Below are 56,886 nucleotides of genomic sequence, written 5' to 3'. Positions count from 1 at the left end.
AAAGCCGAGATATATCGCCAGACGGCGGGAATGGGCACCAGGAGTTTCACGATGCCGGCCAACGTGATGGGGATGGAACACAACACCGTCACCAGAATGGTGAGTATGACGGAAATGATAAAGATAACAGGCGTTAACAATCTTGGCATGGTTATGGGCTGACGGTTGTTGGGAACATCGTTGCATGCCAAAGCGCATGAACAAAAGCCTATTTTAACAGAGATCGTCGGGGTAAAGCGCCGCTAAAAATCACTGTTTTTCGTCTCATCGGATAACCATTTGCTGAGTTTTCGTGCAACTTTCCCAGCTTGTGCTAGGGTAATTGAGGCGCCGAATTTGATTAATAGTGCGATTAAAATCCGGCGAAAGTTATATCCACAAATTCAATAAAAGCCAGTAATAAAGCGTCGCCGGAATTCGTTCTTTTAACGCGGTGATTTAAATAGGAATTTTATTCGCCGTTATAACGATAATCACAGCGTTATAATTCGGTCTCTTTTCTATGCACAAAGTTATCCACAGGTAAGATCTTGCGGATCCTCGCGCACCATCACATCATTTTCGTCCGCAATGCACGCTAAGGTTCGTCTCCGGCGGCCAGCTATGGCATGCTTACCCCTATGTCCGATCACGATAAAGAAACGCTATGGCCCAGATTGCAGAAAACCCACTAATCCTGGTTGACGGTTCCTCCTACCTCTACCGCGCTTATCACGCCTTCCCGCCGCTGACCAACTCGGCGGGCGAGCCAACCGGCGCGATGTATGGCGTGCTGAATATGCTGCGCAGCCTGCTGCTGCAGTATCAACCGAGCCACGTTGCCGTGGTGTTTGATGCTAAAGGGAAGACCTTCCGCGACGATCTGTTCGCTGAATACAAGTCACACCGGCCACCGATGCCGGACGATTTGCGTGCGCAGATCGAGCCGCTGCACAGCATGGTCAAGGCGATGGGCCTGCCGCTGCTGGTGACGCCCGGCGTTGAGGCGGACGACGTCATCGGTACGCTGGCGCTGGAGGCCGAAAAGGCCGGCCACGCGGTGCTGATCAGCACCGGCGACAAAGACATGGCGCAGTTGGTGACGCCGAACGTCACCCTGATCAATACCATGAACAACACGATCCTCGGCCCGCAGGAAGTGTGCGATAAATATGGTATTCCGCCGGAGCTGATCATCGACTTCCTGGCGTTGATGGGCGATTCATCGGACAACATTCCCGGCGTGCCGGGCGTGGGCGAGAAAACCGCCCAGGCGTTGCTGCAGGGGATCGGCGGGCTGGATGCGCTGTACGGCAATCTGGAGAATATCGCCACGCTGAGCTTCCGCGGCGCCAAAACCATGGCGGCCAAGCTGGAACAGAACAAAGAGGTCGCGTATCTCTCCTATAAGCTGGCGACGATCAAAACCGACGTCGAGTTGGATCTGACCTGTGCGGACCTGACGGTCTCCGCGCCGGATGTCGACACGTTGCAACAGCTGTTCAAACAGTACGAGTTCAAACGCTGGCTGGCGGACGTGGAGGCCGGCGTCTGGCTGGAAAACAAGAAAGGCGCGGGCGCGAAAGCTGCCGGCGCCGCCAAATCGGCCATCGCTGCGGAAACGCCGAAAGCGCTGGCGGAGGCCAAGCTGTCTCAGGACGGTTATGTCACCATCCTGGACGAAACGACCTTTACCGACTGGCTGGCGCGGCTGAAAAAGGCCGACGTATTTGCCTTCGATACCGAAACCGATGGCCTGGATACGCTGACCGCCAATCTGATCGGCCTGTCCTTCGCGATCGCGCCGGGTGAAGCGGCTTATTTGCCGGTGGCACACGATTATCTGGATGCACCGCCACAGCTGGATCGCACCTACGTGCTGGAAGCGCTCAAGCCGCTGCTGGAGGACGAGAAGGCGCTCAAGGTCGGGCAAAACCTGAAGTTCGACATGAGCCTGCTGGCGCGCTACGGCATCGAGATGCGCGGTATCGCCTATGACACCATGTTGGAGTCCTATGTGCTGGACAGCGTCGGTGGCCGTCATGATATGGACAGCCTGGCCGATCGTTATCTGGGCCACAAAACCATCACCTTCGAAGAGATCGCCGGCAAGGGTAAAAACCAGCTGACGTTCAACCAGATCGCGCTGGAGCAGGCGGCGCCTTACGCCGCCGAAGACGCGGATGTCACGCTGCAGCTGCACCTGGCGATGTGGCCGCAGCTGAAACAGAGCGCGGAGCTGCTGACGGTATTCAATGAGATTGAAATGCCGCTGCTGCCGGTGCTGTCGCATATCGAACGCACCGGGGTGCTGATCGATCCGGCCATTTTGTCGGCCCACTCTCAGGAGCTGGCCAAGCGTTTGGCGGAACTGGAGGTGCAGGCCCATGAGCTGGCGGAAGAGCCGTTCAACCTGGCGTCGACCAAGCAGCTGCAGGCTATCTTGTACGAAAAACAAAAGCTGCCGGTGCTGAAGAAAACCCCGGGCGGGGCGCCGTCCACCAACGAAGAGGTGCTGGCCGAGCTGGCGCTCGACTACCCGCTGCCGAAGGTGATCCTGGAATACCGCGGCCTGGCGAAGCTGAAGACCACCTATACCGATAAGCTGCCGCTGATGATCAATCCGGTCAGCGGCCGGGTGCATACCTCGTACCATCAGGCGGTGACCGCTACCGGCCGTCTCTCCTCGAGCGATCCGAACCTGCAGAACATCCCGGTGCGTAACGATGAAGGGCGACGCATTCGCCAGGCCTTTATCGCGCCGGAAGGCTACCGCATCGTCGCGGCCGACTACTCGCAAATCGAGCTGCGCATCATGGCGCATTTGTCACAGGATGAAGGGCTGCTGAAGGCCTTCGCCGAAGGGAAAGACATTCACCGCGCCACGGCGTCGGAAGTTTTCGGCGTGCCGTTGGATAAAGTGACCGGCGAGCAGCGCCGCAGCGCCAAGGCGATTAACTTCGGCCTGATTTACGGTATGAGCGCCTTCGGCCTGGCGCGTCAGCTGGGGATCCCGCGTGGGGAAGCTCAGCGCTATATGGATCTCTACTTCGAGCGTTACCCAGGCGTGCTGGACTACATGGAGCGTACCCGCCAGCAGGCCTCAGAACAGGGCTATGTCAGCACGTTGGATGGTCGCCGTCTGTACCTGCCGGACGTCCGCTCCAGCAATGGCATGCGCCGCAAGGCGGCCGAGCGCGCCGCTATCAACGCCCCGATGCAGGGCACGGCAGCTGATATCATCAAGCGTGCGATGATTGAAGTCGACGCCTGGCTGCAAGGGCAGGAGAAGCCGTTGGTGCGCGCAATCATGCAGGTGCACGATGAATTGGTGTTTGAGGTGCACGAGTCGGTGCTCGAAGAAGCCAGCCAACGTATCCGCCAATTGATGGAAGGCAGCATGACCCTGGCGGTGCCGCTGAAGGTTGACGTGGGCGTCGGCATGAACTGGGATGAGGCGCACTGATCGTCGGGTTATCGCCGGATGCGCTAACTGGCGATAACCTAAGCACTTTTCGTAATTAAGCTACAAGATTCGGCGATAGTTTCCCCAACTTCGCCGTTCTTGCGCCGCAAATTGTGTAAGTAAACTACAAAAAATTCTTTTGCCCTGCGAAAAAATGATGTAGAGTTACAGGCGTAGGGTACAGAGGTAAGATGTTCTATCTTTCAGACCTTTTACTTCACGTAATCGGATTTGGCTGAATATTTAGCCGCCCCAGTCAGTATTGACTGGGGCGTTTTTTATTGTAAAAACAGCAGCAAACCATACGTTTTTCCTATCGCTCCGCACCGCTTTTCGTTCCTGCTTCCATCCTTTCGACTCACGTAATCCGGCGAGATAAGCCAGCCCTGGCGATAAGTTTTTATGATGGCTTTATTTCAAAACTGTAATTAGATAACAAAAAATTTCGTCTGCGGCCGTTCGACGGGGATAAAAAAGCCGATGCGGTGAGGCATCGGCTCTGGCGTTAGGCCTGGGCTTATTCGCCGGCTTCGTCTTCCGGCAGCACTTCCGGCGGGATCTCGTTAAACCAGGTGTCCAGCTTCTGGCGCAGCTTGTCGACGCCGATCTTTTTCAGCGATGAGAAGGCTTCGACCTGGATATCCCCCATAAACGGCAGCACCGCTTCACGCACCATGTTGAGCTGCGCCTTGCGTGCGCCGGAGGCCAGCTTGTCGGCCTTGGTCAGCAGCACCAGCACCGGCGTGCCGACGTCGACCGCCCACTGGATCATCTGCTGGTCGAGATCTTTCAGCGGATGGCGAATATCCATCAGCACCACCAGGCCTTTCAGGCTGTTGCGCATCTGCAGATATTCGCCCAGCGCGCGCTGCCATTTGCGCTTCATCTCTTCCGGCACTTCGGCGTAGCCATAGCCCGGCAGGTCGACCAGGCGGATGCCGTCTTCCACTTCGAACAGGTTGATCAGCTGGGTGCGCCCCGGCGTTTTACTGGTGCGCGCCAGGCTTTTTTGGTTGGTCAGCGTATTCAGCGCGCTGGATTTACCGGCGTTGGAACGGCCGGCAAAGGCGACTTCAATTCCTGCATCCCCCGGCAGATGGCGAATATCGGGTGCGCTGGTGACGAAATGGGTCACATGATAGTTGTAGTTCTTGCTGGTCAAAATTTTTCGTCTCCGTGAGGATGGCTAACTGGTTGGCGATTATAACTGCATCAGCGGTAAAAATGGCGTGTTTCTCCGTTTTTAAGCGGCGGGACGCGATAAAACGGCAGTTATGCCGCGCGTGCGTTGTGAGACATTTGCCATTCGAATCGCGGGTAATGTCGCTTTATTCGAAAGTGATATTTTTGTTTTTGTTTTAAAAACAAAGCGTTGTTTTTTCATTGTAGGGAAGTGTCGTTCAAATTGGCGTCAGGTGCCTTGAGCCTTCGCAACAATAACGTAAAGTAGTCGTTAACGCAGGGTTGCGCAGGATTAGGGAACATCCGGGAAGGATGACAAATCTCAGGGAATGCACAGGGCGTGCAATGAGTGCCAGGATGAACGCAAAAGGAAGTGACCCTTTCGCACCGGAACAGGCGGCAGGCACATCGGATGGTGAAGTATCGGCAGTTTGGATGCCCGCAGGAAGCGCGCTCGGGAAGAGCGGATGCGAATGGATTGCGCCATGGACGATTTTCCTTTCAGGATGAAGGACGTAGTGGCAGGGAATGCGGTTATAGCAGAAGGAAAAACCGGGATGTTGCATGTACGCAAGGAGCGCGTAACAGGAATACCCTTCGCAAGAAGGTGCGAAATAGGCGGCAGGTTTAACCTGCCGCCTTTTTTCTTTGTCCGCTTTCTGCTAGATTCCGCCGCAATTCTATACTGAATCTACATACCTAAGAGCACACGCTATGAACCAGCCATCAAAAGCACCTCGCGGCAGCGCGGCGAAGTCAAAAACGAAAAAGAAAAGCCGTATGGAGCTCGATCAGGAAGCGCGTGAGCGCAAACGCCTGAAAAAGCGCCGCGGCCTCGCTTCCGGTTCGCGCACCCAGGTCGAGTCCGGCAGCCAGAAGAACAAATCGGCGGCAGAAGCCAAAGATCCACGTATCGGCAGTAAAGTGCCGGTTGCGCTGGTGGTCGACGAAACCAAAGTGAAGGCCAAACCGCAGCCGAAGCCGAAGGCCGAAGCGAAACCACGCCTGTCGCCGGAAGAAGAGTTGGCGAAGCTGGAAAATGACGAGCGCCTGAACGCGCTGCTGGATCGCATCGACGACGGCGAAACGCTGAACGCGGAAGAGCAGACCTATGTCGACAAAACGCTGGATCGCATCGATGTGCTGATGGACGTGTTGGGTATCGAACTGGGTGAAGACGACGACGAAGAAGAAGAGAAGCAGGAAGATATTCTGAAGCTGCTGAAAGGCGGCAATCCGAAAGACGCCTTTTAACGCGCCATGTGGCTAATCCCGACAATAGCCCTACTCTTGATGTGTTATCTGCTGTGGTTATTCGGTAAACTATGGCGGCTGTCTAAGCGCAAAGCGCGTTTTCGCAGCGCTTCCGTGGCCAGACAGCGCAGACAACCGCCTCTCTCCCGGCCCGGTAGAAAAAGATATCGGAAGGAGTGAGCATGTCAGAGCAGACGATTGTCTGGGATTTGGCCCTGATCCAAAAATATAACTATTCAGGGCCGCGTTATACCTCATACCCCACGGCGCTGGAGTTTAACCAGAGCTACGACGAAGCGGCGTTTCAACGCGCCGCTGCGCGTTACCCTGAGCGGCCGCTGTCGCTGTACGTGCATATCCCTTTCTGCCATAAGCTGTGCTACTTCTGCGGCTGCAACAAACTGGTGACGCGCCAGACGCACAAGGCCGACGAATACCTGAACGTTTTGGCGCAAGAGATCGCCAGCCGTGCGCCGCTGTTCGCCGGCCGTAAAGTCGGCCAGATGCACTGGGGCGGCGGTACGCCAACCTACCTGGACAAAGCGCAAATCAGCCGGCTGGTGGCGTTGCTGCGCGAACACTTTGATTTCCTGCCCGATGCGGAGATGTCGATCGAGGTCGATCCGCGCGAGATAGAGCTGGATGTGCTCGATCATTTACGCGCAGAAAGCTTTAACCGTCTGAGCATGGGGGTGCAGGATTTCAACAAGCAGGTGCAGCAGCTGGTCAATCGCGAGCAGGACGAAGCCTTTATCTTCGCCCTGATTGAGCGGGCCAAAGCGCTGGGCTTCCGCTCGACCAATATCGATCTGATCTACGGCCTGCCGAAACAGACGCCGGAAAGCTTCGCTTTCACGCTGCAGCGGGTGGCTGAACTGAATCCCGATCGCCTCAGCGTGTTCAACTACGCGCATATGCCGAACTTGTTCGCCGCCCAGCGCAAAATCAAAGACGCCGATCTGCCGGGCGCGCAGCAGAAGCTGGATATCCTCCAGCAGAGCATCGCGTTCCTGACCGACGCCGGCTATCAGTTCATCGGCATGGATCACTTTGCCCGCCCGGACGACGAGCTGGCGATCGCGCAGCGCGAAGGCAAGCTGCACCGCAATTTCCAGGGTTACACTACTCAGGGCGACAGCGACCTGCTGGGGCTGGGCGTGTCGGCCATCAGCATGCTCGGCGACAGCTATGCGCAGAACCAGAAAGAGCTGAAGCGTTACTATGACAGCGTGCAGGCGCAGGGCAACGCGCTGTGGCGCGGGCTGGCGCTGACGGACGACGATTGCCTGCGGCGCGATCTGATCAAAACGCTGATCTGTAACTTCCGATTGGCGTATCAGCCGCTTGAACGGCAATACGGCATCGATTTCACTGCTTACTTCGCCGAAGACCTGCAGCTGCTGGCGCCGTTTGAACGCGATGGGCTGGTGGAGCGCGATGAGCAAGGCATTCGCGTCACGCCGCGCGGGCGCTTGCTGATCCGCAATATCTGCATGTGCTTCGATCGCTATCTGCGGCAACAGGCGCGCAGCCAGCAGTTCTCTCGGGTGATCTGAGGATGAAAAAACAGCCGCTGATGCGGCTGTTTTTTTAACTGAAGAAGTTAATCAGCGCGGCGCACAACACCGCGGCGACCGCCGCCTGCGGGGTGTGGCTGGCGGCAGAGCCCAGCTCCGCGCCCTGAGAAATGAACACGATGAATGAGTCCAGCATCGTCAACCTCCAGAGTGTGCGACACGATCATACTGCGCCCGCTCCGGCTGTAAAGCCTGAGGTTGGCGTTTTTTTGTGCGCCGGACTGCGTTTTTCATCATCCACCCACGCTCCTATTCCATGCCCAGCTCTTTGAGCTTGCGGGTCAGAGTATTACGCCCCCAGCCCAGCAGGCGTGCGGCTTCCTGTTTGTGCCCCTGGGTGTGGCGTAGGGCGGTGGTGAGCAGCGTACGCTCCATCTCCGGCTGCGCTTCCGACAGCAGGTTTTGATGACCGGAACGCAGCGCGCGATCGGCCCACTGAGCCAGCAGCGTGGCCCAGCTGTCCGGCAGGCTGTGGCTGGGGCTCTCCGGCGCGGCGGTTTCGAACAGTTCGCTCGGCAGATCCTGAATCAGCACCTCTTGCCCGGCGGCCATCACCGTCAGCCAGCGGCAGGTATTCTCCAGCTGGCGCACGTTGCCCGGCCAGGGCAGGCGGGTCAGCGCGGTTTCGGTTTCCGGATGCAGGTTCTTGGCCTCGACGCCTAACTCTTTGGCGGCGATCTGCAGGAAGTGGCGCGCCAGCCGCGGGATGTCTTCCCGGCGCTCGCGCAGCGGCGGCAGGTGTACGCGGATCACGTTCAGGCGATGGAACAGGTCTTCGCGGAACTTGCCTTCCTGTACCCGCAGCTCCAGGTTTTGGTGCGTGGCGGCGATAATGCGCACGTCGACCTTCACCGGCGCATAGCCGCCGACCCGGTAGAACTGGCCGTCCGCCAGCACCCGCAGCAGGCGCGTTTGCACGTCGAGCGGCATATCGCCGATCTCGTCGAGGAACAGCGTGCCGCCGTCGGCCTGTTCAAAGCGTCCCTGACGGATTTGGTTCGCGCCGGTGAAGGCGCCTTTCTCGTGGCCAAACAGCTCCGACTCGATCAGGTCTTTGGGGATGGCTGCCATGTTCAGGGCGATGAACGGCGACTTGGCGCGCGGGCTGTGGCGGTGCAGCGCATGCGCCACCAGCTCTTTGCCGGTGCCGGATTCGCCGTTGATCAGCACGCTGATCGACGAACGCGACAGCCGGCCGATGATGCGAAATACGTCCTGCATCGCCGGCGCTTCGCCGATGATGTCCGCCGCCGGATCGCTGGCCGGCTGGCTGCGCACCGGCTGCTGCTGCTCCTGATAATGGCTGATGGCGCGCTCGACCAGCGCCACTGCTTCGTCGATGTCGAACGGCTTCGGCAGGTAGTCGAAGGCCCCTTGCTGATAGGCGCTGACGGCGGCGTCCAAATCCGAATGCGCGGTCATGATAATCACCGGCAGCATCGGATGGCGCTGTTTGATCTGTTTGAGCAGCGCCAGACCGTCTATACCCGGCATGCGGATATCGGATAGCAGCACGTCGGGGGTTTGCGTGGCCAAGGCTTCCAGCACGTCATTGCCGCCTTCGAAGGTGGCGCAGCTCAGGCCCGCGCCGGTGAGCGCGCGCTCAAGCACCCAGCGGATGGAGCTATCGTCATCGACGATCCAGACTATCCCTCGTTGCATAGCAAACCTCACTGACGAATGGGCAGGTAGACCGAGAATTCGGTATGACCTGGCCAACTGTTGAATTCAATTTTTCCGCAATGCTGATCGATCAGATTGCGGGCGATGGATAATCCCAGGCCGGTACCGCCTTCACGGCCGCTGACCATCGGGTAGAACAGCGTGTCCTGCAGCTGCGCCGGCACGCCGGGGCCGTCGTCTTCGACGTCGATACGTGCCGCCAGGCGGTAGCGGGTACCGTGCAACGTAATCTGAAACGCGGTGCGGGTGCGCAGCGTGATGGTGCCGCCCGCCTCGCCCAGCGCCTGCAGCGCATTGCGGGTGATGTTCAGCAGCACCTGTTCTATCTGATCCGGGTCATGAGCCATTTCCGGCAGACTCGGATCGTAGTCGCGCACCAGCGTGACGTTATCCGGCATTTCCAGGGACACCAGTTGGCAGACGCGCTCCGCGACCTGATGAATGCTCTGGGTAATATGCTGGCCGGGCCGCTGCGGCCCGAGCAGACGATCCACCAGATTACGCAGCCGATCGGCCTGCTCAATGATCACCTTGGTGTATTCGGTCAGCGCCGGATCGGGCAGCGCTTTGGCCAGCAGCTGCGCTGCGCCGCGCAGGCCGCCCAGCGGGTTTTTAATTTCGTGCGCCAAACCGCGCACCAGATCGCGGGCTGCCACCTGTTGGGCATGTTGCAGCTGTTCCTGGCTCAGGCGGCGCTGATTGTCCATCGGCGCCAGCTCGACCAGGATATAGCCTTCCGGCAGCGCCTGAGCGGTCAGGGAAAGGATATGCGCGCGGCCGTCGACCACCAGGGTCACTTCGTTGTCCGTGAAGCCCTGCCCGGCGCGCAGGCTTTCACGCATCAGAGAGACGTTCAGCGAAAAATAACCGAGCAAATCGGGCAGCGGCGTGCCGAACAGCTTGCGGGAGCTTTGCGCCAGCAGCTGCTGTGCCGCCGGGTTGGCGTAGTGAACCGCCAGAGAGTCATCCAACAGCAGGATGCTGTTGATGAGTGAATTGAGGATCTGCCCAGCATCGGGCAGCTTGCCAGTTGCCATACAGCAGACTCCTGCACCTTTTTAGTGCATCTATCCTACTCCATCCGGGATCGGCGCGGTATGGAATAGTTTTGCAGAAAATACGGTGGAGAAAAAAACCCATCCGAAGATGGGCTGAAAGTTTCCACGGCAACAAAAAAGCGATAACAAAAATATGGGCGCCGTCCGCCTGCGCAGACGGCGCGGGTAGGGCTTAGACGCTGTAGTACAGTTCGAACTCAACCGGGTGTGGCGTCATACGAACGCGGTCCATCTCTTCTTTGCGCAGTTCGATGTAGGCATCGATCGCATCGTCGGTGAACACGCCGCCGCGGGTCAGGAACTCGCGGTCTTCGTTCAGTGCGGCCATCGCCTCGTCCAGCGAGCCGGCCACTTTTGGGATCTCGGCTTCTTCTTCCGGCGGCAGGTCGTACAGGTTTTTGTCCATGGCGTCGCCAGGGTGGATCTTGTTGATGATGCCGTCCAGACCGGCCATCAGCAGTGCGGCGAAGCACAGGTATGGGTTAGCCGCCGGATCCGGGAAGCGGGCTTCGATGCGGCGCGCTTTCGGGCTGGCGACCACCGGGATACGGATGGACGCGGAGCGGTTACGGGCGGAGTAGGCCAGCATCACCGGCGCTTCGTAGCCCGGTACCAGACGCTTGTACGAGTTGGTGGTCGGGTTGGCCAGCGCGTTGATCGCCTTGGCGTGCTTGATGATGCCGCCGATGTAGAACAGCGCGGTTTCAGACAGGCCGCCGTATTTGTCGCCGGCGAACAGGTTGGTGCCGTTCTTGGACAGCGACATGTGGCAGTGCATGCCGGAACCGTTGTCGCCGAACATAGGCTTCGGCATGAAGGTCGCGGTTTTACCGAAGGCGTGCGCCACGTTATGCACCACGTATTTGTAGATCTGAATTTCGTCGGCTTTCTTGGTCATGGTGTTGAAGCGGGTTGCCACTTCGTTCTGACCGGCGGTCGCCACTTCGTGGTGGTGCGCTTCAACCACCAGGCCCATCTCTTCCATGGTCAAACACATGGTGGAACGCAGATCCTGCGAAGAGTCGACCGGTGGAACCGGGAAGTAACCGCCTTTCACCGCCGGACGGTGGCCTTTGTTGCCACCGTCGTATTTTGTACCGGAGTTCCAGGCGCCTTCGATGTCGTCGATAGCCACGTGGGAACCGCGGATGCTGCTGCCGAAGCGAATGTCGTCGAACAGGAAGAATTCAGGCTCTGGCCCGAACAGGACGGTGTCCGCGATGCCAGAGGAGCGCAGGAAGTCTTCGGCGCGTTTGGAGATGGAGCGCGGGTCGCGATCGTAGCCTTGCATGGTGCCCGGCTCGAGAATGTCGCAGCGAATGATCAGCGTAGGTTCTTCGAAGAACGGATCCAGAACCGCCGTGCTGGCGTCCGGCATCAGCACCATGTCAGATTCGTTGATGCCCTTCCAACCACCGATAGAGGAGCCGTCAAACATTTTGCCTTCTTCGAAGAAGTCGGCGTTTACCTGATGAGCCGGGATAGTCACGTGCTGTTCCTTACCCTTGGTGTCAGTGAAACGCAGGTCTACGAATTTCACTTCATGCTCATTCAGCATCGTCAAAACGTGTTCAGCGGACATACTTAACTCTCCCGGTTTATCATTGTCGTCGTCGTGGAACGAATCTGTGGAACTGGCTTTTTTTCGCCTTGAAAAGACTAAAGCGAAAAGCGTGCCAACTTTTTAAAAAGGCGTTCATCGCCTTTCTGCGCGGGTTTTACCCAGCCACAGTATGCACCATCAGCGATAAATTGCACTGTTATGGTGCAATCGGGGTGGGCGTGGGCACTGAAATGGTGCAAAAGTGCAACGATTGCGGCTTTTTGCACCGTGAAAGGGATCACAAACTGACCGGTACGCGGTTGTTTATAAGAGATGGTTGTGATCTTGTTTAGTCCCTCGCTTAATACGTGTACAATAGCGCGCTATTTCTAATGCCCGAGGCAAAGCTGTGATCGAAAATTTGCGTAACATCGCCATTATTGCCCACGTTGACCATGGTAAAACCACCCTGGTTGACAAGCTGCTGCAACAATCCGGTACTTTCGGAGAGCGTGCGGAAGCGACCGAACGCGTAATGGACTCCAACGATTTGGAGAAAGAGCGTGGGATTACCATCCTCGCAAAAAACACCGCCATTAATTGGAATGGTTACCGTATCAACATCGTGGATACCCCAGGACACGCCGACTTCGGCGGTGAGGTAGAGCGCGTGATGTCGATGGTTGACTCGGTGCTGCTGGTTGTGGATGCAATGGATGGCCCTATGCCGCAAACCCGCTTCGTGACCAAGAAGGCCTTCGCCAACGGTCTGAAGCCGATCGTGGTCATCAACAAGGTTGACCGCCCTGGCGCGCGCCCTGACTGGGTTGTGGATCAGGTGTTCGACCTGTTCGTGAACCTCGACGCGACTGACGAGCAGCTCGACTTCCCGATCATCTACGCTTCTGCGCTGAACGGCATCGCCGGCGTCGACCACACCGACATGGCGGAAGACATGACCCCGCTGTATCAGGCGATCGTCGACCACGTGTCTGCGCCGCAGGTTGAGCTGGAAGCGCCATTCCAGATGCAGATCTCCCAGTTGGACTACAACAACTACCTGGGCGTTATCGGCATCGGCCGCATCAAGCGCGGTAAAGTGAAGCCGAACCAGCAGGTCACCATCATCGACAGCGAAGGTAAAACTCGCAACGGTAAAGTGGGTAAAGTGCTGGGTCACCTGGGTCTGGAGCGTATCGACAGCACCCTGGCGGAAGCGGGCGATATCATCGCCATCACCGGCCTGGGCGAGCTGAACATCTCTGACACCATCTGCGACACCAATGCCGTAGAAGCGCTGCCGGCGCTGTCCGTCGACGAACCGACCGTCACCATGTTCTTCAACGTCAACACCTCGCCGTTCTGCGGTAAAGAAGGTAAGTACGTGACGTCGCGTCAGATCCTTGACCGTCTGAACAAAGAGCTGGTGCACAACGTAGCGCTGCGCGTTGAAGAAACCGACGATGCGGACGCCTTCCGCGTCTCCGGCCGTGGCGAACTGCACCTGTCGGTGCTGATCGAAAACATGCGTCGCGAAGGTTTCGAGCTGGCGGTTTCCCGTCCGAAAGTTATCTTCCGTGAAATCGATGGCCGCAAGCAGGAGCCATTCGAGAACGTAACGCTGGATATCGAAGAGCAGCATCAGGGTTCCGTGATGCAGGCGATGGGTGAGCGTAAAGCTGACCTGAAAAACATGGATCCGGACGGTAAGGGCCGCGTGCGTCTCGACTACGTGATACCAAGCCGCGGTCTGATCGGCTTCCGTAACGAATTCATGACCATGACTTCGGGCACCGGTCTGCTGTACTCCACTTTCAGCCACTACGACGATGTGCGTCCGGGCGAAGTGGGCCAGCGTCAGAACGGCGTGCTGATCTCCAACGGCCAGGGCAAAGCGGTCGCGTTCGCGCTGTTCGGCCTGCAGGATCGCGGCAAGCTGTTCCTGGGCCACGGTGCGGAAGTGTATGAAGGCCAGATCATCGGTATTCACTCACGCTCTAACGACCTGACCGTAAACTGCCTGACCGGTAAGAAGCTGACCAACATGCGTGCTTCCGGTACTGACGAAGCGACTACCCTGGTTCCGGCCATCAAAATGACCCTGGAGCAAGCTCTGGAGTTCATCGATGACGATGAACTGGTAGAAGTGACGCCAACCTCGATCCGTATCCGTAAGCGTCACCTGACGGAAAACGATCGTAAGCGCGCCAGCCGCGGTCCTAAAGACGCTTAATCGCTGATTGAGTGTCCTATGCTTAGGGCGCGGTTCTCGCGCCCTGAGTTTTTTCCTCTGTTGTTCCCCGTTTGTGCGGCGCGCTATGCGCTTTTCCGTTCGTTCCCTGTTCAGCTGTTCCTTTTCCCGCTACAGTGAAATCTCACCGGCCCATAGGAGAGGACTATGCTGTATATCTTTGATTTAGGTAATGTGATCGTCGATATCGATTTCAAGCGTGTGCTGGGTGTGTGGAGCAATTTGAGCGGCACGCCGTTGGCGGTGCTGTCCGATCGTTTCGCCATGGGTGAGGTGTTCCAGCAGCATGAGCGCGGTGAAATCAGCGACGAAGACTTCGCCGGCAAGCTGTGCGATGAAATGGGCATCGCGCTCAGCTTTGAACAGTTCGCCACCGGTTGGCAGGCGGTATTCGTCGCGCTGCGTCCGGAGGTGATCGACATCATGCAGCGTCTGCGCAACGAAGGTCACCGGGTGGTGGTGCTGTCGAACACCAACCGCCTGCATTGCAACTATTGGCCGCAGCACTACCCTGAAGTGGCCGCCGCCGCCGATCATCTCTATTTGTCGCAAGATCTCGGCATGCGCAAACCGGAAGCCAACATCTACCAGCATGTGCTGGCTGCGGAAAACACCGCTGCCGCCGACGCGGTGTTTTTCGACGATCACCCGGCGAACGTCCTCGCCGCGCAGGCGCTGGGGATCAAGACGGTGCACGTCACCGATCGCGACGTGGTGCCGGCCTATTTTGCTCAATGAGCGCAGAGCGCGTTAAGCTTAAGGCGTATCAACGGACATCAAGGAGTGACCATGTCGTTTTTCCGCCGCAAGAAGCTACCCTCTGCGATTAAGCCAAGCGTCACCTTCGGACGGCTGCTGTACCAACGCATCGACCACGATGGCCTGACGATGTTGGCGGGCCATCTCGCCTACGTTTCCCTGCTGTCGCTGGTGCCGCTGGTCACCGTGGTGTTCGCCCTGTTCGCCGCTTTCCCGATGTTTTCCGACATCAGCGAACAGCTGAAGAGCTTTATCTTTTCCAATTTCGTGCCGGCCGCCGGCAATGTGATCCAGAACTACCTGGAACAGTTCGTCGCCAATTCCAACAAGATGACCGCCGTCGGCACCTGCGGGCTGATCGTTACCGCGCTGCTGTTGATTTCCTCGGTGGACAGCGTGCTGAACACTATCTGGCGCAGCAAGAACAAGCGGCCGATCGTCTTCTCCTTCGCCGTGTACTGGATGGTGCTGACGCTGGGGCCGCTGCTGGTGGGCGCCAGCATGGCCATCAGTTCTTACCTGCTGTCGCTCAACTGGTTGGCGCAGACCGGCGTCAATGGCCTGGTGGATCAGGTGCTGCGCATCTTCCCGCTGATTTTGTCGTGCATCTCCTTCTGGCTGCTGTATTGCATCGTGCCGACGGTGCGCGTGCCGCCCAAAGATGCACTGATTGGCGCGGTGGTGGCCGGATTGCTGTTCGAACTGGGCAAGAAGGGATTCGCGCTGTACGTCACCATGTTCCCCTCCTATCAGCTGATTTACGGCGTGCTGGCGGTGATCCCGATTTTATTCCTGTGGGTCTACTGGAGCTGGTGTATCGTGTTACTCGGTGCGGAAATCACCGTGACCATCGGCGAATACCGCGACTACCGTCGGCAGAAGGCGGAGCAACAGGAACAAAAACCAGAAGGGCAGCAGGAATGATTGCGTTGATTCAACGGGTGTTAAACGCCAGCGTCACGGTGGGTGGCGAGACAGTAGGCAAGATTGGCCCCGGTTTGTTAGTGTTATTGGGCGTGGAGCAGGGCGATAACGAGCAAAAAGCGCAGCGCTTGTGCGAACGCGTGTTGGGATACCGCATTTTCGGCGACGAGAACGACAAGATGAATCTCAACGTCCAGCAGGCCGGGGGCAGCGTGCTGGTCGTTTCGCAGTTCACCCTGGCGGCGGACACCCAGAAGGGCATGCGGCCCAGCTTCTCGCGAGGCGCTGCGCCGCAGGAAGCCGATCGGTTGTATCAATATTTTGTTGGCCAGTGCCGCGAACGCGGCGTAGAGACCCAGACCGGCGAGTTCGCCGCCGACATGCAGGTGGCGCTGGTCAACGATGGTCCGGTGACATTCTGGCTACAGGTCTAAGCATTCGGAGAACAGGCGTCTATGTATCACCTACGAGTACCCGTAACAGAGCAAGAACTGAAGGAGTATTACCAGTTTCGCTGGGAAATGCTGCGCAAGCCGCTGCACCAGCCGGTGGGTTCGGAAAAGGATGCCTATGACGCCATGGCCCATCACCAAATGGTGGTGGACGAGGCCGGTAAAATCGTCGCCATCGGGCGGCTGTACATCAATGCCGACAACGAGGCGGCGATCCGTTTTCTGGCGGTAGACCCGACGCTTCAGGATAAAGGGCTGGGGACGCTGGTGGCGATGACGCTGGAGTCCGTTGCGCGGCAGGAAGGCGTGAAGCGGGTCGTGTGTAGCGCCCGCGAGGACGCGGTGGATTTCTTCGCCAAGCTGGGCTTCGTTAATCAGGGCGAGATCACCGCACCGCAGACCACCCCGATCCGCCACTTTTTGATGATCAAACCGGTGGCGACGCTCGACGATATCCTGCATCGCCCCGACTGGTGCGGCCAATTGCAGCAGGCCTGGTATGAACACATTCCGCTGAGCGAAAAGATGGGCGTGCGCATCAGCCAATACACCGGCCAGCGCTTCGTCACCACCATGCCGGAGATCGGCAACCAGAATCCGCACCACACGCTGTTCGCCGGCAGCCTGTTCTCGCTGGCGACGCTGACCGCCTGGGGGCTGATTTGGCTGCTGCTGCGCGAGCGCCATCTCGGCGGCACCATCATTCTGGCGGACGCGCACATTCGCTACAGCAAACCGATCACCGGCAGGCCGCGGGCGGTGGCGGATCTCGGCTCGCTGAGCGGCGATTTGGCGCGTCTGGCGCGCGGCCGCCGCGCGCGCGTACACGCCGAAGTACATCTGTTCGGCGACGAGGATAAAGGCGCGGTGTTCGAAGGCACCTACATGGTGTTGCCGGCCGAGCCGGATGTGCCGTTGGATCAGGGCGGTTCTGAAGCGCTGGAAGAATAAGGCGGCGGCCCTGCCCTGAGGGCGGGCCGCGCAGTGCATTACGGCAGTTGTTGGTTCACCGCTTGGCCGTCGCCGGCGGTGGCCTGCAGATTGCCCTTCAACGAGGCTTTGAACGGCCCATCGCTGTTCAGCAGCCCTTTCAACTGCAGCTCAAGGTTGCCGTCGCCCGTCAGCGGCACCGGCTGCCATCCCCATTGCTGCAAGGTGTTGATCGGTACCGATCGGCCGTGCAGCGTCAGCTGGAACGGCTTGCCCGGCAGCTGATCGACGGTCGCTTTGGCCTCAAGCAACCCATTAGGCATAAAGGCGCTGAGCTCGGTGACGGCGATCTGATTGGCGTCGGCGTTCAGCGCCAGCGAAGGGCGCCGCACGTCTATCTTGTTGAAGGTGGCCTCGCTGCCGTTCAGGTTTAGCGAACCGGACCAAATGCCCCACTGGTGGTCGCGCGCCAGCAGCAGGTTGCTGCCGTAACCGTCCAGCGCAGTGATCTGGAACGGGAATGCCGGGTTGATATCGATGATCAGATTGCGGTTGGTGGTCAGCTTGGTGACGTACACCTCCGCCAGCCAGCCCGGCAGCGGTTTCAGCCACAGCTCGCGCCAGTCTATCGGCAGGGTGTACTCTAGCGCCGCCATGGCCACTTCATCCAGCTGCAGGCGTTTGCCGGCGCGCAGCCAGTTGCCGGAGGTGCGCAGCAGCCCGCCTTCCCAGCGGGTGGTGAATTGCTGAATGGCGATGCCGGCGGAAGAGAGCCGTAGGGTGGCGATCGGATCGATCAGGTGGAAACCGCCGTTGATCACGTCGCTGGCGTTGAAGTTGAGCGAGCCGTCTTCGCTACGCCAGTCGCCTTTTTCGACGCTGACGTTTTGCAGCGACAAATCGAGATCGTTAACCGCCCATGCCTTGCCTTCCAGGCGCGCGTCGATAAGATCGAAACGCTTGAGGGTGACCGGCGGCAGAGCGGTGAAGCGCCGCATGAATTCCGCCAGCGTCAACGGGGTCTGCAGGCGTACGCCGCTCAGCCGCAGGCGATCCACCCGCCAGCTGCCGTCGTCGGCGCGGCTGGCCACGCCGGTCAGGTCGCCCTGCGCCAGATCGGCGCCGAAGTTGTTCAACAGCAGTTGGCCCTGCTTTTGCTCCCCCTGCACCAACACCTTCGAGGCGGGGATGCCGTTCAGCGTCATCGAACCGGCGCTGAACTGGAACTGGTTGTTGTCCCCCAGCAGATGGCCGGCCAGCGGGCGCCACGGCGTGATGCCGGCAGTGACCTGCTGCGCGTTGAGCTGCCACTCGTTATCGTTGGACTGCAGCGCCATGTTGCTCAACTGCAGCACGTCGGCCTGTACAGGCAACGCCGCCGCCTGTGGCTGCACGTTCAGCGTGCCGTCGCGCAGCGTGACGCTGTGAAAATAGCGCGGCTCGGTGATTTGGCGCAGGCTGAGGCCGAGATCGACGCGTTTGGCAACCAGCGCCTGCGGCTGGCCGCTGCGCGCCAGCTGCACGTCTTCCAGACCGATCTGGTCCGGTTGGCTCCACGAATGGGTGATTTTTCCTATCGACAGGCGGTATTCGCTGTTGTCGCTGATCCAGGCACTCAGGCGGCCTGCCGCCCAGCGGGTTTGCCCGACCAGGTACAGCACCACCACCGCCAGCACGATCAGCAGCAGCAACGTCAGCAACAGCTTTCCGATAAATTTCATCGTCTACATCCGCATCGGTCAAAAAAGATACCCTGTTTATGCCGCAATTGGCCGGGCATCTCAAGGGCAATGGTCTGATAGACAATAAAAAACGGCCGCAAGCGGCCGTTTGAACGCCAATGGGCGGGTTACTTTTTCTCGTGTTCCTGCGGGAACACCAGGTTCAGCACGATGGCGGTAATGCCGCCGGCGGCGATGCCGGAAGAGAGCAGGGTTTTCAGCCAGTCCGGCGCGAACTGCAGGATCAGCGGCTGCTGGGAGACGCCCATGCCGACGGCCAGCGACAGCGCCATGATCATGATGGCGCGGCGGTTCAGGCGCTCGCGCGACACGATGCGCACGCCGGAGGCGGCGATGGTGCCGAACATCACGATGGTCGCGCCGCCCAGTACCGGCTCGGGGATGTGCTGCACGAAGCCGGCCACCGCCGGGAACAGCCCCAGCGCGATCAGCATCAGCGCCACCACAAAGCCGACATAGCGGCTGGCGACGCCGGTCAGCTGGATCACGCCGTTGTTCTGGCCGAAGCAGGAGTTGGGGAAGGTATTGAACACCGCCGACAGCATCGAGTTCAGGCCGTTGGCCAGCACGCCGCCCTTCAGGCGCTTCATATACAGCGGCCCGCTGACCGGCTGTTCGGAGACGTCGGAGGTGGCGGTGATGTCGCCGATGGTTTCCAGCGAGGTGACCATAAAGATCAGCATCAGCGGCAGCAGCAAGTTCCAGTCGAAGCCCAGGCCGTAATAGAGCGGCGTGGGAATAGTGATCGCCGCCGTGGGTGCCGCCGGAGCGTCGGCGGGCAGCATGTCCATCGCCCAGGCCAACAGATAGCCGACCGCCATGGCGATCACCAATGAAGCGACGCGCAGGTAAGGGTTGCGCTGGCGGTTCAGCAGGATGATGACCGCCAGCACCGCGCCGGCCAGCAGCAGGTTTTTCGGTGAGCCGAAGCTGTGATCGTTCATCGCGGCATAACCGCCGCCGATCGAGGTCAAACCGACCTGAATCAGCGACAGGCCAATGATCATCACCACGATGCCGGAAACCAGCGGGGTGATGATGCGGCGCGCCAGATGCAGCACGCGCGACAGCAAAATTTCGGTGCAAGAAGCGACCATCAGGGTGCCGAACAGCGCGGCCATCAGGGTCGGCACGTCGGCGCCGCCGTTTTTCAGCGCCAGACCGCCCATGATCAGCGGCGAAACGAAGTTGAAGCTGGTGCCCTGAATCGACAGTAGCCCGGAACCCACCGGCCCCCAGGTTTTGATTTGCAGAATGGAAGCCAGGCCGGAGGCGAACAGCGACATGCTGATGATGTGCTGGGTATCCTGCGCCGGCAGGCCCAGCGCCTGGCAGATCAGCAGCGCCGGAGTGATCACCGCAACGAACATCGCCAACAGATGCTGGCCGGCGGCAAACAGCGTTTGCGGCAGCGGCGGGCGGTCTTCGAGGCGATAAATCAGTTCGCTGGCGCGGGATTCTGAGGCGGCTTGGCGTGTGGCATCAAGCTCAGAGGATGACATGCTCATGGTGTGGCGTTTCCAGATACGGCAAAGCAGGCATTTTAATGCGCCGCCCCGCAAAAGCAAACGGTTGCGCCTAAATATTATATTGTCAACTTTCCTGTTTATGTCGCATTTTCATTCATTTTTTCTTGTCATCTTAGCGTTTTTTACTTCTAATCCTGCACTCATCAAGTTTAAAAACTCAGTGGTTTTCTATAACTTATTATTTTTATTTGGATCTTTTCCCTTACATGGAGTACCTGGATGTTTCATCTTGATACTTATGGCACGTTAGTCGCCGCGACGCTGGTTTTGCTCCTCGGGGGCAAGTGCGTCAGAAGCATTCCTCTGCTGCGAAAATATACCATTCCTGCCCCCGTCGCCGGCGGTTTGCTGGTGGCCCTTCTGTTGTTAGCCCTGAAAAAGTTCGCCAACTGGGAAATCAGCTTTGACATGTCGCTGAAGGATCCGCTGATGCTGGCCTTCTTCGCCACTATCGGGCTGAACGCCAACCTGGCGCGGTTGCGCGCCGGCGGCAAGGCGCTGATGGTATTCCTGTTCGTGGTGCTGGGGCTGCTGTTGGTGCAGAACGCCATCGGCATCGGCATGGCGAAAATGCTGGGGTTGGATCCGTTGATGGGCCTGATCGCCGGGTCGATCACCCTGTCGGGCGGCCACGGCACCGGGGCGGCCTGGAGCAAGCTGTTCATCGAGCGCTACGGCTTTGAAAACGCGACGGAAGTCGCCATGGCCTGTGCCACCTTCGGCCTGGTGCTGGGCGGCCTGATCGGCGGCCCGGTGGCGCGCTATCTGGTCAAACACTCCTCTACGCCGGAAGGCACGCCGGAAGACAGCGTGCAGCCGAGCGGTTTCGAGAAGCCGGAAAGCGGCCGCCTGATCACCTCGCTGGTGATGATCGAAACCATCGCCATGATCGCCATCTGTCTGAGCCTGGGGCAGCTGATTGCCGGCCTGCTGAACGGCACGGTGTTTGAGCTGCCTAACTTCGTTTGCGTGCTGTTCGTCGGGGTGATCCTCAGCAACACGCTGGCCTTCACCGGTTTCTATACCGTGTTTGAGCGGGCGGTATCGGTGCTGGGTAACGTCAGCCTGTCGCTGTTCCTGGCGATGGCGTTGATGAGCCTGCGCCTGTGGGAGCTGGCTTCGCTGGCGTTACCGATGCTGGCGATCCTGGCGGTGCAGACGCTGGTGATGGCGCTGTACGCGATCTTTGTTACCTACCGGGTGATGGGCAAGAACTACGACGCGGCGGTGCTGGCCGCCGGCCACTGTGGTTTCGGCATGGGCGCCACGCCGACGGCGATCGCCAACATGCAGGCGATCACCGATCGCTTCGGCCCGTCGCATCTGGCGTTTCTGGTGGTGCCGATGGTGGGAGCGTTCTTTATCGATATCGCCAACGCCATCGTTATCAAGCTGTATCTGCTGCTGCCGGTGTTCCCGGCGGTGGGGTAATATCGCGAGTCATCATGAGAAGGGCGCCTGCGGCGCCCTTTTTTATGCGTTGGAGTAGCGCGCCTTCTCCGGCAGCCAGCGTTCGATCAGCGCCTGGGCGTGTTCCGGGTAGTGCTGATGGAGATGGCGGGCGACGCGTTGCACTTCGGGGATCATCGCCTGGTCGCGCAACAGGTCCGCCACCTTGAATTCGGCGCTGCCGGTCTGGCGGGTGCCCAGCAGCTCACCCGGGCCACGGATCTCCAGATCGCGCTGGGCGATGACAAAGCCGTCGTTGCTGTCGCGCAGCACCTGCAGGCGCGTCTGCGCGGTTTTGCTCAGCGGCGTTTTGTACAGCAGCACGCAGTGTGAAGCCACGGCGCCGCGCCCTACGCGGCCGCGCAGCTGGTGTAGCTGCGCCAGGCCCAGCCGCTCCGGGTTTTCGATGATCATCAGGCTGGCGTTCGGCACGTCGACACCGACTTCGATCACCGTCGTGGCGACCAACAGCTGCAGCTCGCCCTGTTTAAACGCCTGCATCACCGCCTGCTTTTCCTGCGCTTTCATGCGACCGTGCACCAGCGCCACCTTCAGCTCCGGCAGCGCGGTTTTCAATTCTTCCCAGGTGGCTTCCGCCGCCTGCGCTTCCAGCAGTTCGGACTCTTCGATCAGCGTGCACACCCAGTAAGCCTGTCGCCCCTCTTCCAGACAGGCGCTTTTCACCCGTTGAATGATGTCGGCGCGGCGGGTATCGGGAATGGCCACGGTGGTCACCGGCGTACGGCCCGGCGGCAGCTCGTCGATAACCGAGGTATCGAGATCGGCGTAGGCGGTCATTGCCAGCGTGCGCGGGATCGGCGTGGCGGTCATGATCAACTGATGGGCGTGGAAGCCTTGCTCTTCGCCTTTCTCCCACAGCGCCAGCCGCTGATGCACCCCGAAGCGGTGCTGCTCATCGATAATCACCAATGCCAGGCCGTTGAACTGCACCTGCTCCTGGAAGATGGCGTGGGTGCCGACCACCATCGATACCTGGCCGCTGGCGATGGCTTCCTGCTGCGCGATGCGCGCCTTGCCTTTTTGTTTGCCCGCCAGCCAGCCGACTTCCAGCCCCAGCGGCTCGAACCACTGGCGGAAATTGTTGGCGTGCTGCTCGGCCAGCAGCTCGGTCGGCGCCATCAGCGCCACCTGCTTGCCGTGCGCGATGGCGCGCAGCGCCGCCAGCGCCGCCACCAGCGTTTTGCCGGAGCCGACGTCGCCCTGCACCAGCCGCATCATCGGGAAGTCTTTTTGCATGTCGGCTTCGATGTCGGCCACCACGCGCGTTTGCGCGCCGGTCGGCGAGAACGGCAGCTGGGCGAGAAAACGGTTTTTCAGCCGATCGTCCGGCAGCAGAGGTTGCGCCTGATAACTCTGCGCACCGGCGCGCACCGCCAGCATGCTGAGGTTATGCGCCAGCAGCTCTTCGAGGATCAGGCGTTTTTGCGCCGGGTGTTTGCCCAGCTCCAGATCCGCCAGCTGAATGTCCGGCGGCGGGCGGTGCAGGGTGTGCAGCGCCTGCGGCAGGCTCATCAGGCCGCCGCTCAACTCCGGCGGCAGCAGTTCGGCGATGGCGCAGGTATCCAGCAGCTCCAGCGCCTGATCGGTCAGCTTGCGCAGCGTGGCTTGCCGCACCCCTTCGGTGGTGGGGTAGACCGGCGTCAGCGACTCCTGCAGCTCGACCTCGCTGGCTTCGCCCTGAATACGGTATTCCGGATGAATGATCTCCGCGCCGTGGTTGCCGCGTTTGATCTCGCCGTAGGCGGTCACGCGGCGGCCGGTGGCCAGGCTGTTCTTCATTGCGGCGTTGAAATTGAAGAACCGCATGGTGAGGATGCCGGTACCGTCGCTGATCTGGCAGGTCAGCATGCGACGGCGGCCGAAGCTGATGTCGCTGCGCAGCACTTCCCCTTCTACCGTGGCGTAGATGCCCGGCAGCAGATCGTTGATCGGGTAGAGGCGGGTACGGTCTTCGTAGCGCAGCGGCAGGTGCAGCAGCAGATCCTGAATGGTCTCGAGGCCAAGCTTGGCCAGTTTGCCCGCCTGGCTGGCGCCAACCCCGGAAAGCGTGGTGAGTGGGACAGCATCCAGCAGGCGGCCTTTCATTTGCGCACCGTCGCCTGCATGGCCGCCCACCATTCGGCGCTGGCGACCACCTGGCCCTGCTCGTCAATCTGCGGGCGTGGCAGCCCTTTGCGCTTGGCCACGTTGGCCAGCACCGGGTAGCCGCCTTCGAACAGCAGACGCTGCTGCTCTTCTTCATCCAACATGCTGTTGTCGCGGCGATACAGGCCGGCATTCTGCCGCTGGCGCTGCGCTTCATACAGGATCAGCGCCGAAGCCACGGAGACGTTGAGCGATTGCACCATGCCGATCATCGGAATGACGATGTCCTGGTCGGCGAGCGCCAGCGCTTCTTCGGTGATGCCGGTTTTTTCCTGGCCGAGCAGCACGCAGGTTGGCCGGGTGTAGTCCACCTCGCGGAAATCGACCGCGCGCGCAGACAGGTTGGTGGCCAGAATTTGCATGCCCTGCGCTTTCAGGTGACCGACCGCGTCGCCGATGGTGGGATGGGTTTTAACGCTGACCCAGCTGTTGCTGCCGGCGGCGGAGGAAACCAGGGTGCGCATGCGGGTGGTGGGCCACACGGCGTGGACCTGATGCACGCCGACGGCGTCGGCGGTGCGGATAATGGCGGAGACGTTATGCGGCTTGTGCACTTGCTCCAGGCAGACCGTCAAATCCGGCTGCCGGGTCGCGAGCATTTCACAAATCCGCGCATAGCGTTCAGGACTCATAAGCGCTAGTTTCGGTTGCGGTTAACTTTGATCACATCCGGCATGATACGGATTTTACGCATAATGTTTGCCAAATGGATGCGATCGCGGGTGGTCAAGCGGATAAAGGCGCTATAAACCCGACCGTCTTTCTCTTCGGTGTTCAGGCTCTGAATATTGGACTCGGCCGCGTTGATCGCTGCCGTCAGGTTGGCCAGCGCGCCCTGGTGGTTAAACATATCCACCTTGATCTCGGCGATGAACTCCTGCTCGGTCTCTTTATCCCACTCGACCGCCATGAACTTCTCAGGCTCTTTCTGATAGCCGCGAATATTGCGGCAAGATTCATGGTGGATCACCAGCCCTTTGCCCGGGCTGACGTGAGCGATAATCGGGTCGCCCGGAATCGGACGGCAGCACTTGGCGAAGGTGATCAACACGCCGTCGGCGCCCTTGATGGCCAGGTTACGCACGCCGGAGGTGGTGCCCAGGCTGGACTGATCGCCCTGCAGATTCTTCGCCACCACCACGCTCATGGCGTTGCCGAGGCCGATTTCCGCCAGCAGATCGTCCAGCGTCGCCAGCTTCATGCGGTCCAGCTCGTGCTGAATGTTTTCCTGCGGGATTTCGGCCAGCTTGCGGCTACCGCCCAACGCATGGTTGAGCAGTCGGCGGCCGAGGCCGACGGAGTCGTCGCGCTTGAGGTTCTTCAACATCTGGCGAATTTTGGCACGTGCTTTCGAGCTGACCACGAAGTTCAGCCAGGCGGCGTTGGGCCGCGCGCCCGGTGCGGTGATGATCTCGACGGTCTGGCCGCTGGTCAGCGACTGCGACAGCGGGTATGGCTGACGATCGACGCGCGCGCCGACGCAGGCATGGCCGATATCGGTATGCACCGCATAGGCGAAGTCGACCGGCGTGGCGCCGGCGGGCAGCTCGACGATGCGGCCTTCCGGGGTGAAAACGTAAATCTCATCCGGGAACAGATCGGATTTGACGCTCTCGATAAATTCAAACGAACTGCCGGCGCTTTGCTGCAGCTCCAGCAGGCTTTGCATCCAGCGCTGGGCGCGGATCTGCGCCGTAGTACCGGTTTCGCCCTGTTCTCTTTCCTTGTAAGCCCAGTGCGCGGCCACCCCCATCTCAGCCATCTGATCCATGTCTTCGGTGCGGATCTGCACTTCGACCGGCACGCCGTGTGGGCCGATCAGCGAGGTATGCAGCGATTGATAGCCGTTGGCCTTGGGAATGGCGATGTAATCTTTCACCCGCCCCGGGCGCGGTTTGTACAGGCTGTGCACCTGGCCGAGTACGCGGTAGCAGGTATCGACCTCTTTCACGATCACCCGGAACGCGTAGATATCCATGATGGAATGGAAACGCTGTTCTTTCAGGTGCATCTTGAGGTAGATGGAGTAGAGGTGTTTTTCCCTTCCGCTGACGCGGCAGGCGATGCCGGCCTCGGTCAGCCGCCCTTCGATCTCGGAGAGGATTTTTTGAATCATCTCTTTGCGGTTGCCGCGCGCGGCTTTCACCACTTCCTTGATCACGCGATAACGGTTTGGGTACAGCGCCTCGAAGCCCAGCTCTTCCAGCTCGGTTTTCAGGTGATGAATACCCAGACGGTGGGCGAGGGGGCTGTAGATTTCCAGGGTTTCACGCGCGATGCGCCGGCGTTTGTCGGGGCGCAGCGAACCGAGGGTGCGCATGTTGTGCGTACGGTCGGCCAGCTTGATCAGCACGACGCGGATATCCTGCACCATCGCCATGATCATCTTGCGGAAGTTTTCCGCCTGCGCTTCTTTCTTGTCCTGGAACTTCAGCTTGTCGAGCTTGGAGACGCCCTCAACCAGTTCGGCGACGCTCTTGCCGAACAGCTGTTCCATATCTTGATAGGTGGCTGGGGTGTCTTCGATGACGTCGTGCAGCAATGCCGCCATCAGCGTCTCGTGATCGAGACGCATTTCCGCCAGGATGCAGGCCACGGCGACCGGGTGAGTAATGTAAGGCTCACCGCTGGAACGTGTCTGGCCCTCGTGCGCGGCGCGCGCGACGAGGTATGCCTGTTTGAGGCGCTTAATCTGCTCCTCGGGCAGGTAACGTTGAATCAGCAGATTCAGGCTTTCAAACAGGTACAAGGCGGACTCGCAGTCTAATTAACGACGACCTTCAGCAATCGCGGTAACCGCTTGAATCTCTGCGGCTTCCTGCTCTTGCTGTTCCTGGCGCTCACGCACGTCGAGGATCTGGCTGGTGATCAGGCCTTCTTCGATTTCGCGCAGGGCAATAACGGTGTACTTGTCGTTCTCTTCCGGAACCAGTGCATCTTTGCCGCCGGTCTGGATCTGACGCGCCCGACGAGCAGCGACCAACACCAGGTCAAAACGGTTACCAATTTTCTCTACAGCGTCTTGAACAGTTACGCGTGCCATATTTGTGCTACTCCACAGGTGACGAAAAGACTGGGCATGATACTGAAACTGCCTTCAGTCTGCCAATAGTTTGCTGATTAAAGCGTCATGCCGCAGCAACTGGCGGCCCAAACGCAGGCGTTCGGCGCGAATGATGGTCTTCAGATCGGACAGCGCCAGATCGAAATCATCGTTCACGATCAGGTAATCGTACTCCGCGTAATGCGTCATTTCCGCCACGGCCTGAGCCATGCGCTTGGCGATCACCTCTTCGGAATCCTGCCCGCGCCCGCGCAGGCGGCGGCCCAGTTCTTCCTTCGACGGCGGCAGAATGAAGATGCTGCGCGCCTGCGGCATTTTGGCGCGGATTTGCTGCGCACCCTGCCAGTCGATATCCAGAAACACGTCAACGCCGGTCGCCAACACTTGTTCGATGGCGGCGCGCGAGGTGCCGTAATAGTTGCCGAACACTTCGGCGTGCTCAAGAAACGCGTCCTGCTCGATCATCCGGCGGAATTCGTCTTTCGAGACGAAGAAATAATGCTCGCCGTGATTTTCACCCGGGCGACTGTCGCGCGTGGTGTGCGAAACCGAAACCTGCGTGTCGTACAGCGGTTGCGTCTTTAACAAAGCCTGAATCAGACTTGATTTACCTGCGCCACTGGGAGCAGAGACAATATAAAGCGTGCCTTGAGCCATGATGATGTTCGTTGATAACGGTTGATATGCCAATAACAGCGGATGTGTATTTTCTCCGCACAGTATACACGGCTAACGCGCCGGGTGCAGCGTTAGCTCGCATTTTGCCCGCCGCTTTGCGCGGAAAAAGCGGCGAATGAGCGAATTTGCGCGTCGAAGGGCAACATTTCTGCAGTTTTGGCCTCGGCGGCGGCGCGTTGCCGCCCCGAGATCAGTGATCCGGATGCTGGTAGTTGAACACCGGCAGGCCGAGGCGGAAGCGCAGGGCGATCAGACGTGCGCTCAGGCCGGCGACCAACGTGAGGATCACCACCAGATTGTGCGGCAGGCTGAGGTGCTGCAGGCCGATATACAGCCAGGCGGCGCTGAAGGAGATGCCGGCGTAGATCTCTTTCTGGAAAACCAGCGGGATGCGGTTGCAGAACATATCGCGCAGCACCCCGCCGAAGACGCCGGTGATCACCGCGGCGATGGCGGCGATAATGGCGCTGTGCCCCATATCCAGGGCCACCTGTGCGCCGATGATGGAGAAGACGATCAGGCCGACGGCGTCGAGCACCAGGAACAGGCGGCGCAGATGGCGCATCAGGGGAGCCACCCAGGTGGTGACGATCGCCGCTATCGCGACGATGACGATGTATTCTGGATGTTTGACCCAGCCCAATGGAAAATGCCCGAGCAACATATCGCGCACCGACCCGCCGCCAATTGCGGTGACAGAGGCGATGATGATCACGCCGAACATGTCCATTTGGCGGCGGCCGGCCGCCAGCGCGCCGGTCATGGCTTCGGCGGTGATGCCGATGATATAAAGGATGCTCAGTAACATAAGGGGTTCACAGCGTACTTGCCTCAGAATGATGGCCGGCAGGGTAATCGCCGCCGAGGACGCGCGCCACTGAGTTTTTTTCACCGATGGTGTTTCGGATTAATATAGCTAATCCAAAATCCGTTTTTATTGCCGATAAACAGCTTTTATTAATATCTTGATGTTAATAAAAGCATTAGAAATTTAGCGCTGATTTCCATCGCTGACTATGCTTTTTGCAGCGAATTCTTCAACCGAGAAACCGAGACTGCTGATGAAAAACTCCTCGAAACTGGCCGCCGGCGCCGTGATGGCCGCCCTGCTGCTGAGCGGCTGCGTGGCGCCAAGCCACCAGGCAACGTCACCCGCCCCGGTTTGCCGCACCGGTGATCCGCTGGTGCAGACAACGCTCTACTTCGGCCTGAACCGCCCTGCGGGGCCGGCGATCACCGCCGCCGAGTGGCAAACCTTCGTCGATAGCCAGGTAACGCCGCGCTTTAAAGACGGGCTGACGGTCTTTGATGCCAAAGGGCAGTGGCTGGGCCACGACGGCAAACTGGCGCGCGAGAACAGCAAGGCGCTGCTGCTGATCCATGCGCCGGACAAAGAGAGCGAGGCGAATATCGAGGCGCTGCGCAGCGGCTATAAGCAGCAGTTTGCGCAGGATTCGGTGATGCGGGTGGATGCGCCGGTGTGCGTGGCGTTTTAAAGCGAACTCCCGGCCCTGCGGCCGGGAGTGGGGATTACAGCACCAGGCCCGCGATGGCCGCCGACAACAGGCTCACCAGCGTCGAGCCGTAAACCAGCTTCAGGCCAAAACGGGACACCACGTTGCCTTGCTGCTCGTTCAGTCCTTTGATGGCGCCGGCGACGATGCCGATGGAGGCGAAGTTGGCGAACGACACCAGGAACACCGACAGAATGCCCAGCCCGCGCGGCGACAGCTCCGCCGCGATCTTCTTCAGTTCAATCATCGCCACGAATTCGTTGGCTACCAGTTTGGTCGCCATGATGCTGCCCGCCTGCAGAGCCTCTTCCGCCGGGATGCCGATCAGCCAGGCCAGCGGATAGAACACGTAGCCGAGGATCTGCTGGAAGCTGATGCCGAGCACCGCAGAGAACAGCGCATTGACGGCGGAGATCAGCGCGATAAAGCCGATCAGCATCGCCGCGATGATCATCGCAATCTTGAAGCCGGCCAGAATGTACTCGCCCAACATTTCGAAGAAGCTCTGATCTTCATGCAGTTTGTTCAGCTTCAGCTCCGGCTCGTCTTCAACCTGATACGGGTTGATGATCGACAGGATGATGAAGGTGCTGAACATATTAAGGATCAACGCCGCCACCACGTATTGCGCGTCGATCATCGACATGTAGGCGCCGACGATGGAGAGCGAAACCGTCGACATGGCGGTCGCGGCCATGGTGTACATGCGGCGCGGCGAGATATCGCCGATGATGCCTTTATAGGCGATAAAGTTCTCCGACTGCCCCAGCACCAGCGTGCTGACGGCGTTGAACGATTCCAGCTTGCCCATGCCGTTGACCTTGGACAGCAGGGTGCCGACCAGGCGGATGATCAGCGGCAGGATGCGGAAATGCTGCAAAATGCCGATCAGGGCGGAAATAAAGATGATAGGGCACAAAACGCCGAGGAAGATGAACGCCAGACCATCCTTGCTCATGCCGCCGAACACGAACTCCGATCCTTGGGCAGCGTAGGCGAGCAGGGTGTCGAAGAAGCCGGCGACGTGTTTGATCACGCTGAGCCCGCTGGCGGAGTGCAGGAAGAAATAGGCTAGCGCGCCTTCGATCACCAACAGCTGGATGATATAGCGCAGGCGGATTTTCTTGCGATTATTGCTGACCAGCAGCGCCAGGGCGATGATCACCACCAGGGCCATAATAAATTGCAGAATTTGTGGCATAAACGGTCCGTACGGTTCACGGGCAGGAAAAAAACACATTTAGCCACAGCATCGCCATCCTTTCATTACCTTGCGTGATAATTAGAACAAAATACTTATGGCATGCGGGATATCTTGCCGATTGTCATCCGCACGCGCTGCTCGGCAGTTTTTCATAAGCCCCCGGTGAGCCGTCTCCCCAGAGGCCTGCCGGCTCGCAACTTGATGCAATCACCGTTACTTATGTGCAAACGCCTGGAATTTGGTTCGCAATCGGCGATTTTTCCCGACGTAAAGCGTGGTTTTCTTGGCTGAGGAAGAGAAACATGTTTGGAACAGGCGCCGTGACCGGCGCGCATTTTCTCGGACAAGGAGGCGAACGATGAATATTGGCACTTTGCTCAGGGCGCTGGCCAACGGCGTTAATCCCGACACCGGCGAGCTGTTGAAACCGGCTTCAGCGGCCTGCGCACCGGAGGCTATCCGGCTGCTGTTCGCGTTAGCCAACGAGTTTGGAGGTGAGGCCGAACTGCAGAAAAAAGCCCGGTTGACGCCGGAGGAGAAACGGCAGAAGAATCTGGTCGAGGGCCGACCTGCCAATGCCTACTTCCCCTGGCCGGAAGAGGAAAAACTGCGGCTGCGCGAGAGCCATGCGGCCGGGGCGACGCTGGAAGCGCTGAGCGATGAGTTCGAGCGCTCAACCTGGAGCATTGCGGTGCAGCTGCAGAAAATGGGGTTGATCGGTGAGGAGCAGGCGGCCGCCTATCGCTGATTTGCAGCCATAAAAAAGCCCGCGTGGCGCGGGCTTGATGACATAAGGGGCAGGATCACTCGATATTCTGGATCTGCTCGCGCATTTGCTCGATCAGCACTTTCAGCTCGATGGCGGAAGCAGTGACGTCGGCATTGATCGACTTGGAGGCCAGGGTGTTCGATTCGCGGTTGAATTCCTGCATCATAAAGTCGAGGCGGCGGCCGACGGCTTCTTTCTTCTTCAGGATGTTGTGCGTCTCTTTCACGTGCGCTTCCAGGCGGTCCAGCTCTTCGGCGACGTCGATGCGCTGCGCCATCAGCACCAGCTCTTGCTCCAGGCGAGTGTTTTCCAGCTGCACCTGCGCCTCTTCCAGCTTGCTGACCAGGCGCTCGCGCTGCCATTGCAGGATGTTCGGCATCTGGGCGCGCACGTTGACCACTTCGGCGCTGACGCCGTCGAGGCGCTGTTCGATCAGCGTCTTCAGCGCGGCGCCTTCGCTTTCGCGTGCGACGATAAAGTCATCCAGCGCGCCGTCCAGCGCCTGCATCAGCTCGGCGCTGATGGCGTCCAGATCCTGCTCCTGCGCGGACATCACGCCCGGCCAGCGCAGCACGTCGATCGGGTTGATTTCCCCTTCGTCGCTCTGCATTTTCACCCAGTTGGCGGCTTCGACCAGCTGTTTGGCCAGTTTTTCGTTCAGGATCAGCGAGCTTTGCGCGCTTGGATCCAGTTCGAAACGCAGGTTGCATTCGACTTTGCCGCGGGTCAGGCGGCCACGGATACGTTCACGGATCACCGGCTCCAGGCTGCGGAATTGCTCCGGCAGACGGATGTAGGTTTCTAAGTAGCGCTGGTTAACGGAACGCAGCTCCCAGGCTGCGCTGCCCCATTCACCCTTGATTTCACGCCGGGCGTAGGCGGTCATGCTGCGGATCATTGATGCGTACCCGTAATAGGAAAAGATGGGGCGATTATAGCGTCGCGACTGCGGGCAGGATAGGCATTACGTCACGAAGCCCGTATAATGCGCAGCCAATAGTTGATTTGAAGCCGGAGAGAGCCCATGCGTCCTGCAGGCAGAGCACCACAGCAAGTTCGCCCCCTGACACTGACCCGTCACTATACCAAACACGCTGAAGGTTCAGTGCTGGTTGAGTTTGGCGATACCAAAGTCTTGTGCACCGCCACGGTAGAAGAGGGCGTTCCGCGCTTCCTGAAAGGCCAGGGGCAAGGTTGGATCACCGCCGAGTACGGCATGCTGCCGCGCTCCACCCACAGCCGCAACGCACGTGAAGCCGCCAAAGGCAAACAAGGTGGCCGCACGCTGGAGATCCAGCGCCTGATCGCGCGCTCGCTGCGCGCCGCGGTGGATCTGAAAAAGCTCGGTGAATTCACCATCACCCTCGACTGCGACGTACTGCAGGCCGACGGCGGTACCCGCACCGCCTCCATCTCCGGCGCCTGCGTGGCGCTGGCCGATGCGCTGAACACCCTGGTGGCCAACGGCAAGCTGAAAGCCAACCCGATGAAGGGCATGGTAGCGGCGGTTTCCGTCGGCATCGTCAACGGCGAAGCGCTGTGCGATCTGGAGTATGTGGAAGATTCCGCGGCGGAAACCGACATGAACGTGGTGATGATGGAAGACGGCCGCATGATTGAAGTGCAGGGCACCGCCGAAGGCGAGCCGTTCAGCCACGATGAGCTGTTGGCGCTATTGGCGCTGGCCCGAGGGGGCATCGAAACCATCTTCCAGGCGCAGAAAGCGGCGCTGGCGGACTGATTTTTTAAGGCGACTGAGAAGTCGCCTTTTTTATGCCCGACGATCGGGCGGCAGTAATGACAAGACCCAAGCAGATTCAGACGAGGAGAAGCAGTAATGAAAGCCTATCAGCGCCAGTTTATCGAGTTCGCGCTTAACAAGCAGGTATTGAAATTCGGCGAGTTCACCCTGAAATCCGGCCGCACCAGCCCGTATTTCTTCAACGCCGGCCTGTTTAATACCGGGCGCGATCTTGCGCTGTTGGGGCGCTTCTACGCCGAAGCCCTGATGGACTCCGGCATCGATTTCGATCTGCTGTTTGGCCCGGCCTATAAAGGCATTCCTATCGCCACCACCACGGCGGTTGCGCTGGCGGAACACCATGAGCGCGACGTGCCTTACTGCTTTAACCGCAAGGAAGCCAAGACCCACGGCGAGGGTGGTTCGCTGGTCGGCAGCCCGCTGCAGGGGCGTGTGATGCTGGTGGATGATGTGATCACCGCCGGCACCGCGATCCGCGAGTCGATGGAAATCATCGGCGCCAGCGGCGCTTCGCTGGCGGGGGTGCTGATCTCCCTCGACCGTCAGGAACGCGGCCGCGCGGATATCTCCGCCATTCAGGAAGTGGAACGCGACTATCACTGCAAGGTGATTTCGATCGTGACGCTGAAGGACCTGATCGCTTATCTGGAAGAGAAACCGGAAATGGCGGACCACCTGGCGGCGGTGCGCGCTTACCGCGAGCAGTTCGGGGTATAAATAAAAACGCCGGGCATGCCCGGCGTTTTCGTTATTGCAGCTGTGCCGCCAATAGCGGCCAGCGGGCGTCGAATTCCTGCGTTGGACGATAGCGGAATTCCGAACGCACATAGCGCGACAACATGCCTTCGCAGAAGGCCAGCAGTTGGCTGGCCAACAGCGTTTCATCGACGATGAAGCCTTTGCCTTCGCGCAATTTGCGCTCTTTCAGCACCTGACGCAGCTGCGCCTCGATGCGTTCGAACAGCTGGTTGATGCGGCCCTGCAGGCGATCCTGTTCAAACATCAGCGCGTGGCCGGTCATGATGCGCGTCAGCCCCGGGTTGCGTTCCGCAAAGCCCAGAATCAGCAGTAAAATCAGGCGCAGACGATTAAACGTCTCTTTCTCGTCCTGCAAGATCAGGTTGATGCGGGTGATCAGGCTGTCTTCGATAAACTCGATCAGACTGTCGAACATCCGTGTCTTGCTGGGGAAATGCCGGTACAGCGCAGCTTCAGAAACACCCACGTTCGCGGCGAGCTTGGCGGTGGTAATGCGCTGGCTGCCGTCGCTGGATTCCAGCATCTGGGCTAACGCCTGCAATATTTCCTCGCGCCGATTCCTTTTCGTATTTTCTTTTTCTGCCATGTCTGATTAGACCCTTGCTAAAACTTAACTGACGGAAACCCGGGCACCGGCCGCTGCAGAGCAGGCTCTGTGCGGCTTATGTGATAGCTTTTTTACGATGCTGGGGTCAGCGGCCTTAACGGCCTTTTTCCGCGCTGCCTGGTGTGCGCTGCAATTGTCGCGGTAAAACCTTGCCGCAGAGACATCCTTCTCCCCGGAAAGGCAAGGTTCAGGCGACGTTTCCCTGCCGGCCATCGTGCATTGGGTGGCGCTTAGTGGCGCCCCGAGTGGCCGAAGCCGCCTTCGCCGCGCTCGCTACTGTCGAACTCTTCCACCAGGTTGAATTCGGCCTGCACCACCGGCACGAAGACCATCTGCGCGATGCGTTCGCCCGGCTCGATGGTGAAGTGCTTCTGGCCGCGGTTCCAAACGGACACCATCAGCTGGCCCTGGTAATCGGAGTCGATCAGGCCGACCAGGTTACCCAGCACGACGCCGTGCTTATGGCCCAGGCCGGAGCGCGGCAGGATCACTGCCGCCAGGCCGGCGTCGGCGATGTGGATCGCGAGGCCGGTGGGCAGCAGCGTGGTTTCACCCGGCGCCAGCTCTACCGCGCTGTCCAGGCAGGCGCGCAGGTCGAGACCGGCGGAGCCCGGCGTGGCGTAGGTCGGTAGCGGGAAATCCTGACCGATACGCGGGTCGAGGATCTTAACGTCGATTTTTTTCATCATAACGGCTGACTATCTCGTCTATTAAACGTTGGCCAAGGAGTGCCTTGTCGCTCAGCGCCAGGCGCTTTTCTCCATCCTGCCAAAAAAGGTGCAGGGCATTGGTGTCGCTGTTGAACCCGTGCTCTGCAAGCGATACATCGTTAGCGCAAATCAAATCCAGCTTCTTACGCGCCAGTTTTTGCCGCGCGTATTCTTCCACATTCTGGGTTTCGGCGGCAAACCCCACGACAAACGGTCGATTTTTGGTCATCGCGGCCACGCCGGCGACGATATCGGGGTTTTTTACCATCTTGAGGACGATTTCATCACCCTGTTTTTTTATTTTTTCATCGGCGATCTGCTCGGGGCGGTAGTCGGCCACGGCGGCGCAGGAGATGAAAATCTGCTGCTGCGCCGCGCGCTGTTGCACCGCCTGCTCCATCTCCAGCGCGCTGGTGACGTCCACTCGGGTGACCGATGGCGGCGTCGGCAGGCTGACCGGCCCGGCGATCAGCGTCACCTGCGCGCCGCGGGCGGCGGCGGCGCGGGCGATGGCGAAGCCCATTTTGCCGGAGCTGTGATTGCTGATGAAACGTACCGGATCCAGCGCTTCACGCGTTGGGCCGGCGGTGATCATAACCTGCAAATGTTGCAGATCCTGCGGGGCGGAGAAATGCGCGTTCGCCAGGTCGACGATGTCCAGCGGATCCAGCATGCGGCCCGGGCCGACGTCGCCGCAGGCCTGGCTGCCGCTGTCCGGCCCCCAGAGCAGCATGCCGCGCGTCTGCAGCGTTTGCAGGTTGGCCTGCGTGGCGGCGGCGCGATACATCTGCTGGTTCATGGCGGGGGCGGCGGCGATAGGGGCGTCGGTCGCCAGGCAGACGGTAGTCAGCAGATCGTTGGCCATGCCGGCGGCGACGCGCGCCAGCAGATCGGCGGTCGCCGGCGCCAGAATCACCAGATCCGCCCACTTGCCCAGTTCGATGTGGCCCATGGCGGCTTCGGCGGCGGGATCCAACAGATCGTCGGACACCGGGTAGCCGGAAACGGCCTGCAGCGTCAGTGGCGTAATGAACGCCTTGGCGGCGTGGGTCATCACCACGCGCACTTCTGCACCCCTGTCGCGCAGGCGGCGCACCAACTCTGGGCATTTGTAGGCGGCGATGCCGCCGCTGATGCCAAGCACAATATGTTTGCCGGAAAGTCCCGTCATCATCATTGTCCGATTGAAAGCCGAAAGATGCGCCATTTTAGCATATTCGCCGTTCAGGTGAGTGATTCCGCAATGGCTGCAGGGCGTTACATTGTGCTTTGCGAAACACTTCGCAATGTTATCAAACACCTGTCGAACGCGCCGGGCAGCACATGGCATGCTGTAGCCCTTTCAGGGAGGAACACGATGAGCAACCCGATTGTGGCGTGCTGGCCGGGAGCGCTGGCGCCGCGTGAAAAGCTGTTGATGCAGGGGGCGGCGGCGCTGTCCGACGCAGAGCTGTTGGCCATTTTCTTGCGCACCGGATTGCCCGGCGTGCACGTGATGCAGCTGGCGGAGCAGCTGCTGCGCCGGTTCGGCTCGCTTTATCACCTGATGTCGGCCGATCATCAGGCTTTTTGTAGCCAAAAAGGCCTGGGGGATGCCAGCTATACGCAGCTGCAGGCGATTGCCGAGCTGGCACTGCGCTTCTTTTCCAGCCATTTGTCGCAGGAAAACGCCATGCTCAATCCGCGCGTCACCCAGCATTATCTGCAAAGCCTGCTGGCCCATCGTGAGCGAGAGGTCTTTTTGGTATTGTTTTTAGACAATCAGCACCGGGTTATTCGCCATCAGGAGATGTTTGCTGGTACCATCAGCAGCGTCGTCGTCTACCCGAGAGAAATTGTGCGTGAAGCGTTGAAGGCTAATGCCGCCGCGCTGATTCTCGCGCATAATCACCCCTCGGGTAAGGCTGAACCCAGTCATGCCGACCGTTTGATAACGGAACAGGTGGTGAAAGCCTGTCAGTTATTGGAGATCCGAGTGCTCGATCATTTGGTGATCGGTCGGGGTGAATGCGTCTCTTTTGCCGAGCGCGGATGGCTTTAAGCGATTTTTTCGCGATCCTTGTGGGATCTTTAGCTGTTCGGGACTTGAGCACTTACGCTTCAGAGCGTATACTACGCCACCTTTGAGAATCTTGGGTTTGGCGCAAGAGCCTATCTCAGCAGGTTTCTGACCTGATGTGTGGTTTCTACCTGATGACGAGAGTCTCCTCAGTATGAAGTTTGCTGAGATGGGCTCTAAAAGCCTGACGAGGCGGCCATACCCTATACGAAGCTCGAGCTGATTTGATTTTTGGAGAATAGACATGTCCCGAGTCTGCCAAGTTACTGGCAAGCGCCCGGTGAGCGGTAACAACCGTTCCCACGCAATGAACGCGACCAAACGCCGTTTTCTGCCTAACCTGCACTCACACCGTTTTTGGGTTGAGGCTGAGAAGCGCTTTGTAACTCTGCGTGTATCTGCTAAAGGTATGCGTGTTATCGATAAGAAGGGTATTGAGACGGTTCTGGCCGATCTGCGTGCCCGTGGTGAGAAGTATTAAGGAACTGAATCATGGCTAAAGGTGTTCGCGAGAAGATCAAGCTGGTTTCTTCTGCTGGTACTGGTCACTTCTATACCACCACGAAGAACAAGCGTACTAAGCCGGAAAAATTGGAACTGAAGAAATTCGATCCAGTTGTCCGTCAGCACGTAGTATACAAAGAAGCTAAAATTAAATAATTTTAGTGGATTAATGAAAAACCCGGCCTTGGCCGGGTTTTTTGTTTTATAAAGGGTAGAAAACGTCGGAGGGGAAGCCAGATGCCTGAATTACCGGAAGTTGAGACGAGCAGACGCGGTATAGAGCCTTATCTTGTCGGCCACAGCATTCAGTATGCGGTGGTGCGCAACGCGCGCCTGCGCTGGCCGGTTTCCGAGCAGATCCTGACGCTGAGCGATCGGCCGGTGCTCAGCGTGCAGCGCCGGGCTAAATACCTGCTGATCGAGCTGGAGAACGGTTGGATTATCGTGCACCTGGGCATGTCGGGCAGCCTGCGCATGCTGCGCGAGGAAAACGAAGACGAAGCCGGCAAGCACGACCACGTCGATTTGGTGATCAGCAACGGCATGATCCTGCGCTATACCGATCCGCGCCGTTTCGGCGCCTGGCTGTGGTGCGAAGATTTGGCGACCAGCAGCGTGTTGGCGCACCTGGGGCCGGAACCGCTGAGCGAAGCGTTCAACGGTGACTACCTGTATGAAAAATCACGCAATAAGCGCACGTTGATTAAACCGTGGCTGATGGATAACAAGCTGGTGGTCGGGGTCGGCAATATTTACGCCAGCGAATCGCTGTTCAGCGCCGGGATCCTGCCCGATCGTCCGGCGGGATCGTTGAGCAAAGCCGAAGCGGAACTGCTGGTGAAGACCATCAAGGCGGTGTTGCAGCGTTCTATCGAGCAGGGCGGTACGACATTACGCGACTTTTTGCAGTCGGACGGCAAACCGGGGTATTTCGCGCAGGAGCTGCAGGTTTATGGGCGGGCAGGAGAGCCGTGCCGCGCGTGCGGCACGCCGATCGAATCCGCCAAGCACGGGCAGCGCAGCACCTTCTTTTGCCGCCGCTGCCAGCGCTGAGCATCACTCGGCGGCGAGCTTGGCCATCAGCGCCTGGGTGACCACGTCAGGCAGGAAAGGCGCGATATCGCCGCCGTGACGCGCGACCTCCTTCACCAGAGAGGAGGAGATGAACGACCACTCCTCGGAAGGCATCAGGAACACGCTTTCCAGCGTCGGCATCAAATGGCGGTTCATGTTCGCCAGCTGCAATTCGTATTCAAAGTCAGACACCGCACGCAGCCCGCGCACCAGGATATTGGCATTCTGGTGAGCGGCAAAGTGCGCCATCAGCTCGCTGAAGCCCAGCACTTCCACATTGTCCAGATGCGAGGTGACCTGCGTCGCCAACGCCACGCGCTCATCCAGGCTGAACAGCGGCTTTTTGCTCGGGCTGGCGGCGATGGCCAGAATCACGTGATCGAACATCAGCGACGCGCGCGTCACTAAATCCAGGTGGCCGTTGGTCATGGGATCGAAGGTCCCGGGATAGATGGCTTTGCTGGTCATGATTCACTTCTCTGAGTAGTTGCGGCCCAATGCCCATAATGCGGCATATTTATTGAAGGTATATTGCGCGTTGACCACCGCTAACAGCAACCCCTGTTTACCGTCAAGGAAACCGGCCCGCAGCAGCCAGGTTTTGACGAAGGCACCGAGCGTGTGGGTCAGGATGGACAGATAGCCGCAACGCTTGCCGGCCCGGTGGCGTTGCGTGGCCCACTCTTCGGCATAGCGCAGCTGTTTGCGCTGGAAGGCGAAGAAGTCGCGGCAGGTCAGGTGCAGCATATCGCCGCTGAGGGGGATCACTTTGGCGTCGCCGATGTTCAGCGATTCGTGCACCAGATCGTCGTTATAGCGATAGCGTTGGTTGGCGTACAGGCGGTTGACGCGGTCGGGATACCAGCCGCTGTGGCGCATGAAACGGCCAAGGAACAGGTTGCGCCGCGCACAGCTGTAGACGGCGCCGTCGTCCGGCGCATTCAACACCCGCTCGATGGATTGCCGCAGCTCGGGGGTGACGCGTTCGTCGGCGTCGATCATCAAAACGTAGTCATGACTGGCGTAGCTTTGCGCCAGCTGACGCTGCTTGCCGAATCCTTGCCAGTCGGTGTGCGTGAAGACTTTGGCGCCCAGACTTTCGGCGACGGCGACGCTGTCGTCCTCGCTGCCGGAGTCCAGCACGATGATTTCATCGGCCCAGGCGACAGAGCGCAGGCAGTCCGGCAACAGCCCGGCTTCGTTTTTGGCGATCATCACCACCGACAGGCTTTTGCGGCTGCTCATTCAGTGGCTCCGGGGCGGCAGATGCGGTTCCAGCAGCTGCAGCAGGCGCTGCAACGCTCCCTGATTCTGATACAGCACTTCCACCGCATGGCGGCCGTAGTAGCGACGGTAATCTTCGTCGGTCAACAGGGTTTCCACTTCCTTCACCAGCGAATCCACGTCGGTCACGGTGATCAGGCCTTCGGCCTGCGAGAGCTTGGCGCAGATGTCTTTAAAGTTGAAGGTATGTGGGCCCATCAGCACCGGGATGGCGTGCGCGGCGGCTTCCAGCGGGTTGTGCCCGCCGCGTTCCACCAGGCTGCCGCCGACAAAGGCCAGATCGGCGATGCCGTACAGCAGCATCAGTTCGCCCATGGTATCGCCGATCACCACCTGGGTGCTGCCGGACGGGATTTCGCCGCTGCTGCGCAGGGTGTAGCTGAAGCCGGCCTTCTGCACCAGCTCTTTGGCGGTCGGGAAGCGCTCCGGGTGACGCGGCACCAGGATCAGCAGCAGGTCGGGGTGTTTTTCCAGCAGTTTGCGGTGCGCTTCAAGCAGGATGGTTTCTTCACCGTCATGGGTGCTGGTGGCGATCCACACCGGGCGGCGCGGCGCCCATTGGCGGCGCAATGTAACGGCGCGGGCGGCCAGTTCCGGGGTGACGGAGATATCGAATTTCAGGCTGCCGGTTACGGCCAGCTGCGAGCGTTTCAGGCCCAGTTCGATAAACCGATCGCCGTCTTCCTGGTTCTGTGCGGCGATCAGCGTAATGCGGCGCAGCATATCGCGCATGAATCCGCCAATTTTCTTGTAGCCAGCGGCGGAGCGAGCCGACAGGCGCGCATTGGCGATCACCAGGGGGATTTGCCGCTGATGCAGTGCGTTGATCAGGTTAGGCCATAGCTCGGTTTCCATGATGATCACCAGCTTGGGATTCACCTGGTCGAGGAAGCGGTTCATGGAACCGGGCAGATCGTAGGGCAGATAGACATGATGCACGTCTTTGCCGAAAGCGGACTGGACGCGTTCTGAACCTGTCGGGGTCATTGTGGTCACAGTTATCGGCAAAGCGGGGTAACGATGGCGCAGCGCCCGCACCAGCGGGATGGCCGCCAGCGTTTCGCCGACGGAGACGGAATGCAGCATAATGCCGCCCGGCACGACTTTCCCGGCGCAGAAGCCATAGCGTTCCGCCCAGCGTTTACGGTAGGCTGGAGCTTTGCGGCTGCGCAGCAGTAAGCGGAGCCAGATCAGGGGTTGGATGAGGTAGAGTAGTACCTGATATAAACGCAGCAACATTCTATCAATTTCATTTATATGGGTTATTCGGAATAGTACCATAACTGGAAGGGAAAGGCGCTAATTTGGTAACCTTGGGTGTCAGTTTCAGACAACCGGCGAGCGATTTCGCCGATAGGCTCGGAATGAAGAATATTTTAATTATTCGCCGCGACAACATCGGCGATCTTGTTTGCACTACGCCCTTGATTGAAGGGGTGAAAATTGCCTATCCAGACGCAAAAGTTTATCTGCTGATCAATAAAGTCAGCCAGGACGTTGTTAAAAACAACCCTCATCTCGAGAAAGTCTTTGTCTATAAAAAGGCCAAGCACAAGGCGAAAAATGAAACGACGTTGGGCGTTTATTTCGAACGTCTGATGATCTTCCTGAAGCTGCGCAAAATAAAGTTCGATGCGGTCATTCTGGCCAACCCGGTGCCTTGCAAATACAGCCTGCGTTTAGCAAAAATGGCCGGCGCCACCCATATCATCGGTGCCGATCTGGGCACGAAAGAGATTCAGCGCCCGTTCCGCAAGGACGATTTCCGCGGCCTCCATCAGGTTGAACACACCTACAGCTATTTATCGGCGATCACCGATCAAGCCATTCCGATCCCGCCGGTGCGGGTATTCCTGACGCCGGAAGAGCGGCAATTGGCGGTGCAGCGGCTGCAGGAACGTCTGCCGTCGGTCGAACGGGTATGCGCCGTGCATATCAGCAGCCGCAGCCCGAAAAGACGCTGGCCGGTTGAACGCTATGCCGAAATCATCAACCGTCTGACCGCCGATCCCCACACCGGCGTGCTGATCTTCTGGTCGCCGCAGGGCACGCTGGCGCCGGACGACATCGGCGATCGGCAGCGCGCCGAACAGCTGCTGGCGCTGTGCCAAAACGAACGCGTCGCGCTTTATCCGACGGCGTCGGTGCGCGAGCTGTTGGGCGGGTTTGATTTATGCGACCGGGTGCTGTGCAGCGACGGCGGGCAGATGCATCTTGCCGCCGCGTTGAATAAGGACATGGTGGTGTTCTTTGGCGATACCGATAAAACGTCCTGGCATCCATGGACTGGCCGCCATCATATTTTGCAGAGTGAGTCGGGGCACTGTGAAGATGTTTCTGTCGATGAGGTTTGGCAGAAAATGCAGGCACTCAGCTAACGAAGAAAATAAGGCAGGTATCACCTGCCTTATTTATTTTTTTATTATTTTTCTTTCAGCTCAATATATTGACGGCAAATAGGGTCCAGCCCATAGCTCAGCAATTGCTGTTGATTTATCTGTGGCGGATTGGCGTAAATTTCCGCCATTTTTTCTGCCAGCGACGCTTCGTTTAATTCCGCCAACGCGTTAGCCATGCCGGCTTTTTCCAGAATTTCCGCAGGGCCGCCCGGACAGCGGGTGCTGACCACCGGCGTGCCGCACAACAGCGATTCTACCAGCACGTTGCCAAACCCTTCACTGTCGGAGCTGAGCACCAGCAGCGAGGCATGGCGAATAAATGGGTAGGGATTGGCCTGGAAACCGAGGAATAGCACGCGCTCTGCGATGCCTAAGTCTGCCGCCAGACGTTTGACTTCGGCGACGCGGGCGTCATCCCCGGTGCCGATCAAAGCCAGCGGCGCCTGAATGCCGGAGAGCGCATAGGCTTTCAGCAGGCGGTCATGCCGCTTGGTGGCGTGAAAGCGGCCGACGTGCACCAGATACTCCTGGCCGGCCAGTTCGCAAGGCGCCGCAGCCTGTTGCCGGATGGCGTCGATGTCGAACGGATTGTTGATGACCGCCAGGCGGCGCGGGCGGATCGGCAAGTTCCGCTGCAGGTCGTCGCCGACCGCCTGTGAAACGGCGACGATATTTCTCCCCTGGTAAACGTTGGCGATTTTACGTTGCTTGAGCCAGCGATCCAGGCCTTTGCGGTGGCCGAGGTAGGAAGTGGAGAGGATGCCGTGAATGCAGAACCACAGGCGATCCGCGGCCAACCGCTTGCTGCGGCTGACGATGCGATCGGTTTTATGCAGATTCGAGAACATCAGATCGAACGCGCCGTGTTGGCGCTCGTGTTCGGCTATTGCCCGATCCAGCGCGGCGGCGCGGCGTGAGAGCTCGGTCAGCTTGCGCCAGGGGGCACGGCTGCGATCGGCCACCACCTGATAATCAATGCCCGGCGGGATAGGGTAATTGCAGACGTCGCGCAGCGAGATCAGACTAACTTTATGCCCCTGTTGCTGCATGCCCTGGCACAGGGTCAACACCACTTTTTCCGCGCCGCCTCCCGGCAGGCCATCGATGATCATCAGAATACGCATAGCTAATCCAGTAACCGGTTATAGAGGGAAATGAGCTGTTCGGACAGATGCGCCGGCGTGGCCGTCATAATGCGCAATCTCGCCGCTTCGCCCATGGATGATCCCAGCGCCTGGCGCGGCAGCGCCCGAATGGCCTCCGTGATGGCCGGTACGTCGAGCGCGTCCGTCACAAAGCCGTTCTGGCCAGGGGTGATAAACTCGGCGCCGCCGCAGGTGGTGCTGGTGACAACCGGCAGACCGCAGGACATCGCTTCCAGAATCACATTCGGGAATGGATCGTACAGCGTCGGCAGCAGCAGCGCGTCCGCGGCCTGATAGAACGGCAAGGTCTGTTTCTGCACGCCCATAAAGTGAATGCGATCGCCGCAGCCCAGCGACTGCGCCAGCGCCCGGTAGCGTTTTTCGGCCTTGTCTTTGCCGACCACCAGGAGGTGGCTGTCGGTCACCGCCACGGCGCGGATGGCGGCGGCCAGCCCTTTGCGCTCGAAACCGGAGCCGACGAAGACCAGGCAGTGCGCCTGTTGCGGGATCTGATATTGCTCGCGCAGACGCCGGCGCAGGGCCTCGTCGGCGGGCGGGAACTTTTGGTTGTCGATGGCGTTATAGATCACCGTGATTTTGTCGGCGGGCACGCCAAAGTCGGCGATGATTTCCTGCTTGATCATCTCGGCGTTGCAGATGACGGCTTTCAGCTCCGGCGCGGCGTACATGGCGCGTTCGGCGCACATCACATAGCGGTGATAGCGGTTGGAGAACAGCCACTTGCGGCGCCATTCAGGCAGCAGACGCGCGCGTTGCAGCAGCCAGCGGCGGTGTACGCCGTCGCCGGCGCGGTAGATGTCGCAGCCGGGAATGCGTTCGTGGCTTTGCACCAGATCGAAGCGCTCTTTCTGCCACAGTGCCCTGGCCGCCACGGCGAAGCCCCGTTCGCGGCTGATGCGGCCGAGCTTTAACGGATTGCACAGGTGAATGTGCCAGTTGGGATTGGCGTCACCTTGCCATTCGCGGGTGATGACGTTCAGATCGAGATCCTGTTGTTCCAGCGCTTCCAGGGCGCGGGAAACGAAACGTTCGGCTCCGCCGTCCGGGCGGTATTTTTGGCGAACGATCGCCAAACGAAATGCTTTCATGCCAGCGTGCTCCGCGCGGCTGCAATCACCGCGTCTGTAGGAATAAGGTCGAGATACCGTTCGTCTGTGCCGGTATCAATGGCATCCGGATCGGGCAGTTCGCCGAAGTCGCCGGCCCAGATCACGGCGCCGGTAGCCTGCCACGGCCGCCAGAAAGTCAGCTTGGAAGGGCCGAACAGCGCCACGCACGGCGTTTGCAGCGCGGCGGCCATGTGCATCGGCACTGAATCCACGCCGATAAACAGCTTGGCGTGATCAATCAGGGCGGCCAGTTGGCGCAGCGTCAGCTGGCCGGCCAACGAGATTACGCCCTGCGGCGGGCAGAGCGCCAAAATGCGCTCTACCATGGCTTGTTCTCTGGCGTCGGGGCCGGAGGTGATCACCAACTGGTGTCCGTCGGCCTGCAAGGCGGTGAGGGTGGCGGCCATTTTCTCTTCGCTCCAGCATTTGAAGAACCAGCGCGAGGTGGGCTGCACCACAATATAACTGCCGGCGACGCCCTGTTTCTGCAACCGTTGCTCACAGGTCTGCCAATCCTGCGGATCGTAACTCATGGTGACATGCTCATTGAGCGTGGGCAGGTTCAGCGGCGCCAGCAACGAGAGATTTTGTTCGACGGTATGCAGGTGGGCGTGATTGTCCACCGGCACCAGCTGCGTGTGACAGTGGCGCCACAGGAAGCCGCGGCGTTTGGGGAAATCGAAGCCCAAACGGATGCGCGCGCCGGTCAGGCGCGTGATGATGGCGCTGCGCCACTGATCGGCCAGATTGACCACCAGATCGTAGCGCTGCGCCTTCAGGCGGCGCAGCAGCGCCAGCTCGTGCCCCAGATGCGCGCGGACGCCCTGTTTCTTCCATTGGCGGTCGATGGCGAACAGCGTCGACAATTCCGGATTACTGGCTAGCATCTCCTGCGTTTCCTGATACAGCAGCACATCGATCTGCGCCTGCGGGTAGTTTTGCCGCAGGCTGCTGATGACCGGCGTGACCAGCAGCATATCGCCGTGATGGCGCAGTTTTATGATCAAAATACGCTGTACGGATGGGGCGGAAGTTAGTGCTGGCGCGTCGTTCATCATGAGTCGCTTTCTGGGAAACCAATCTTTGATTCTAAATGACCCGATCGCATGTGGCTACTGTTGCACGGTTTTCTTGCCGGGCCGCAAAAAAATCGCCGAGCCGGGGACGAATGCGCTTCAACGTTGTCCAAACCAGGCAGCAAAGTCGTTTGCCCTGGCGAAACGGCCTGCGTAACATAGTGCATTCTGTTGATATCAGGCTCGATATTCATGACTAAACCGGCGTTTCTCATCACCATTGATACCGAAGGCGATAATCTGTGGCAAAACCACGATCGCATCGCGACCGAAAACACACGTTTCTTGCCGCGCTTTCAGGCGCTGTGCGAGAAATACGCCTTCAAGCCGGTTTATCTCACCAACTATGAAATGGCGATGGACCCGGCCTACGTCGAGTTCGCGCGCGACGTGATCGCCCGCGACGCCGGCGAGGTCGGCATGCACCTGCACGCCTGGAACAGCCCGCCGTTGACGCCGCTGACCGACGATGACTGGCGCCACAAGCCTTATTTGATCGAGTATCCCGCCGATCAGATCCGCGCCAAGGTCGATCACATGACCAAGCTGCTGGAAGATGCCTTCCAGACCAAAATGCTTAGCCATCGCGCCGGCCGTTGGGCGTTCAACGAATACTATGCCTCACTGCTGCTGGAATACGGCTATCAGGTGGACTGTTCTGTGACGCCGCGGGTCAACTGGCAGTTTTCGCCGGGTAACCCGCAGGGCAACGGCGGTACCGATTACAGCCGGTTCCCGTCGCAGGCCTATTTCATCGATCCGCAGAACATCGCCAAGCCGGGCGCTTCGGCGCTGCTGGAAGTGCCGATGAGCATCCAGTACAAGCATTCGGCGCTGATGAATGCGTTCAAGCAGGGCTATGATCGGCTGCGCGGCAAGCGCCGTTCGCCGTCCGTCAACTGGCTGCGGCCGAGTGGCGGCAACGTGGCCAAGATGATCAGCGTGGCCGAGACGTCGCTGGCGCAGGGGCATGACTACGTCGAGTTTATGCTGCACTCCTCCGAGTTTATGCCGGGCGGCAGCCCGACGTTCAAAACTGAACAGGATATCGAAGTGCTGTACCGCGATCTGGAGCAGCTGTTTGACTGGCTGCAGCAGCGCACGGTGGGCATGACGCTGGCCGAGTATTATCAACTTAAAGCGAACTAAGCACGCACATGTCGAAGAAATGGAAAATCAAGGTTGCCGACTGGTTCTTGCGGCGCTATACGGCGAAGTACGGCCGTTTTCAGGACAAGGCGACGTTCGACGGCGCCCAGCAGTTTGACAATATCGTCATCTATTCCACCACGGCGTTGGGCGACTTCATGTTCAACACGCCGGCATTGAGGGCGATGCGGGAACGCTACCCCAACGCGCACATCACGCTGGTGGTGCACAAGAAAAACCGCGAGCTGGTGGAAAACGGCCGCTATTACGATCGCGTGGTGTATTGGGACAGCAAGATCAAGACGATACGCCCGTTGCTGAAATCGCTGCGCGAACATCAGCCGGATTTGGCGCTGATCCTGCACTCCCATCTGCCTTATGACATCATCAGCGCCGTACTGGCCGGGGCGAAGTACATTATCCGCGATAACTACAGCTCGGGCATTTGCGGGCTGGAGCCTTGGCTGACCAACTATGTCTTCCATTATTACGGCCACTTCGTGCGCCGCAAGCTGGAGCTGATTTCCATTTTAGGTTGCCGCAGCGACGATCCGACGATGGAAATTCCCGTGGATTATCAGCGCGGCGTCAAAAGCAGCGACCACCCCACCATCGGGTTTCAATTGGGGGCATCTACGGAGTCGCGTTGCTGGCCGGTTTCACACTATGCGCGGCTGGCCGATGAGCTGGTGGCGAAGCACCCCAATGTACGCATCGTGCTGATTGGTGCGCCTTTTGACGACGGCAAGGCCAAACAGTTTATGAGCTTAATCGGCCCGCAAACGCAGGCCTGCGTGGATAACCAGATCGGCAAAACGGGGCTGCAAGGCTTGCTGACGTTGCTCGACAGTTTCCATGTTCTTGTCACCGGCGACACCGGGCCGCTGCATCTGGCGGTGGCGTTGAAGGTGAAAACCATCAGCCTGTTCGTGACCGCCGATTCACGCTCCACCGGGCCGATTCAGGATCCTGAACTGCACCGCATCATTCAGGTGTCGCGTACCGGCTATACGATGCCGCTGGAGGCGGAAAGCCCGATGGGGGTTATTCAACCGCAGCGGATTTATGACGAACTGGTCGCGCACGTGCCTTTAGCGCGCTAAAGGTGCGGCGACGCATCGGCCGCGAGGCCGATGCGGTTAGCGCGGCCTGCGCCCGCGCAGCTTCGAAAGCAAGGTATCCACTCGCGCATAGCGCATCTGACGGACTTTTTTGCCCGGCACGTCGCTGTTGCGGCAGACAGCGGCGGCGCGGCGCAAAATGTGCAGCGTTGCCGGCGCGTAATGATAATACCCGTACACCGCTTTCGACATGCTTTTCACCTCGGAAAAGCAGTTGGCCAGCATCAGGGCGGCCAACCGGCGCAGCGGCTCATCCCCAGAATGCTGCGCCACAAAGCGCAGCATTTTCTCCATAGCGAACAACAGATCGTCAATATCTTTGGGTTTGATATTGCGAGTGATGCCCTGGCTGTTGTCCCGATAGAAGTAGAGTTCGCACTCAAGATGGGCGATGCGGCGAGTTTTGAAATACTGAAAAGGCGTGAAAATCACGTCTTCATAGCGCCTGCCGTCTTCGAACGCTTCCCCTGCCAGCAGCGTGCGTTTATATACCCGGCTCCAGAGATGCCACATTGAGCGCGCGAACAGCGGTTGCAGGCAGCTCAGCCCCAACTGTGAAAAGTCGTAGGCTACGGGCTGCGTCGCGCGGTTCTCGGATTTCGGCGGTTGTTCGGTGAACTTCTGATAATTAAAATCGATCAGGTCATACTCACCGGCGATCAGCAGGGGATGCAGGATCGCCAGATAGTCGTCGCTTAGCAGATCGTCGCCGTCGAGAAAGGTGACGTAGCGCCCGGTGGCTTGCTGCAAGCCGACATTGCGGGCGTGTGCAATACCGCCGTTGGCCTGAGAAATAAAAGCCACCTGCGGATGCTGCCGCTGCGCCAGATACCGGCTGACCAGCGCCCCCGACGCATCGGTAGAGCCATCGTCGATGATCACCACCTCAATATCATCAGAAATCTGCGTAAATAACGAATCCAGCGCAGCGATGATGAACGCTTCGTTATTATAAAACGGCACGATAACGCTGAGCAGCGGTGGCTGAATGTTCACGCGGCCTGCTCCTGTGTGGAAGTCTGTCTCGCCACGGAGAGCACTCCGGCGATCAGCGCCAGACAGAACATGGCGGTGCCTTCCGTGCTGAAGAAGATGACGTCGCTCAGCCCGTAAACGAACAGGCTGGCGCTCACGCTCAGCAACAGCGCGTTGCGCTGCGGCCGGAACGAAGAGAAGAACAGGCAGACATAGAGTGCCAGCAGCAGCAGTACGCCCCAGACGCCCTTGAGCGAATAGGTTTCCAGCAGCTCGTTGTGCAGGTGGACGTTGATATAGGGCATAACGCCAGACAGGCGAGGTTGCTGTGCGACCATCGCACGGATCTCTTCGCCGCGCTGTTCGGCGGATTGGCCCCAGGGGGCTTGTGAGCCGGTACGCCATGCCAGCGTTTGCATCGACAGCCGTGAAATGATCGAGTTTTCAGTCTGTGGCTGATCCATCAGACGCATATCGGTCTCAAAGGCCTGAATGCGTTCTTCTATCTGGGGTTTAAACACCAGGCCGCAGGCTACGAGCAGCAGCGGTACCGAGGCCATCAACGCGAGCTTGTGTTTTCTGGAAACCAGTTGCTTGGTGGCCAGCAGCGACAGACAAATCGCCACCGGGTAGACCAGCATCGCCGCGCGGGTGCCGGTGAGCACCAGCGCAGAGAAGGACAGCAGGAATGTCGCAATGTATAACACCAGACGGTAGCGGGTGCGCAGCATCAGGATGGCTTGCATCATGACCAGATCGATGGCGGTCATCAGGTAGGCGGCGACCGTGGCGCGATCGAAGTTGAGCTCTACGCGCGGGATATCCAGCCGCAGCCCTTGATAGAGGGAATAACCGTTGATCGCCAGACCGGTGACGAGAGCCACAACGATCAACAGGCGCTGCACGCACAACCGCTCATTGAGCGCAATCAGCAAGATGAAAGCGGTCGCGAGCTGCAGTTTGCCGGTCGACATATAAGAGCGATAGATATTGATGTAGTCACCCGGCTGTTTGAAGTGATGCATCCAGAGGATGGTTCCCATACCTACGCTGAACATCAACGCGGGCAGCAGCAGATTTCTAACGTTGCTGAAGTAGTAGCGCGGATACAGGCAAACGGCGATAAAGGCGATGTAGCTGGAAACGTAAAACAGATTGCGTCCGGTCGCGGAACCGAAAGGGATGGTGCAAAAAGCGATGGCGCACCCCAGATAGATCAGATAGCTGAAGGCAGGGTGCGGCGTTCTGTATTTTAGCATCGGGCGTGTTTTCCGGCTCACGTGTTGATTAAACGATAAAGGATCGCAGCGTGTCGTCGAATTCAACTTTGAACTGAGCATAGTTGAAATGTTCCGCAGGATAGCGCTGCGCATTTCGGCTCAGAGTCTGGTAGGTTTCTCGCTCCAGCAATTTCTCAACGGCATCCGCACAGTCGATATGCGACAGCAGCTTGGGCGCTACCAGGCTGTCGGTCAACGGATCGTAGACCTCATGCGGGAAGTCGACCTCGATATCGGTGAGCTGCCGGTGCTGTTCGATGGTGACCGACGGCGTCAGGCCAATGCCGCAGACCCCGTCTTTCACCGCTTCCGGCTGGCCGTCGACCTGCGGGAAGATGACCGGCACGCCGAAATAGAGCGATTCCATGCAGGACAAGCCGAACGGCTCGGTAATCGGCGTGCTCATGTAGATGTGCGTGCGATTGAAGAAACCGGCGACGTCATCCTGATAACCGCTGAAAGTGATGCGGTCGCCGAGCTGAAGCCGATCCGCCAGCGCCTCGAACGCCGCGCGATCCGGCCCTTTGCCGGCCACTTCCAGCGTGACGTCATGCCCGCGCCGCAGCAGCTCCTGCATCATCAATAAGGAAACGCTGATGCCTTTCAGGCTGACCAGGCGTGAGGCCGTGCCGATCCGGACCGGCTGCGACAGCGTTTTCGGCGCAGCGTCGATCCCTGCCGGCGTCTTGATGCGGTTGATCACCACGTGATTGGGGCAAGGCAGATTAAAGCGCAGCTCCATCACTCGCTTCGACGCGTGTGAGGCAGAAATGACGCCGTCCAGCATGGCGAAGAAACGCAGCGTCTTTTTATTCTTGGGGTAACGCCAGGAGCAGCCGTGATCGTAGTAAACCAGCTTGCCGCGCTTGGGTTTGGCCGCCAGCCCCGGCACCAGGTCCCAGACGATCACCACGTCGGCGTTGGCCCGCTCGATTTTCCACTTCAGCAAAAATTTGCGCAGGAACTGCGGGCAGCGCAGCGGCAGCGCATTGATCAGGCGGTTGGCGAAGGTGACGGGCTGATGCGCAGGCAACTGGCGGCGGATCTCTTCGCCAATGTCGCCGCTGATGCACAGGACCTGGTTGCTGTCGTCGGTGGTATCGTTGATGTACTGCAGGAACAGGCGCTCGACGCCGCCCATTTTACCCAGGTTGATAATGTGCAGTTTTTTCATGCTATAACCTTTTGCAACGCCTGCCATGCCGTATCGGCGTCAATTGTCGCCATGCTTTTTTCCGGCGAAATCAGCGAGTGCTGATTTTGCCCGTAGCCGCCGATCAGGCCGGGATCGGTTGGCCCGAACAGCGTGATGTTCGGTTTGTCGAGCGCGGCGGTCAGATGACTGAGTCCGGTGTCGACCGAGACCACGCCCTTGGCGCCGGCCAGCACGTCGGCCACCTGCTGCAGGCTGAGCTTCGGCAGCACTTCGACATGTGGAAAACCTTCCGCCAAGCGTAGCGCGCGCTGATGTTCATGCTCTGCGCCCCACGGCAGTTTGATCTTCAGCCCGCTGTCGGCCGTCAGCGCGATCAGCTCGCGCCAGTTCTGCTCCGGCCAATGCTTATCGTCACGGGTTGTCGCGTGCAGAAACACCAGATATTGACCGGCATCGACCGGCGGCTGGCTGAGAAAACGCGCGGCGATGGCGTAATCGCCGTAGCTGCCCGGTTTATCGTAGCCGAGGCTTTTGGCGAACAGCTCGCGCGTGCGTTCCACCGCGTGCTGCTGTTTGTCTATCTCATGACGCACGTTGTAGAACCAGCTGGCGAACGGCTCGCGCGCGCTCTTGCAGTCCGGGCCATGTTTGTTGCCTTTGGCGACGCGGGTGATCAGCGCGGCGCTTTTGATCAGGCCCTGCGCGTCGATCACCACGTCGTAATGGCGTTCTTGCAGCGCGCGCTTGAAGTCGCAGCGCTGCTGTCGGGTGTCGCTGCCGAACCAATTTTTACGCCAGCGGCGAATGGCCACCGGGATCACGCGATCCACTGCCGGATGCCAGGTGGGGATTTGGCTGAAACCTTCTTCCACCACCCAGTCGAAGCGGATATCGGGAATGGCCTGCAGCGCGTCGGTCAGGGCGGGCAGCGTATGCAGCACATCGCCCATCGAGGACGTTTTTACGATTAACACCTGCATGACTATTCCTCGCTGGCGACAAGTAACGGCGTCAGCGCATCCAACACTTGCTGCGGCTGAATATCGATCAAACTTTGGTGGTATCCCTGCTCGGCATCGCCTTTACGCACCTTGTGATAACCGCTGATCAAGCGGATAACCCGCGCCTTGTCGGAGAGCGGCGGCGTGAAGTCGGGGCTGCTTGGGCCGTACAAGGCTATCAGCGGTTTGTTCAACGCTGCGGCAACGTGCATTAAACCGGAGTCGTTGCTGACCACCGCCCGGCAGGCCGCGATCAGGATCACCGCCTGCTCCAGCTGGGTTTTTCCGGCCAGGTTAAGGCAGAAATCGCGCGCGTCTTCCTGCAACGCGGCGCGGATCTGTTCGCCGGCCTCGTGGTCTTTTGCCGAACCGAACAGCGCGATTTGATAGCCGCTCTCGATCAGCCGTTGAGCCAGCGCTGCGTAGTGATAGTGCGGCCAGCGCTTGGCGGGGCCGAACTCCGCGCCTGGGCAGAAGCCGACGATCGGGCGGCTGTCGGTCAGGTTGAAGGCCGAAGTAGTTTCGGCGATCTCTTCGTCGCTCACCCGCAGCTGCGGCCACAGCAGCGGCTGCGGCAGATCGTCGGCGCGCTGAACGCGGCCTTTGTCATAGGCCAGCGCCACATAGCGCTGCACCATCAGCGGGAAAGCGGCCTTGTCGAGCACGCGGACGTCGTTCAGCAGGCCGTAGCGCATTTCGCCCCGCCAGCCGGTGCGCTGCGGGATATCGGCGAAGAAAGGCACCAACGCGGATTTGAACGAGTTGGGCAGAACGTAAGCGCGATCGTAACGGTTGGCGCGCAGGGCGCGCCCCAGGCGGCGGCGTTCGCCGAGCCCCAGCGCGCCGTGGCCCAGCGGCATCGCCAGCGCCTGATTGACTTCCGGCATGCGCGCCAGCAGCGGACGGCACCAGGCCGGTGCCATCACATCGATCTCCGCCGACGGGTATTCGGCCTTCAGGGTGCGGTAGAGACTTTGCGACATCATCATGTCGCCAACCCAAGAAGGGCCGATAACCAGTATTTTCATACCCAGCGTTAATTCCTTCAGCTTATGCGGTGCGGTTCAACCAGGCCATATACTCTTTCACGCCTTCGGCGACCGTTTTGAACGGTGCGTCGTAGCCGGCGGCGCGCAGCTTGGTCAGATCGGCCTGGGTGTACGCCTGATAGCGGCCCTTCAGCTTTTCCGGGAACTCGATGTATTCCACCGCGCCTTTCTGATGGAAGTCCACCACCGCGTCGGCCACCGCCTGGAAGGTTTCCGCCCGGCCGGTGCCGCAGTTGAAGATGCCGGATTTGCCGGTTTCCCAGAACCACAGGTTAACCGCCGCCACGTCGCCGACGTAGATGAAGTCACGCTTGAAGTTTTCGCTGCCGGCGAACAGTTTCGGGTTTTCGCCGCGGTTGATCTGGGTGTTCAGGTGGAAGGCGACGCTGGCCATACTGCCTTTGTGGCCTTCGCGCGGGCCGTAAACGTTGAAGTAGCGGAAGCCGCAGATCTGCGAGTCCGCTTCCGGCAGGATCTCACGCACGTACTGATCGAACAGGAATTTGGAGTAGCCGTACACGTTGAGCGGCGCTTCATACTGACGCTCTTCGATAAACTCTTCGCGGCCGCCGTAAGTGGCGGCGGAGGAGGCGTAGAGGAACGGGATTTCGCGATCCAGGCAGTAGTGCAGCAGATCTTTGGAGTACTGATAGTTGTTGTCCATCATGTACTTGCCGTCCCACTCGGTGGTCGCGGAGCAGGCGCCTTCGTGGAACACCGCTTCGATTTCGCCCAGATCGTCGCCGGCCACGATGCTGGCGATAAAGTCTTCTTTATCGATATAGTCGGCGATGTCCAGATCGACCAGGTTGACGAATTTGGTGCCGTCTTTCAGGTTATCCACCACCAGGATATCGCGATATCCCTTGTCGTTCAGTGCCTTAATGATGTTGCTGCCGATCATGCCGGCGCCGCCTGTGACGATAATCATTGGGTTACCCCTGCTAAGCTGCTGGCGGGGCACAATGCCCCACGCTCAATGGCGGTTATCATAGCATTTCATGCCGCGGCAAACAGCGGAAGGGCTCCGAATATCCCGCATTGCCATTGAAGTCCGCTTTTTGCCGTGATATCTGCTGCAATTTTAATATTCTCTCCCGCGCATTCTCGTCAGTTTGGTTACAAATCAGTAAAATATGCCGTAAATAGCCCAATCCTGGAGATAACCGAATGTCAGCGTCTTTTTATCAGCAGTTGGAACAACAGCTTGCCGCCACTCGCAGTGAAGGGCTGTTCAAGGAAGAACGCATCATCACCTCCGCGCAGCAGGCGGATATCGCCGTTGCCGACGGCAGCCATGTGATCAACTTCTGCGCCAATAACTACCTGGGCCTGGCCAACCATCCGGCGCTCATCGCCGCCGCCAAGTCGGGGATGGACAGCCACGGTTTCGGCATGGCGTCGGTGCGCTTCATCTGCGGTACCCAGGACAGCCACAAGCAGCTGGAACAGAAACTGGCGGCCTTTTTGGGCATGGAAGACGCGATCCTGTACTCCTCTTGCTTCGACGCCAACGGCGGGCTGTTCGAAACCCTGCTCGGCCCGGAAGACGCGATTATCTCCGATGCGCTGAACCACGCGTCGATCATCGACGGCGTGCGCCTGTGTAAGGCCAAGCGCTATCGCTACGCCAATAACGACATGACCGAGCTGGCCGCGCAGCTGAAACAGGCCAAAGCCGACGGCGCGCGGCACATTCTGATCGCCACCGACGGCGTATTCTCGATGGACGGCGTAATCGCCAACCTGAAAGGGGTTTGCGATCTGGCGGACGAGTATCAGGCGCTGGTGATGGTGGATGACTCCCATGCGGTGGGCTTTGTCGGCGCCAACGGGCGCGGCACCCATGAATACTGCGAAGCGATGGGCCGCGTCGATATCATTACCGGTACGTTAGGCAAAGCGCTGGGCGGCGCGTCCGGCGGCTACACCGCCGCCAAGAAAGAAGTGGTGGAGTGGCTGCGCCAGCGCTCGCGTCCGTACCTGTTCTCCAACTCGCTGGCGCCGGCGATCGTCGCCGCGTCGATCAAAGTGCTGGAACTGCTGGAAGAGGGCGACGCCCTGCGCGATCGCCTGTGGGCCAACGCGCGTCTGTTCCGCGAAAAAATGACCGCCGCCGGCTTCACCCTGGCCGGCGCCGATCACGCCATCATCCCGGTCATGCTGGGTGAGGCGAAGCTGGCGCAGGAATTCGCCAATGCGTTGCTCAAGGAAGGCATCTATGTGACCGGTTTCTTCTATCCGGTGGTGCCGAAAGGCCAGGCGCGCATCCGTACCCAGATGTCCGCCGACCACACCCCGGAGCAAATCGAACGCGCAGTGGCGGCGTTTACACGTATCGGTAAGGATCTTGGCGTTATTGCATAAGGTAAAACCATGAAAGCACTGTCAAAACTGAAAGCGGAAGAAGGGATTTGGATGACCGACGAGCCTCAGCCGGAGCTGGGCCACAACGACATCATGATCAAAATCCGCAAAACCGCGATCTGCGGCACCGATGTGCATATCTACAACTGGGACGAATGGTCGCAAAAAACCATTCCGGTTCCGATGGTGGTCGGCCATGAATACGTGGGCGAAGTGGTGGCGATCGGTCAGGAAGTCAAAGGCTTCAGCATCGGCGATCGCGTGTCCGGTGAAGGTCACATCACCTGCGGCCACTGCCGCAACTGCCGCGGCGGCCGCACGCACCTGTGCCGCAACACCGTCGGCGTGGGCGTGAACCGTCCGGGCAGCTTCGCGGAATACCTGGTGATCCCGGCGTTCAACGCCTTCAAGATCCCGGATAACATCTCCGACGAACTGGCTTCGATCTTCGATCCGTTCGGTAACGCGGTACACACTGCGCTGTCGTTCGATCTGGTCGGGGAAGACGTGCTGGTGTCCGGCGCCGGCCCGATCGGCATCATGGCGGCGGCGGTGTGCAAACACGTCGGCGCCCGCCATGTGGTGATCACCGACGTTAACGAATACCGTCTGGAACTGGCGCGCAAGATGGGCGTGACCCGCGCGGTGAACGTCAGTAAGGAAAACCTCAACGACGTGATGGCCGAGCTGGGTATGACCGAAGGATTCGACGTCGGTCTGGAAATGTCCGGCGCGCCGCCGGCGTTCCGCACGCTGCTCAATGCCATGAACCACGGCGGACGCATCGCCATGCTGGGTATTCCGCCTTCGGATATGTCGATCGACTGGAACCAGGTCATCTTCAAAGGGCTGTTTATCAAAGGGATTTACGGCCGCGAAATGTTCGAAACCTGGTACAAGATGGCGGCGCTGATCCAGTCCGGCCTGGATTTGACCCCGATCATCACCCACCGTTTCTCGATCGACGAGTTCCAGCAGGGCTTCGACGCCATGCGCTCCGGCAAGTCGGGTAAAGTGGTGCTGAGCTGGGATTAATCTCGGCAGTGACTAGTCCTGATATAGGTTGACACTTTTCAACCGGATAACGCCCGATGAACCTCATCGGG

At 59.3% G+C, this 56,886-nt stretch carries 54 protein-coding genes (1 of these 54 only partly in view); 23 read left to right on the top strand and 31 right to left on the bottom strand.

What is annotated here, in order from left to right; all coding sequences use genetic code 11:
* Positions 1-149 carry the 5' end (the start) of a 1-acylglycerol-3-phosphate O-acyltransferase, YihG family gene (gene yihG / locus QMZ29_RS03405; protein WP_025304720.1) on the bottom strand. The gene continues 748 nt to the left of window position 1, outside the view, so only the first 149 of its 897 coding nucleotides appear in the window; it begins with the start codon at positions 147-149; the stop codon falls past the left edge of the window.
* A 497-nt stretch (positions 150-646) separates the two neighbouring features.
* Here yihG and polA point away from each other — a divergent pair, with 497 nt between their 5' ends.
* On the top strand, positions 647-3,445 hold the full coding sequence (polA, locus tag QMZ29_RS03400) for a DNA polymerase I (RefSeq protein WP_038630023.1): 2,799 nt from the start codon (positions 647-649) through the stop codon (positions 3,443-3,445).
* Between the two features lie 191 nt (positions 3,446-3,636).
* Positions 3,637-3,684, top strand: a complete 48-nt coding sequence (gene spfP, locus QMZ29_RS25785; protein ID WP_071892919.1) for a small protein SpfP — start codon at positions 3,637-3,639, stop codon at positions 3,682-3,684.
* A gap of 278 nt (positions 3,685-3,962) precedes the next feature.
* Here spfP and yihA read toward each other — a convergent pair whose 3' ends face one another.
* The gene (gene yihA / locus QMZ29_RS03395; RefSeq protein WP_019452177.1) at positions 3,963-4,607 is read right to left on the bottom strand and encodes a ribosome biogenesis GTP-binding protein YihA/YsxC; all 645 of its coding nucleotides are present in this window, start codon (positions 4,605-4,607) and stop codon (positions 3,963-3,965) included.
* Between the two features lie 734 nt (positions 4,608-5,341).
* On the opposite strand from yihA, the gene yihI reads away from it, so the two are divergent.
* Complete coding sequence (gene yihI / locus QMZ29_RS03390) at positions 5,342-5,881, top strand: Der GTPase-activating protein YihI (protein ID WP_072008264.1); 540 nt, start codon at positions 5,342-5,344, stop codon at positions 5,879-5,881.
* Positions 5,882-6,063: 182 nt separating this feature from the next.
* Positions 6,064-7,437 carry an oxygen-independent coproporphyrinogen III oxidase gene (hemN, locus tag QMZ29_RS03385; protein ID WP_261427551.1) on the top strand — a complete coding sequence of 458 codons (1,374 nt, stop codon included), beginning with the start codon at positions 6,064-6,066 and terminating at the stop codon, positions 7,435-7,437.
* Between the two features lie 34 nt (positions 7,438-7,471).
* On the opposite strand, the gene QMZ29_RS03380 is transcribed toward hemN, so the two are convergent.
* The 4 genes from QMZ29_RS03380 to glnA all read right to left on the bottom strand — a co-directional run bounded on the left by QMZ29_RS03380 (position 7,472) and on the right by glnA (position 11,781).
* Positions 7,472-7,594, bottom strand: coding sequence for a YshB family small membrane protein (locus QMZ29_RS03380; RefSeq protein WP_015379453.1), 123 nt, complete (start codon positions 7,592-7,594; stop codon positions 7,472-7,474).
* A 113-nt stretch (positions 7,595-7,707) separates the two neighbouring features.
* Positions 7,708-9,120 carry a nitrogen regulation protein NR(I) gene (glnG, locus tag QMZ29_RS03375; RefSeq protein ID WP_025304716.1) on the bottom strand — a complete coding sequence of 471 codons (1,413 nt, stop codon included), beginning with the start codon at positions 9,118-9,120 and terminating at the stop codon, positions 7,708-7,710.
* Positions 9,121-9,128: 8 nt separating this feature from the next.
* Positions 9,129-10,178: a nitrogen regulation protein NR(II) gene (gene glnL / locus QMZ29_RS03370; protein WP_004931246.1), complete on the bottom strand. Its 1,050-nt coding sequence runs from the start codon at positions 10,176-10,178 to the stop codon at positions 9,129-9,131.
* A gap of 193 nt (positions 10,179-10,371) precedes the next feature.
* A complete protein-coding gene (gene glnA / locus QMZ29_RS03365; protein ID WP_025304715.1) occupies positions 10,372-11,781 on the bottom strand; it encodes a glutamate--ammonia ligase in 1,410 nt (469 codons plus the stop codon).
* A 370-nt stretch (positions 11,782-12,151) separates the two neighbouring features.
* On the opposite strand from glnA, the gene typA reads away from it, so the two are divergent.
* The 5 genes from typA (at position 12,152) to fabY (ending at position 17,079) form a co-directional block, all read left to right on the top strand.
* Positions 12,152-13,975, top strand: coding sequence for a ribosome-dependent GTPase TypA (gene typA, locus QMZ29_RS03360; protein WP_004931243.1), 1,824 nt, complete (start codon positions 12,152-12,154; stop codon positions 13,973-13,975).
* Between the two features lie 165 nt (positions 13,976-14,140).
* Positions 14,141-14,731, top strand: coding sequence for a glucose-1-phosphatase (yihX, locus tag QMZ29_RS03355; protein WP_063991285.1), 591 nt, complete (start codon positions 14,141-14,143; stop codon positions 14,729-14,731).
* Between the two features lie 51 nt (positions 14,732-14,782).
* The gene (locus QMZ29_RS03350; protein WP_025304713.1) at positions 14,783-15,676 is read left to right on the top strand and encodes a virulence factor BrkB family protein; all 894 of its coding nucleotides are present in this window, start codon (positions 14,783-14,785) and stop codon (positions 15,674-15,676) included.
* Positions 15,673-16,110, top strand: coding sequence for a D-aminoacyl-tRNA deacylase (dtd, locus tag QMZ29_RS03345; RefSeq protein ID WP_025304712.1), 438 nt, complete (start codon positions 15,673-15,675; stop codon positions 16,108-16,110). Before QMZ29_RS03350 ends, dtd begins: the two co-directional genes overlap by 4 nt.
* A 21-nt stretch (positions 16,111-16,131) precedes the next feature.
* Complete coding sequence (gene fabY, locus QMZ29_RS03340; RefSeq protein ID WP_004931235.1) at positions 16,132-17,079, top strand: fatty acid biosynthesis protein FabY; 948 nt, start codon at positions 16,132-16,134, stop codon at positions 17,077-17,079.
* Positions 17,080-17,117: 38 nt separating this feature from the next.
* On the opposite strand, the gene QMZ29_RS03335 is transcribed toward fabY, so the two are convergent.
* Together QMZ29_RS03335 and QMZ29_RS03330 are read right to left on the bottom strand one after the other, a co-directional pair.
* Positions 17,118-18,779, bottom strand: coding sequence for an AsmA family protein (locus tag QMZ29_RS03335; protein ID WP_261427545.1), 1,662 nt, complete (start codon positions 18,777-18,779; stop codon positions 17,118-17,120).
* Positions 18,780-18,907: 128 nt separating this feature from the next.
* Positions 18,908-20,308 (bottom strand): nucleobase:cation symporter-2 family protein, encoded by a 1,401-nt coding sequence (locus QMZ29_RS03330; protein WP_261128101.1) that lies wholly within the window; start codon positions 20,306-20,308, stop codon positions 18,908-18,910.
* Positions 20,309-20,548: 240 nt separating this feature from the next.
* Between QMZ29_RS03330 and gltS the strand changes: the two genes are divergently transcribed.
* Entirely contained in the window at positions 20,549-21,760 is a 1,212-nt protein-coding gene (gene gltS / locus QMZ29_RS03325) for a sodium/glutamate symporter (protein ID WP_025304708.1), read from the top strand.
* Between the two features lie 42 nt (positions 21,761-21,802).
* Here the strand turns inward: gltS and recG are convergent, their stop codons facing one another.
* From recG to QMZ29_RS03295, 6 genes are all read right to left on the bottom strand, one after another.
* On the bottom strand, positions 21,803-23,884 hold the full coding sequence (gene recG / locus QMZ29_RS03320) for an ATP-dependent DNA helicase RecG (RefSeq protein WP_033636486.1): 2,082 nt from the start codon (positions 23,882-23,884) through the stop codon (positions 21,803-21,805).
* Positions 23,881-24,576: a tRNA (guanosine(18)-2'-O)-methyltransferase TrmH gene (gene trmH, locus QMZ29_RS03315; protein ID WP_033639122.1), complete on the bottom strand. Its 696-nt coding sequence runs from the start codon at positions 24,574-24,576 to the stop codon at positions 23,881-23,883. Before trmH ends, recG begins: the two co-directional genes overlap by 4 nt.
* A gap of 5 nt (positions 24,577-24,581) precedes the next feature.
* A complete protein-coding gene (gene spoT, locus QMZ29_RS03310; RefSeq protein ID WP_283225694.1) occupies positions 24,582-26,693 on the bottom strand; it encodes a bifunctional GTP diphosphokinase/guanosine-3',5'-bis pyrophosphate 3'-pyrophosphohydrolase in 2,112 nt (703 codons plus the stop codon).
* 18 nt (positions 26,694-26,711) lie between these two features.
* Entirely contained in the window at positions 26,712-26,987 is a 276-nt protein-coding gene (rpoZ, locus tag QMZ29_RS03305; protein ID WP_004931221.1) for a DNA-directed RNA polymerase subunit omega, read from the bottom strand.
* A gap of 54 nt (positions 26,988-27,041) precedes the next feature.
* Positions 27,042-27,665, bottom strand: coding sequence for a guanylate kinase (gene gmk / locus QMZ29_RS03300; RefSeq protein WP_004931218.1), 624 nt, complete (start codon positions 27,663-27,665; stop codon positions 27,042-27,044).
* A gap of 211 nt (positions 27,666-27,876) precedes the next feature.
* Complete coding sequence (locus tag QMZ29_RS03295; protein WP_025304704.1) at positions 27,877-28,494, bottom strand: trimeric intracellular cation channel family protein; 618 nt, start codon at positions 28,492-28,494, stop codon at positions 27,877-27,879.
* Positions 28,495-28,747: 253 nt separating this feature from the next.
* Here QMZ29_RS03295 and QMZ29_RS03290 point away from each other — a divergent pair, with 253 nt between their 5' ends.
* Entirely contained in the window at positions 28,748-29,182 is a 435-nt protein-coding gene (locus QMZ29_RS03290) for a DUF3574 domain-containing protein (protein ID WP_197770404.1), read from the top strand.
* Positions 29,183-29,216: 34 nt separating this feature from the next.
* Here the strand turns inward: QMZ29_RS03290 and QMZ29_RS03285 are convergent, their stop codons facing one another.
* Positions 29,217-30,401 (bottom strand): NupC/NupG family nucleoside CNT transporter, encoded by a 1,185-nt coding sequence (locus tag QMZ29_RS03285; RefSeq protein ID WP_060435300.1) that lies wholly within the window; start codon positions 30,399-30,401, stop codon positions 29,217-29,219.
* 361 nt (positions 30,402-30,762) lie between these two features.
* On the opposite strand from QMZ29_RS03285, the gene QMZ29_RS03280 reads away from it, so the two are divergent.
* On the top strand, positions 30,763-31,152 hold the full coding sequence (locus QMZ29_RS03280; protein WP_060448513.1) for a hypothetical protein: 390 nt from the start codon (positions 30,763-30,765) through the stop codon (positions 31,150-31,152).
* Between the two features lie 55 nt (positions 31,153-31,207).
* Here the strand turns inward: QMZ29_RS03280 and QMZ29_RS03275 are convergent, their stop codons facing one another.
* Entirely contained in the window at positions 31,208-32,071 is an 864-nt protein-coding gene (locus QMZ29_RS03275; protein WP_173890694.1) for a YicC/YloC family endoribonuclease, read from the bottom strand.
* Positions 32,072-32,197: 126 nt separating this feature from the next.
* Between QMZ29_RS03275 and rph the strand changes: the two genes are divergently transcribed.
* The gene (rph, locus tag QMZ29_RS03270) at positions 32,198-32,914 is read left to right on the top strand and encodes a ribonuclease PH (RefSeq protein ID WP_025160305.1); all 717 of its coding nucleotides are present in this window, start codon (positions 32,198-32,200) and stop codon (positions 32,912-32,914) included.
* Between the two features lie 96 nt (positions 32,915-33,010).
* Complete coding sequence (pyrE, locus tag QMZ29_RS03265) at positions 33,011-33,652, top strand: orotate phosphoribosyltransferase (RefSeq protein ID WP_049205345.1); 642 nt, start codon at positions 33,011-33,013, stop codon at positions 33,650-33,652.
* Positions 33,653-33,683: 31 nt separating this feature from the next.
* Here pyrE and slmA read toward each other — a convergent pair whose 3' ends face one another.
* From slmA to coaBC, 3 genes are all read right to left on the bottom strand, one after another.
* Positions 33,684-34,280 carry a nucleoid occlusion factor SlmA gene (gene slmA, locus QMZ29_RS03260; protein WP_025304700.1) on the bottom strand — a complete coding sequence of 199 codons (597 nt, stop codon included), beginning with the start codon at positions 34,278-34,280 and terminating at the stop codon, positions 33,684-33,686.
* Between the two features lie 251 nt (positions 34,281-34,531).
* Entirely contained in the window at positions 34,532-34,990 is a 459-nt protein-coding gene (dut, locus tag QMZ29_RS03255; protein ID WP_016929680.1) for a dUTP diphosphatase, read from the bottom strand.
* Positions 34,968-36,185, bottom strand: a complete 1,218-nt coding sequence (coaBC, locus tag QMZ29_RS03250) for a bifunctional phosphopantothenoylcysteine decarboxylase/phosphopantothenate--cysteine ligase CoaBC (RefSeq protein ID WP_038630299.1) — start codon at positions 36,183-36,185, stop codon at positions 34,968-34,970. The genes dut and coaBC overlap by 23 nt, the downstream gene beginning before the upstream one ends.
* Positions 36,186-36,368: 183 nt before the next feature.
* Between coaBC and radC the strand changes: the two genes are divergently transcribed.
* The 4 genes from radC (at position 36,369) to mutM (ending at position 38,627) form a co-directional block, all read left to right on the top strand.
* Entirely contained in the window at positions 36,369-37,052 is a 684-nt protein-coding gene (gene radC / locus QMZ29_RS03245) for a RadC family protein (RefSeq protein ID WP_025304698.1), read from the top strand.
* A 262-nt stretch (positions 37,053-37,314) separates the two neighbouring features.
* Positions 37,315-37,551 carry a 50S ribosomal protein L28 gene (rpmB, locus tag QMZ29_RS03240; protein ID WP_004931195.1) on the top strand — a complete coding sequence of 79 codons (237 nt, stop codon included), beginning with the start codon at positions 37,315-37,317 and terminating at the stop codon, positions 37,549-37,551.
* Positions 37,552-37,562: 11 nt separating this feature from the next.
* On the top strand, positions 37,563-37,730 hold the full coding sequence (gene rpmG / locus QMZ29_RS03235; RefSeq protein WP_002442576.1) for a 50S ribosomal protein L33: 168 nt from the start codon (positions 37,563-37,565) through the stop codon (positions 37,728-37,730).
* A gap of 81 nt (positions 37,731-37,811) precedes the next feature.
* Positions 37,812-38,627: a bifunctional DNA-formamidopyrimidine glycosylase/DNA-(apurinic or apyrimidinic site) lyase gene (gene mutM, locus QMZ29_RS03230; RefSeq protein ID WP_004931185.1), complete on the top strand. Its 816-nt coding sequence runs from the start codon at positions 37,812-37,814 to the stop codon at positions 38,625-38,627.
* 3 nt (positions 38,628-38,630) lie between these two features.
* Here the strand turns inward: mutM and coaD are convergent, their stop codons facing one another.
* The 3 genes from coaD to waaA are packed head-to-tail and all read right to left on the bottom strand — an operon-like array spanning position 38,631 to position 41,171.
* A complete protein-coding gene (gene coaD, locus QMZ29_RS03225) occupies positions 38,631-39,116 on the bottom strand; it encodes a pantetheine-phosphate adenylyltransferase (RefSeq protein ID WP_004931181.1) in 486 nt (161 codons plus the stop codon).
* 3 nt (positions 39,117-39,119) lie between these two features.
* Complete coding sequence (locus QMZ29_RS03220) at positions 39,120-39,893, bottom strand: glycosyltransferase family 2 protein (RefSeq protein WP_025304696.1); 774 nt, start codon at positions 39,891-39,893, stop codon at positions 39,120-39,122.
* Entirely contained in the window at positions 39,894-41,171 is a 1,278-nt protein-coding gene (gene waaA / locus QMZ29_RS03215; RefSeq protein ID WP_025304695.1) for a lipid IV(A) 3-deoxy-D-manno-octulosonic acid transferase, read from the bottom strand.
* Positions 41,172-41,296: 125 nt separating this feature from the next.
* On the opposite strand from waaA, the gene QMZ29_RS03210 reads away from it, so the two are divergent.
* Positions 41,297-42,310 (top strand): glycosyltransferase family 9 protein, encoded by a 1,014-nt coding sequence (locus tag QMZ29_RS03210; RefSeq protein WP_043141040.1) that lies wholly within the window; start codon positions 41,297-41,299, stop codon positions 42,308-42,310.
* A 44-nt stretch (positions 42,311-42,354) separates the two neighbouring features.
* On the opposite strand, the gene QMZ29_RS03205 is transcribed toward QMZ29_RS03210, so the two are convergent.
* From QMZ29_RS03205 to rfaQ, 3 genes are read right to left on the bottom strand one after another with little or no spacing between them, the layout of a single operon-like run.
* A complete protein-coding gene (locus QMZ29_RS03205; protein WP_049209103.1) occupies positions 42,355-43,455 on the bottom strand; it encodes a glycosyltransferase in 1,101 nt (366 codons plus the stop codon).
* Positions 43,456-43,457: 2 nt separating this feature from the next.
* The gene (locus tag QMZ29_RS03200; protein WP_049205339.1) at positions 43,458-44,585 is read right to left on the bottom strand and encodes a glycosyltransferase family 4 protein; all 1,128 of its coding nucleotides are present in this window, start codon (positions 44,583-44,585) and stop codon (positions 43,458-43,460) included.
* Positions 44,582-45,664 (bottom strand): putative lipopolysaccharide heptosyltransferase III, encoded by a 1,083-nt coding sequence (gene rfaQ / locus QMZ29_RS03195; protein WP_043141032.1) that lies wholly within the window; start codon positions 45,662-45,664, stop codon positions 44,582-44,584. Before rfaQ ends, QMZ29_RS03200 begins: the two co-directional genes overlap by 4 nt.
* Positions 45,665-45,874: 210 nt before the next feature.
* Between rfaQ and QMZ29_RS03190 the strand changes: the two genes are divergently transcribed.
* Positions 45,875-46,831, top strand: coding sequence for a polysaccharide deacetylase family protein (locus tag QMZ29_RS03190; RefSeq protein WP_025304690.1), 957 nt, complete (start codon positions 45,875-45,877; stop codon positions 46,829-46,831).
* 8 nt (positions 46,832-46,839) lie between these two features.
* A complete protein-coding gene (locus tag QMZ29_RS03185) occupies positions 46,840-47,934 on the top strand; it encodes a glycosyltransferase family 9 protein (protein ID WP_025304689.1) in 1,095 nt (364 codons plus the stop codon).
* A 36-nt stretch (positions 47,935-47,970) separates the two neighbouring features.
* Here the strand turns inward: QMZ29_RS03185 and QMZ29_RS03180 are convergent, their stop codons facing one another.
* From QMZ29_RS03180 to rfaD, 6 genes are read right to left on the bottom strand one after another with little or no spacing between them, the layout of a single operon-like run.
* Positions 47,971-48,948: a glycosyltransferase gene (locus tag QMZ29_RS03180; protein ID WP_060448507.1), complete on the bottom strand. Its 978-nt coding sequence runs from the start codon at positions 48,946-48,948 to the stop codon at positions 47,971-47,973.
* Positions 48,945-50,186, bottom strand: a complete 1,242-nt coding sequence (locus tag QMZ29_RS03175) for an O-antigen ligase family protein (RefSeq protein WP_197770303.1) — start codon at positions 50,184-50,186, stop codon at positions 48,945-48,947. The genes QMZ29_RS03180 and QMZ29_RS03175 overlap by 4 nt, the downstream gene beginning before the upstream one ends.
* 28 nt (positions 50,187-50,214) lie before the next feature.
* Complete coding sequence (locus tag QMZ29_RS03170; protein ID WP_060435267.1) at positions 50,215-51,381, bottom strand: glycosyltransferase; 1,167 nt, start codon at positions 51,379-51,381, stop codon at positions 50,215-50,217.
* The gene (rfaC, locus tag QMZ29_RS03165) at positions 51,378-52,343 is read right to left on the bottom strand and encodes a lipopolysaccharide heptosyltransferase RfaC (RefSeq protein WP_025304685.1); all 966 of its coding nucleotides are present in this window, start codon (positions 52,341-52,343) and stop codon (positions 51,378-51,380) included. Before rfaC ends, QMZ29_RS03170 begins: the two co-directional genes overlap by 4 nt.
* Positions 52,344-52,345: 2 nt before the next feature.
* Positions 52,346-53,392 carry an ADP-heptose--LPS heptosyltransferase RfaF gene (rfaF, locus tag QMZ29_RS03160; RefSeq protein ID WP_025304684.1) on the bottom strand — a complete coding sequence of 349 codons (1,047 nt, stop codon included), beginning with the start codon at positions 53,390-53,392 and terminating at the stop codon, positions 52,346-52,348.
* Between the two features lie 22 nt (positions 53,393-53,414).
* Positions 53,415-54,344, bottom strand: a complete 930-nt coding sequence (rfaD, locus tag QMZ29_RS03155; RefSeq protein WP_025304683.1) for an ADP-glyceromanno-heptose 6-epimerase — start codon at positions 54,342-54,344, stop codon at positions 53,415-53,417.
* A 239-nt stretch (positions 54,345-54,583) separates the two neighbouring features.
* Here rfaD and kbl point away from each other — a divergent pair, with 239 nt between their 5' ends.
* Both kbl and tdh read left to right on the top strand, forming a co-directional pair.
* A complete protein-coding gene (kbl, locus tag QMZ29_RS03150) occupies positions 54,584-55,780 on the top strand; it encodes a glycine C-acetyltransferase (RefSeq protein ID WP_060435270.1) in 1,197 nt (398 codons plus the stop codon).
* Positions 55,781-55,789: 9 nt separating this feature from the next.
* Positions 55,790-56,815 (top strand): L-threonine 3-dehydrogenase, encoded by a 1,026-nt coding sequence (tdh, locus tag QMZ29_RS03145; RefSeq protein WP_060435273.1) that lies wholly within the window; start codon positions 55,790-55,792, stop codon positions 56,813-56,815.
* Positions 56,816-56,886: the final 71 nt, after the last annotated feature.

The organism is Serratia sp. PF-27 (assembly GCF_030053255.1).
In the GTDB taxonomy this organism is placed as follows: domain Bacteria; phylum Pseudomonadota; class Gammaproteobacteria; order Enterobacterales; family Enterobacteriaceae; genus Serratia; species Serratia bockelmannii.
Note: the sequence above shows the minus strand (reverse complement) of the source record. Positions and strands in the feature narration are given on the sequence as shown.

Coding starts and splice junctions, on each gene's coding strand:
- coaBC (WP_038630299.1), bottom strand. CDS start 36,185: ATGATGACGGGACTTTCCGGCAAACATATTGTGCTTGGCATCAGCGGC.
- QMZ29_RS03330 (WP_261128101.1), bottom strand. CDS start 20,308: ATGAGCATGTCATCCTCTGAGCTTGATGCCACACGCCAAGCCGCCTCA.
- gltS (WP_025304708.1), top strand. CDS start 20,549: ATGTTTCATCTTGATACTTATGGCACGTTAGTCGCCGCGACGCTGGTT.
- glnL (WP_004931246.1), bottom strand. CDS start 10,178: ATGGCAACTGGCAAGCTGCCCGATGCTGGGCAGATCCTCAATTCACTC.
- QMZ29_RS03290 (WP_197770404.1), top strand. CDS start 28,748: ATGAAAAACTCCTCGAAACTGGCCGCCGGCGCCGTGATGGCCGCCCTG.
- yihX (WP_063991285.1), top strand. CDS start 14,141: ATGCTGTATATCTTTGATTTAGGTAATGTGATCGTCGATATCGATTTC.
- rpoZ (WP_004931221.1), bottom strand. CDS start 26,987: ATGGCACGCGTAACTGTTCAAGACGCTGTAGAGAAAATTGGTAACCGT.
- QMZ29_RS03295 (WP_025304704.1), bottom strand. CDS start 28,494: ATGTTACTGAGCATCCTTTATATCATCGGCATCACCGCCGAAGCCATG.
- pyrE (WP_049205345.1), top strand. CDS start 33,011: ATGAAAGCCTATCAGCGCCAGTTTATCGAGTTCGCGCTTAACAAGCAG.
- glnA (WP_025304715.1), bottom strand. CDS start 11,781: ATGTCCGCTGAACACGTTTTGACGATGCTGAATGAGCATGAAGTGAAA.
- QMZ29_RS03185 (WP_025304689.1), top strand. CDS start 46,840: ATGTCGAAGAAATGGAAAATCAAGGTTGCCGACTGGTTCTTGCGGCGC.
- QMZ29_RS03210 (WP_043141040.1), top strand. CDS start 41,297: ATGAAGAATATTTTAATTATTCGCCGCGACAACATCGGCGATCTTGTT.
- rph (WP_025160305.1), top strand. CDS start 32,198: ATGCGTCCTGCAGGCAGAGCACCACAGCAAGTTCGCCCCCTGACACTG.
- QMZ29_RS03220 (WP_025304696.1), bottom strand. CDS start 39,893: ATGAGCAGCCGCAAAAGCCTGTCGGTGGTGATGATCGCCAAAAACGAA.
- rpmG (WP_002442576.1), top strand. CDS start 37,563: ATGGCTAAAGGTGTTCGCGAGAAGATCAAGCTGGTTTCTTCTGCTGGT.
- rpmB (WP_004931195.1), top strand. CDS start 37,315: ATGTCCCGAGTCTGCCAAGTTACTGGCAAGCGCCCGGTGAGCGGTAAC.
- QMZ29_RS03175 (WP_197770303.1), bottom strand. CDS start 50,186: ATGCTAAAATACAGAACGCCGCACCCTGCCTTCAGCTATCTGATCTAT.
- coaD (WP_004931181.1), bottom strand. CDS start 39,116: ATGACCAGCAAAGCCATCTATCCCGGGACCTTCGATCCCATGACCAAC.
- tdh (WP_060435273.1), top strand. CDS start 55,790: ATGAAAGCACTGTCAAAACTGAAAGCGGAAGAAGGGATTTGGATGACC.
- QMZ29_RS03205 (WP_049209103.1), bottom strand. CDS start 43,455: ATGCGTATTCTGATGATCATCGATGGCCTGCCGGGAGGCGGCGCGGAA.
- QMZ29_RS03350 (WP_025304713.1), top strand. CDS start 14,783: ATGTCGTTTTTCCGCCGCAAGAAGCTACCCTCTGCGATTAAGCCAAGC.
- dtd (WP_025304712.1), top strand. CDS start 15,673: ATGATTGCGTTGATTCAACGGGTGTTAAACGCCAGCGTCACGGTGGGT.
- QMZ29_RS03170 (WP_060435267.1), bottom strand. CDS start 51,381: ATGAAAAAACTGCACATTATCAACCTGGGTAAAATGGGCGGCGTCGAG.
- rfaC (WP_025304685.1), bottom strand. CDS start 52,343: ATGCAGGTGTTAATCGTAAAAACGTCCTCGATGGGCGATGTGCTGCAT.
- QMZ29_RS03280 (WP_060448513.1), top strand. CDS start 30,763: ATGAATATTGGCACTTTGCTCAGGGCGCTGGCCAACGGCGTTAATCCC.
- dut (WP_016929680.1), bottom strand. CDS start 34,990: ATGATGAAAAAAATCGACGTTAAGATCCTCGACCCGCGTATCGGTCAG.
- mutM (WP_004931185.1), top strand. CDS start 37,812: ATGCCTGAATTACCGGAAGTTGAGACGAGCAGACGCGGTATAGAGCCT.
- radC (WP_025304698.1), top strand. CDS start 36,369: ATGAGCAACCCGATTGTGGCGTGCTGGCCGGGAGCGCTGGCGCCGCGT.
- rfaD (WP_025304683.1), bottom strand. CDS start 54,344: ATGATTATCGTCACAGGCGGCGCCGGCATGATCGGCAGCAACATCATT.
- rfaF (WP_025304684.1), bottom strand. CDS start 53,392: ATGAAAATACTGGTTATCGGCCCTTCTTGGGTTGGCGACATGATGATG.
- gmk (WP_004931218.1), bottom strand. CDS start 27,665: ATGGCTCAAGGCACGCTTTATATTGTCTCTGCTCCCAGTGGCGCAGGT.
- QMZ29_RS03335 (WP_261427545.1), bottom strand. CDS start 18,779: ATGAAATTTATCGGAAAGCTGTTGCTGACGTTGCTGCTGCTGATCGTG.
- slmA (WP_025304700.1), bottom strand. CDS start 34,280: ATGGCAGAAAAAGAAAATACGAAAAGGAATCGGCGCGAGGAAATATTG.
- rfaQ (WP_043141032.1), bottom strand. CDS start 45,664: ATGATGAACGACGCGCCAGCACTAACTTCCGCCCCATCCGTACAGCGT.
- polA (WP_038630023.1), top strand. CDS start 647: ATGGCCCAGATTGCAGAAAACCCACTAATCCTGGTTGACGGTTCCTCC.
- kbl (WP_060435270.1), top strand. CDS start 54,584: ATGTCAGCGTCTTTTTATCAGCAGTTGGAACAACAGCTTGCCGCCACT.
- fabY (WP_004931235.1), top strand. CDS start 16,132: ATGTATCACCTACGAGTACCCGTAACAGAGCAAGAACTGAAGGAGTAT.
- trmH (WP_033639122.1), bottom strand. CDS start 24,576: ATGAGTCCTGAACGCTATGCGCGGATTTGTGAAATGCTCGCGACCCGG.
- hemN (WP_261427551.1), top strand. CDS start 6,064: ATGTCAGAGCAGACGATTGTCTGGGATTTGGCCCTGATCCAAAAATAT.
- QMZ29_RS03200 (WP_049205339.1), bottom strand. CDS start 44,585: ATGAAAGCATTTCGTTTGGCGATCGTTCGCCAAAAATACCGCCCGGAC.
- recG (WP_033636486.1), bottom strand. CDS start 23,884: ATGAAAGGCCGCCTGCTGGATGCTGTCCCACTCACCACGCTTTCCGGG.
- QMZ29_RS03285 (WP_060435300.1), bottom strand. CDS start 30,401: ATGCCACAAATTCTGCAATTTATTATGGCCCTGGTGGTGATCATCGCC.
- glnG (WP_025304716.1), bottom strand. CDS start 9,120: ATGCAACGAGGGATAGTCTGGATCGTCGATGACGATAGCTCCATCCGC.
- yihI (WP_072008264.1), top strand. CDS start 5,342: ATGAACCAGCCATCAAAAGCACCTCGCGGCAGCGCGGCGAAGTCAAAA.
- waaA (WP_025304695.1), bottom strand. CDS start 41,171: ATGTTGCTGCGTTTATATCAGGTACTACTCTACCTCATCCAACCCCTG.
- QMZ29_RS03190 (WP_025304690.1), top strand. CDS start 45,875: ATGACTAAACCGGCGTTTCTCATCACCATTGATACCGAAGGCGATAAT.
- QMZ29_RS03275 (WP_173890694.1), bottom strand. CDS start 32,071: ATGATCCGCAGCATGACCGCCTACGCCCGGCGTGAAATCAAGGGTGAA.
- QMZ29_RS03380 (WP_015379453.1), bottom strand. CDS start 7,594: ATGCTGGACTCATTCATCGTGTTCATTTCTCAGGGCGCGGAGCTGGGC.